A 57,671-nucleotide genomic window follows, 5' to 3' on the forward strand; every position below is an offset into this window, starting at 1 on the left:
TTCGGATACTACGCACTGGATGGCCAACTGGTTCTACTCCCGGTTCAAAGAAAGAGTCGTGGGCATAGGGACTAGCGCCCAAAAAGTAAACAATGACCCATTGATGGCGTAAAAAATTACGGGCCAATTTTAAGTAGAGGGCGTTTTGAGTATCAAATAGATTCTCATAGTCACTATATCCAGACTGGTAGAAGCCCTTGATAAAATCAGGATCGAGACCAAAGTTATAGTGGAGACCAGAAATCATTTGCAATTTCTTCCCATAGGCTCCGACTAAGTATTCCCGGTAATCCACAGCTGCAGGATCATCCAGTTGAGCCACCTTAATCTGGTCATCACTAGGTAATTGCGGTGGCATGCTGTAAGGCCAGATCGCTTCTTCCTTGTCTAGATGCCTGAGGGTGACATCATAAATCGCGTGCATCCACTCGAGCACGCCCTCTTCACGGCCAATCACAGGGGGTGAGACCAATTCTGTTTGTGATTCAGCAAAGTCGCGCTGAATATACTGGTTTTCACTCGACCCATCCACTCTTTGAGGGTGGGGCGTTTGGGCAATATGTCCTTCTGGCGTTACCCGGTGGCCTTCTTTTTCAATACCAATGGAGGTATTTTCAAATAAGGCAGCGGTCTTTTCGTTTTTGATATAGGCTTGTAATTGATTCATAAGTTGTTTTCTCCCTAATAGTACTTGAAGTACTTAGACTATTTCCTTAACTTTACCACGATTAGATAATGGGAAAAAGTGTTTAGCTTACTTTTTGTTATTAAGTTTTCCTTACTAATTTGATATCAAGCTTGAACCTCACCATGACCTGGCTAGTATTTACTAGCACTACAGCCTTGGTTGCATTATTATCTATAAGTAAAGAATAATGATTATATTTATCATTAACTAAGAAAGGAATCCTCTAAATTGGTTAATATTAAAGCCATCATTGAATCAAGTCCAGAACTCATTCACCTACTTAAAATTATTCAATCCTTTCAACTACCGGATTGTTGGCTCTGTGCGGGAAGCCTGCGTAATTATATTTGGGACTACTTAAGCCACGGTGACCTCAGAAAAAGTCTCTATTTTTCAGATATCGATGTGATCTTCTATGACGAAAAAATCTCCTATCAGCAGACACTGAATATCGAAAAAAGCATCAAAGAAAATTACCCCCACTACAATTGGGAAGTCAGAAATCAATACTATATGCATAAGCACAGTCCTCATAGTAAAAGATATCGCTCATCTAAAGACGCTGTCCGCAAATTTCCGGAAAAGTGTACGGCTATTGCTGCCCGCTTGAATGAAGACGATCAAGTCGAATGTTATGCCCCCTATGGTTACGAAGATATTATCCACTTTAAAGTGGCTCCTACTCCTCACTTTTTAGAGGATAGCGAGCGGCTAAAAGTTTATCAAGAACGCATTAAAAAGAAAAATTGGCAAAAGACCTGGCCACAACTTTCTTTTGAAAGTATCAAGCAGATTGAAGAACCATAAAAAACAGCGAGCGACTGAACTCCCTAGTCCAGTAGACAGGAAAATTCAATCACACGCTGTTTTATTATGTATACGAAAGCACTAAGTAATTATTTCCTTAACATGATTATTCAGTCGAGTCCAATGCCATTCTTGTAAAACTTTACAGCGTTTCCTTCCATTGGTATTGGCGGATGTCTACCCCTTCAGCTTGGAGATAATCCGTTAAAGGTTTGAGCTCTTCAGCGTAGTAGCGTTCTTTAAACTTAGCGATGGCTTCTTCTTTATGAAGTTTAGGATCCAGTTCTAAGTGTTCCACTGGGATTGGACGATCCAGACTGATCTTACAGTCAATCACAACCACTTTCCCGTCTTTTTCATCAGCGACCGCTTGGGTGAAGACGTCCTTCAACTGGCTAATTTCAGTCACGGTGTAGGACACAGCACCTTGAGCTTTACCAATCATCGCGAAGTCAACATCTGCGATATCAATCCCATAGAAGTTATCATTGGTATCTTCTTGCTCGTCACGGATAAAGCCAAAACGTTCATTGGTGAAGACCACGTTAATCATAGGAAGCTTGTATTTGACTGCGGTAACGATATCTTGCATAGCCATGGAGAAGCCCCCGTCGCCGGCTAAGTTCCATACTTGACGGTCTGGCATTTCCAGTTTTGCAGCAATGGCGCCTGGGAGGCCATTGCCCATGGTAGCAAAGATATTAGAGGTCCGCCAAGTATTCTTCGGTGTCATATGCAGGTGGCGGATTGAGGTTTGGGTAGTATTGCCCACATCAATCGAATAAACCGCATCTTCATCAGCCACTTGGTTAATAGCATGGTAGACTTGGAAGAGTTGCAAATCTCCGCTCTCTCTTTGCTCTAGACTTTGGAGATAGTCTTTCCAGTTTTTGGCATTGTCGATATTGGCCTTGTACCAGCCACTATCGGTTTTCTCTTCAATTTTTTCTGTGATTTGGCGGATAGCTTCTCCCGCATCCCCTAAGATGCTAACATCAGCATCATGACGCTTACCAAGTTTTTGTTGGTCGATATCGATTTGGATGAAATGTTTGACATGGTCAAAGGTTCCTTCAACTTCAGCAAAAGGAAAGTTAGACCCGGCAAAAAGAATGGTGTCCGCTTCTTCTAAGGCTTCATTGGCAGGCTTCCAAGCCACCCGGTAGGCAGAACCTAAGAGGGCATCAAATTCATAGTCGAAGTTATCAAAGTTAATCCCGGTCACTACTACTGGGGCTTTGATTTTCTTAGAAAGTTCGATCACTTCTTGACCACTACCTTGGGTCCCAATACCAGCATAGATAATTGGCCGTTCACTGGCCTCTAAGACTTTAACCGCTTCATCGATATCTTTTTCACCGGGTGTCATTAAAGGATAGTCGCGGTAACTCTTAGCAGAAGAATACCAGGAATCCTCTTCCAGTGGTTCCCATCCAAAGCTAACCGGAACTTCAACTGCAGCCACGCCTTTTCTGGCAATGGCAGTACGGATCGCTTCGTCTAAGACCTTAGGCAGTTGTTCAGCATAGGCCACCCGACGGTTATAGACAGCTACATCAGCAAAATAAGGGTTTTGGTTGAACTCTTGGAACATGTCATAGTTAGATTGCACTTCTGGGCGTTGGCCAATAATTGCTAAGACCGGCACATTATCCTCCTTAGCGTCATAGAGACCATTGTAGAGGTGGGTTGCTCCTGGTCCCGCTGACCCGATACAAGCAGCAATCTTCCCTGTGAATTTAGCACTCATGGAAGCAGCCAAGGCCCCAGTTTCTTCGTGACGGACCTGGATAAAGTTAATCTTGCCCTGTTCCTTTTCAAAAGCATCCATTAAAGAGTTGAGCGAACCAGCTGGCAGGCCGTAAACATTCTTAATGCCCCAGTCTTCCAATACGCGTAGTCCTGCTACCCATGCATCGATAGTCGCCATTCTATTGTCCCTTTCCTTTCTTTTCATTTGAATAAATTATCTTTTCACAATCACTTTAACAAAAGCAAGGCAAAATTATGAATAATATGCTCAATTTTTCCTTTTAAGGCTTAAAATATGGGTTATAATTTATAGCACATTAATTAAAAAGGAGCGATAGCTTATGCATAAAAACAATTCTCTCTTTGAATGGGTAGCCATGGGGATGTATGCAGCTCTCATTATTTTAGCCATTACTTTTATTCACATTCCCATGCCATCCGCCATTTCTAAAAGTTTTGTCCACCCTGGTAACGCCCTAGTGGTCCTTGGGGTCCTCTTAATGGGAGAGAAACGGGGGACTTTAGCCGCTGTAGCCGGCCTATTTCTCTATGATGTTCTCAATGGATATGCTTCAGTAGCGATTTTTACGGTCCTAGAAAATCTGGTCGTCATTGCCGTGGTATCCCTACTCTTCCGCAAGGTCTTCCATTCACGATTGAGTATCGGACGCTTGGCCACCATCGGGATCGTGGCTGGAGTTACCAAGGTCATTGTTATTTTCATCAAATACACTTTCCGCCAAGTCTTACTAGGGAATTCCTTAGCAGCAGCCATGGCCATCGCCGCTACTGGCATGCCAGCCAGCTTATTCACAGCCGCAGTAACAGCTGTACTAGTGACCCTACTCTACTACCCAATGAAAAAGGTCGTTGACCGCTATCCTGCTTTAGCCGCTTAAAATAGATAAAAGCTCTCATTGAAAAAGGGACTGTGGATTTTTTCACAGTCCCTTTTATTATTTATAAATGCTAAGTTCACTACTTTTTATATTGATGAATAGCAAATATACATAATTTGTTTGATCAATTAGCCATGAGCAGTAGTGACGCTTTGAAATTAGTCGTCAGCCATGAACCAGCAAGCGGTGTGAAATACGGATAGTAGGCGCTAGCCATACTAGCCGAAATCTGTTCCAAAAGAAGCCCTGGCGCCCACTTCATAAACGATGTCCGAGCCTTTGCTAAGGCTCTCCCTTCGTTTATTCCAGTGGTCCAGGGCTTTTATACTTTTGTCACACTCTAGCTTTGAAGCTCGCTAGGCGAGAGACCTCGTGCTCGAGCCGGTGCCATGGCTCTTAGACGACTAAATTTTAAAAGTAAAACGAATGCTCATCCACTCTATTTATTTAAAATCAAAATCTATACTAGGCTTTAGGATTTTTAGCCATTAAGTCTTCGAATTGGTCAATGTATGATTGAACAAATTTGATGGTTGATTCTTGTTTAAACTTGCCGTTTTCGTCTAAGAGGTCTGCCGAATGACCCAAGAAGACTTCAGGTTGTTGGATAGTTGGCATCACGAAGTAAGATAAAGCCAGACGTAAGTTCTTGTTAGCGCTGTAACCACCCATAGCCCCTACTGAATGAGAAATAATCGCTGCAGGTGTATTAGTCCAAGCCACTGCACCCTTAGGTTTGGAAGCCACATCAACAGCATTCTTTAAGCAGGCAGGAATGGTGCGGTTATTTTCAGAGGTTACAAATAATATCCCAGCGGCATCACTAATGGCTTGGCGGAAGCTTACATAGCTTTCTGGTAAAGGTTTATTAGTCATTTCAGCATCATCATAGTCAGCATCATATAGAGGTAAGTCACGAATTTCAAGAATTTCAGCATCATAGTCGTCACTAAACATGTCGATCGCATTTTTAGCAATCTTGCGTGCATAGGATCCCTCACGTAAACTACCTACTAAAACTACAACTTTTTTTGCCATAATAATTCCCTCTCTACATTAAAATAATGTTTATTAAAATTAAACTATATTAACTTTATTAACATTGAATTATAAAAGCAAGTAAGATGCCTATCTTTTTTATCTTCTTTTTAGCCAATCATTAGAAGCCCCTAGAATGCTTGTTAAAGACTGGCTTTGGCAGGATAAAGCGCTTCACCAAGCCAATAACAAGGTACAATTTTTGGTATTTCTTATTGGCTTTATCCTTAACTTAATGAAAAGATTTCTCCCATAAAATGATTGGAGTGAGAATTTACTTTAAAGAAGCTTTTATTTAAAATAGAGAGGAAAAAATCAATGGAAGGAGTAAGCTTATGCTTATATTACTGCGTCATGGGCAAAGTAGCTCCAATTTAAATAATTTATTTACTGGTTGGTACGATGCCAAACTCACCCAAAAAGGAAAGGACCAAGCCTATGCTGCGGGGCTCCGTCTGAAAGCTGCCGGATACAATATCGATGCTATCCACACCTCGCTTTTAAGCCGGGCTATCCAAACCAGCAACCTCGTTTTGGAAGCCATGGATCAACTCTACCTGCCCTTACAAAAATCTTGGCGCTTAAATGGCCGCCATTATGGAGCTTTAGAAGGGATGAATAAAGACCTAGCTCGGAAAAAGTTTGGAAAAGACCAAGTCCACGCCTGGCGCCGCTCCTATGATGTCCGCCCTCCCCTGGCTACTGATAGCCAACTGAGCGAGCGCTACCCCTTTTTAGATAGTCAAAGCCTTCCACAAAGTGAAAGTTTAAAGGATACCCAAACCCGCTTACTGCCTTACCTAGAAGACCAAGTCATCCCCCAAATTAAACAGGGGAAAAATGTGCTTATTGTCTCCCACGGTAATCTCTTACGGGCCTTGACCCTAGTCATTGAAGACTTGGATCCCAAAGAAGCCAGCCAAATTGAAATCGCCAATGCTCTTCCTATTGTCTACCATTTTGACCACGACTTCCACATTCAAAAAAAGGAGATCCTATCATAATCACAGGCTAGCTTTTAACTTGGTGAATATAATCACTTTCTTTTAAAAGCTATTGCCCTCTGCGCTTTTCTCAAGTAAAATAAGAATAAAGTGAGATATTATGGTCTAGGCCATGGTGTTTTGCAAGAATTATTTAGGAGGAAAAAAATGAAATTAGTATTCATTCGTCACGGTGAAAGTGAATTAAACTTAGCCAATGTCTTTACCGGTTGGTTAGATCCAAAATTAAGTGAAAACGGTCGTAAAGAAGCGGCTAAAGCGGGTCAAGATTTAAAAGAAACGGGTATTGAATTTGATTCTGTACATACTTCCGTACTAACCCGTGCTATCCAAACCTGTAACATTGTTTTAGAAGAAATGGACCGCCTCTACTTACCAGTAGAAAAAAATTGGCGCTTAAATGAACGTCACTATGGTGGTTTACAAGGTTTAAATAAAGCTGAAACCGCTGAAAAATATGGTGATGAACAAGTTCATATCTGGCGTCGTTCCTACGATGTACGTCCTCCACAAGCTAGCGGTGAACAAGCCTTTGACCATCGTTATGACCACTTAGACACCCGCCACATGCTTGCTGGTGAATGTCTAAAGGATACCCTTGATCGTACCCTTCCTTACTGGGAAGACCACATTGCTCCAGAATTAAAAGACGGCAAAAATGTTTTAGTTGTGGCACATGGTAACAGCTTACGTTCCCTAACCAAACACATTGAAAACATTTCCGATGACGACATCATGGGCGTTGAAATCGCTACTGGCGAACCAATCGTTTATGACATCGACGAAAACCTCAATGTTGTTAACAAGACAGTTTTACATAAATAATAATTTCGAGTAAATCAAAGCAGCTCCTTCCCTTTTCGAGATAGGAGCTGCTTTTTTACATGCTTTTAATTATTCATTCACTAGGGGGGTCGCCTAGATCATACAGGATTCACATTCCGAGTCGCCATTGCAGGACGAACGGTCTGGAGACGTTGGACCTGCAGAGACCACTTCATCACTTTCTAAATGTTCACTGCCGGCTAAAACATCTTGACGGACGCGAACATAGTAAATGGTGGAACAGCCCTTGCTATAGGCATAGATATAGGCCCGGTTCAAATCACGGGTGGTCGCTTCCGAAGACATGAAGAGGGTTAAGGAGATAGCTTGGTCCACATGTTTTTGGGCAGCTGCCACAATATCAATGATGGCTTGGGGACCGACTTCATAGGCTCCTCGTTGATAATAAGCATAGTTGTCATTATCAATCTGATAAGCAGGAACATAAACCCGACCTAATTTACCTTCTTTACGGGTTTCTACCGGTGAAACCACTGGTTGCAAGCTCGGTGTACATGAAGACAGGTAGGAAATCGACCCCGTGGGAGCGACTGCCAGCAGGTGGGCATTAGCGATACCGTCTTCTTGAATAGCCTTAGCGAGGGCTTGCCAGTCTTCTTGGCTTGGCAACTGCAAGCCGTAATCTTTGAGTAATTGACGAACTCTTTCTGTCTTAGGTTGGACCCTTGATTCAGTATATTTCTTGAAATAAGACCCATCCGCATATTCCGATTCAGCAAAGCCTGCAAAAGGTCCATGTTTTTTCACTAAAGCATGTGAGGCTTTGAAGGCATGGTAGGCTAGTGCATAGAAGAACATGTCGGTAAAGTCTACTGCTTCTTCTGAATCATAGTAAATATGGTTGGTAGCTAAGAAACCGTGTAAGTTCATAGCCCCTAAACCAACAGCATGGTTGGCTTGGTTACCCTTCTTAATGGATGGAGCAGACTCTAGGTCAGACTTTCTCGAAATGCGGTCCAAGGCCTGGATAGCATGGCTGACTAAGTGGCCGAAGTCTGGGGCTTGATCCATGGCTTTGGCGATATTGAGCGAACCCAGGTTACAACAAATGTCTTCCCCGATAGTACGGAAGGAAAGATCTTCATTAAAGCTGGAAGGAGTAGATACTTGGGTAATTTCTGAACATAAATTGGACATCACGATCCGCCCTTTTTTCTTATGAGGATTGCGGCGGTTAACCGTATCTTCAAACATTAAATAAGGATAACCTGATTCAAAGTGCAGTTCCGCAATGACTTGGAAAAGTTTTCTCGCTGAAATAAAGTCCTTATGAATGGCTGGATTAGCCAATAACTCGTCATATTTTTCGGTAATGGAAATATCTGACATGGCCTTGCCGTATACTTTTTGAATGTCGTAAGGTGAAAAGAGCGCCATGTCCTTATTTTCCTTAGCGAGTTGGAAGGTGATATCTGGAATCACAACACCTAAAGACAGGGATTTAATCCGAATCTTTTCATCAGCATTTTCTCTTTTGGTATCCAGGAATTTAAGGATATCCGGATGGTGGGCATGGAGGTAGACCGCCCCTGCTCCTTGCCGTTGTCCTAGTTGGTTAGCATAGGAAAATGAATCTTCTAAGAGTTTCATCACGGGCACAACCCCAGAGGCCTGGTTGGCCATTCCCTTAATAGGGGCAGTGGTCTCTCTCAAATTAGTCAAGCAGAGTGCTACGCCCCCGCCTCTTTTGGATAATTGCAGACTGGTGGCAATACTTCTAGCAATGGATTCCATATTGTCCTCTACCCTTAAGAGATAACAGGAAATATATTCACCCCGTCTTTTCTTAGCCGCATTGAGAAAGGTAGGGGTCGCCGGTTGAAAGCGATTAGACAAGATATCAGCTGCCAAATCCTTGGCTAAGTCTTGGTCGCCATTGGCTAGGAAGAGCGCATTAGCAATCACCCGGTCTTCATAAGTTTCTAGATAATAAGCCTTATCATCTGTCTTCAGCGCATAGGCGGAATAGAATTTCATGGCCCCAATTAAATTAGGAAAGGCAAAATTTTGGTCTTCTGCCCATTGGTAGATTTCATGGATAAAGTCTTTAGAATATTGGTCAAAGACTTCCTTTTCATAGTAGTTATTTTCAAAAAGATAGTCCAACTTACTATCCAAGTTAGCAAAAGTCTTGGTCTTGGCTTGGATATAGTCTCTCATGTAGACAGCTACGGCTTCTTTATCGGCTTGAAAATTATAGTGACCTGCTTGGTCTTTAAAACGGGTTAAAGCATTCAGTGACAGGTAGTTTTCCTCTTGCTTGAATGTCATTAAGACATACTCCTTTCAATAATCACCACTAGGGCTTGGCTTGCACTTGCTTATTGGTCAGCATTAAAGGTTTCGCTAATAATGCGGTTAACTTCTTCAACATCCTCTTTGGTACCGATCAGTTCAAATTGATATAAGAGCGGAACCTTTAATTTATAAGCGATCACCGGCCCGGCAATGGCAAAGGAATCACCAAAGTTGGTATTGCCAGATGAAATCACCCCGAGACAGTGTTTGCGATTATCAGGGTCATTGAGGAAGTGAATAACCTGCTTAGGCACAGCGCCATGGGCATCGACCTGCCCGGCATCCGTGACTTTGCCGCCTGAATAAGTAGGTACGACTAAAACATAGTCTTCATCCACCTTAATCCGTTCTTCCTCATCAATAGGAATACGGATGGATTCGGCGTCCAACTTTTGAACAAAACGGTGGGTGTTATTTGATTGTGTTGAGAAATATACAATTAATTCTTTCATTAGAAATCCCAGTCCTCATCTAGTGTTTCTTCACTTGTTCCAATAATATAAGATGACCCACTTCCTGAGAAGAAGTCATGATTTTCGTCGGCACGTGCAGATAATTGCGCAAAGACCTCTGGAGCAATCCGCGTTTCTTCCTTGGTAAATGGTGACTCATAGCCTAAGTTTTGTAGGAATTTACCAGCATTGTATAAGGAGAAGCGAATGGCTTCATCAGCTAACCCAAAGCCGTCATAGAGTTGGCGTAAATAAGTTTTTTCTAAGCCAATCATCTTATCTAATAGGTCGAAAACAAATTGTTTCATTTCGGCTTGTCTTTCCGGGCTTAATTTAGCAACCTTTAATTGATATTTATAACCACTATAGAAATTATGAATCACCTTATCCCGTAAAATGAGGCGGATAATATCTGAGGTGTTCGGCAATTTGCCCCGGGCTGACAGATAAAATGGCAAATAGAAGCCCCCATAAAGTAAGAAACCTGGCATTAAGGCAGCAGCTATTTTAGATTTTAGGGGATCATCAGCGGTGTAGAAAGGAATCAGAGCTTTGGGCCGGGCTTGGAGCGCTTCATTATCTACCACCCATTCGTGGGCTTCTTCAATTTGCTCACTAGTACATAAGGTAGAAAAAATTGTTCCATAAGAACGGGCGTGAACACCCACCATGAAGGCAAAATTAGCATAAATCACTTGTTCTTGTTCAGTGAGGGAATTCTTAATCTGAGCCACATCCCCGACCGAGGCTTGAACAGTGTCTAACAGGGTGAGTCCGGTGAAGGTTCGGGTAATTAATTGTTGCCAATCATCATCGAGCTCATTCCACGACGGGAGGTCATTAGAAACGGGTATATTTTCAGGCAACCAGAAGTTTTGGGTAACCCGGTTCCAAACTTCTAAATCTTTTTCATCAACTATTTTGTTCCAATTGATGGCTCTCATATTTTGGCTTTGGTCAAAATAGGCATATTCTACCGGCGACACGGACCGATCATAATAATTTTTTGTCATGATTTCTATCCCACTTTTCAGTTAAAATTTTCCAGGACTACATGCATGCGATCTGGCATAGAATAAATTAGCACAATATATAGTGGTTAACAAGTAAACACCTACATTATATTGTGTATGTAAAAATACAAAAGCATAAGCGAAAAATTTCACTAGAATCCAAGCTTATTTCGATAAGCATTTTCACGGGAGATTATTTTGTCAAGGGGGTAAATTATTTTCATGAAAAAGGCGATGTCCAATACAATTTTTGTATAAAACCTTAGCTAAAAGCGATCAAAGAACAAACAATTACTTCTTTATCTTTTAAATATTAGCCACAAAAAAGCTAGACTTATAAAAACAATAAGCCTAGCTTAGAAAAGAGTGTAACGTGCGTCCACGTCACTAAAACTTATTCGATTAAAAAGAGACTAAAAGCTTTCGCCCTAGCCTCTTTCATTCACTATGATTAATAAACTTTTTCTCCATTGAGATAAGTGGCTTGTAATTGCCCTTGGTCATTGAGAACGATGAAGTCCGCGTCCAGCCCTGCTTTGATTTGGCCACATTGGTCTTCAACCCCTACTGACTTGGCAGGATTATAGGAAGCCATTTGGACGGCTTCTTCTAAGGAAACTAAGTTCCAGGCCACCAAATTCTCCACGGCCTTAGCTAGGGTAAGGATAGAACCTGCTAAGTTACCGCCGTTAACTAAACGAGCGGCCCCGTCTTTAACGATAACCGGAAGTTCACCCAACATTGAGGGGCCTTCTGGCATGCCGCCTGCCCGCATACAATCTGTAATTAGCACTACTTCGCTTTTCTTCCGAGCCTTTAAGACGACATTAATAGCCCCAGGTTTAACGTGGAAACCGTCACAGATTAATTCGGTATATAAGTTATCTAAAGTCAGTGCTGCTCCTACTAAACCAGGTTCACGGTGGTGGAGCCCACTCATGCCGTTATAGGTATGGTTAATTAAATGAGCACCAGCTTCAACAGCAGCTTTGGCTTGATCGTAAGTCGCATTCGAGTGTCCGAGAGAAATATGAACTCCTAAGGCCTCAGCTTGGGGGATGAAGTCTACAACACCTTGCCTCTCTGGTGCTAAGGCTAATTTATTGAGGAGTCCCTGAGAAGCCTCTAACCAGGTCTTTACTTTTTCGATATCAGGGTTAGACATATAGTTCTCATTTTGGGCGCCCTTATGTTCTTCGGTGAAGAAGGGGCCTTCAAAGAATATTCCCCGAATTTTAGCACCGGAGACTTGGTCTTTACTTTGAGCGATTACTTGGCAGGCTGTGGTTAAGTTCTCACTGGTATCGGTTAAGGTGGTTGGTAGCCAAGAGGTCACCCCACAAGATAAGAGCCCCTTAGAAATCACCTCAATGCCTTCTGGGTCTTTGTCCATAACATCGTAACCGTGGAAGCCATGGATATGGGTATCCACTAAACCAGGAGCTAGGATATTATCACTATAATCAATCACTTCTGCCTGGTCGGGAACCGCCTTAACCACCTGACCAAAAGTTCCATCATCATTAACGATTAGATAGGCCTCCTCTTCCTTGTGGTCAGCTAATAAGATGGCCTTTGCCTTGATATATTTCATCACTAACACCCTTTCAATATGCTTTTCCTTTGAAATGGAAACCTAATCCTTCACACCAATCCCCAAGAAGTGAGCTACTTATGCAAGCGGATAATCTCATCTCCAGGACCGACCTCCCCATTAGCCACCGTTTCAATTTGGTCATAGTCACTCGTATTGGTTACCACAAGAATTACCGAAGTATCATAACCGGCAGATTCAATGGCTTGGCGGTCAAAAGTGATCAGATGGTCACCAATAGTTACCTTGTCGCCTTGTTTAACTGTTGGAGTAAAGCCTTGCCCCTTCAATTCCACGGTATCTAAACCAATATGAATGAGGATTTCAATGCCCTCTTCACTGGTTAAACCAATAGCATGGCCCGTTTCGAATAGGCTGGTTACAACCCCATTGACAGGAGAAATCACTTGGTCACTTTCAGGGCGAATGGCTAATCCTTGTCCCATCGTTCCTTGGCTAAAGACTGGGTCATTCACTTCACTTAAATTATAAAGGGAGCCTGCCACTGGTGTAAAGAGACTCATGGCTTCAGTTGCCTTGGAAAAATTGGAATCAGCTAAAATTTCATTAATCTCAGCGCTATAAATATTCGACTTACCCCCGTAAATGGCTTGGATACCGTTCTTGACATCAAGCACCCCGGTAGCCCCTAAACTTTTGAGGGTGTCTTTATTGACCTTGCCATTTTCTTTAACCGATACCCGTAAGCGAGTAGCACATGCGGTCACATGGTCAATATTTTCCGGTCCACCTAAGCCTTCAATAATGGTAAGGGCTTTGTCGTGGAGTGAACCTGATGATTGACTCGAGCGCGTCTTTCCACTCTTTGCTTGGTCATCCGTCATTTCCATCCCAGGAATCGTCACATGGAACTTCTTAATACAGAATCTAAAGACGATATAGTAGAGAATCGCCCAGATAATCCCTACTGGAATCACCCGGATCCAGTTGGTTTGGCTGTTGCCTTGGAAGGGACCAAAGAGCAGGAAGTCAATCAGTCCTCCTGAGAAAGTATTACCAATCCGAATTTGGAGGATATCGGCAATATAGAAGGACACCCCATCAAGGAAGGCGTGGATCACATATAACCAGGGAGCCGCAAAGAGAAAAGAAAACTCAATCGGTTCAGTAATCCCGGTTAGGAAAGAAGTTAGTCCACTCGAAAAATAAAAACCTGCATTGGCTGGGCGATTTTCCTTAGGGATAGAATGATACATAGCGAGGGTTGCTGCTGGTAAACCAAACATCATGGTCGCAAAACGCCCTGCAAAGAAGCGCGTCCCATAAGTATAAAGGCCAGTAAAGTTAGGGTCAGCTAATTGGGCAAAATAAATGTTTTGAGCCCCTTCAATGGTTTGACCAGCTACCGTCTCTACCCCACCCAGTGAGGTATACCAGAATAGTGGGTAAATGGTATGGTGGAGACCCACCGCACCTGTTAGACGGAGGAAGAAACCATAGAAGAAAGAACCAATACTTCCCATGGCTGCGATCTGTTCACCTAAGCCCACCATGGCTTCTTGAATTGGTGGCCAGATCACATAAATAATCGATCCTAGGAAAATGGCTGCTATCGCCGAAACAATAGGAATAAAACGGTTGCCCCCAAAGAAACCTAAGAATTGGGGAAGTTCAATCTTACGATAGCGGTTATGTAAATAGGTTACGGTTAAACCAATTAACAAGGCGCCCAGCACCCCGGTATCAATCGTTGCATCAGGAGCGGAAAAGAGTTGCAGCCAGGCACTAATGGTGGCTGTATAAACGAGAAAGGCCACCCCAGCGGATAAACCAGCCGTCCCGTGGTCAGCTTCCGACAGCCCCACCGCAATCCCAATGGAGAAAATCAACGGCAAGTTAGCAAAGACGGCATTCCCCGCCATGGTCATCACGGTAAAAACTGCTTGGATAAAATCATTAGCTAAAAAGGGAAACTGAGCCAGAGCGGCATCATTAGATAAGGCGCTCCCCAGTCCCAGTAAGAGCCCCGCTACCGGCAGAATTGCAATCGGCAGCATAAAGGCCTGCCCTAATTTAGAGAATTTTTCAAACATGACTGTTCCTCCTTATTATTCATCCAAAGCCTGGATAAAGCGTTGGGCAATTTCCTTAGGTCGGGTAATCGCTCCGCCAACAACAATGCCTTTAGCGCCTAGGTCTTGAATTTTCTTAGCTTGACTGGGATAGAGAATCTTACCTTCAGCAATCACATCACAACCGGCTTCAACCAGTTGGCTAATCAAGTCATAATTGGGTCCATCAATATTTTCACTATAGTCGGTATAGCCGGCTAAAGTGGTTCCGACAAAGTCAATCCCCTCTTGGTGGGCATTAAGACCCTCTTCAAAGGTTGAAATATCGGCCATAAATAATTGGTCAGGGTATTTCTCCTTAATTTGGTGGATAAATTCATTGATCGTAAGCCCATCATGGCGTTTGCGGTCAGTCAGGTCCAGGGCGATCACTTCACAACCCGTTTCAACTAGCTGATCAATTTCATCCATGGTAGCGGTGATGAAGGGTTCTTCAGGTGGGTAATCTTTCTTGATAATTCCAATAATGGGGAGGTCGACAACGTCCTGGATTTGTTTAATATCTCTAACTGAATTGGCCCGTAAACCAACCGCTCCAGCCTCCTGAGCGGCCTTGGCCATTAAAGGCATAATGCCTCCTTCTTTGGTATAGAGGGGTTCGCCTGGTAGGGCTTGACAGGAAACAATTAAGCCGCCAGAGACTTGGTCGATAAACTCTGCTTTATTCATTTGTTATCAATCTCCTTTTTTTCTTTAATATATAAATTATTGCGATCAGGATTTACATTTAATGATTTTAAACTTTGTTGGAAGTTGGCTTGACGTTTAAAGCGGTCTTCTTCCATTAAATAGTCATAAATCACATCACACATGACTATCAGGGGCAATTGGGGAGAAATACGATTACCAAAATTAAGGTTTTTTACACTGGCAATTTTAATCAGGTTATCTAAATCCTGATTCTTATTGGCATTGCTATGGGCCGTAAATAGAACAGTATAGGCCTGATTTTGCTTGGCCGCATGGAGGGCTTGGTTTATGACCTCTGTATGACCTGAAACTGAAAAGCCTAGCACACATGATTTGGCATTAACTACCACATTATGGACCCGGATTAAGTCGTAGTCAGTAATAGCCTGACAAGGAAAACCTAGTCGCATCAATCGTTGACTAAACTCACGAGCAGCCAGTCCAGAACTGCCGATACCATAGATATAGATCTGGTCTTGATTAATCAAGGCATTCACTAGGTCATGAATATCATTTTCATCAAGTAAGTTATAGCTTTTATTGATGATGGCATTGTAGTCCGAAAGCACCCGCATGGTGTGTTTGTTAGAAGTCTCGATCCTCCGATGCCTAGGCATTTGCTGGTACTCAAACAAAAATTCCCGATAGCCCTTGAAACCTAATTTTTTGGCAAAGCGGGTAAAGGTGGAATCCGAAACATGAAGTTTCTTACCCAGTTGGTCAACCGCTAAATCCTCCTCGCCTGGATCAGCCTGGATAAAATAATCGCCAATGATTTTCTCCCCAGGGGATAAGGATTCATAAGATGCTTCAATTAAAGGAATAATGCTATCAGTAAACTTTTTCATTTTGCCCTCCTTTCCAGCTGTAATCGCTTTCACCTATAATCATAGACTTTTGTGAATGCATTTTCAATATTTAATTTAAAAAGTGGTTCTTCTTTCAACTATTTACATAATCTTCCTGCCCACTTGAAAGTAAAATTAGTCACAAAAAAAGGCCCTTGCCAAATGGCAAGGACTAAATAAGAATCAGATCAACTTAAATTTTCTTAATCAATACAGCAAATTCTTTATGGCTTCAATTTCCTGATCTTGGTAGCCTAAGTGACGGAAATAATTCTCAATGGACGTATATTTAGCCATAAAATCACGATCAAAGTTTTCCATAATTTCTGGATAAGATCGGTTCACATTTTGAATGTGGCCTTCCTTAATAATCCTAGGGTCATGTTTGATATAGGCATAGGAGACTTGGTAATCGGCAACGATATCCACTAGGGGAAGTCCAGCCGCCTTATAAATCAAATAAGTAATCACCCCAGTCCGGTCCTTACCGGCACTGCAATGGATGACCGTCCCCCAACCCATGGCCTTATTGCTCAATAACTGGTCAAAAACCCCTTTAATAGCTGAGTAATTATCACAATATTCCAAATAGCGAATGGCCATAAAATAAGGATCATCACTTTCTTTGGCCAATTGAGCTGAACGTCCGACATCCTGGCCCCCACTTAAGTTAATATTTTGATAATCCTTGAGAAGATTTCGATAGGGATTAGGCTGTTTTTCAGCTTCCTTAGGGGCCCGCAGATCAATAATGGCTTCAACATTTAAGTCTTTTAGCCAATTAAGGTCAGCCTCGTCAACACCAAAGAGCATAGAAGACCGGAAAAACTTGCCCCGGGGTAGCCATTGGCCCGACTCCTTATAACAGCCACCAATATCACGAAAATTACAAATTTCATTGAAGGGATAACGCAAAATACCCACCCTTTCCTCTCGACTAGGTCATTTCTCTGCCTTTAGAATAGCACAAAAATGCCGGCTGAAGTAGTACACAACCCCTATGAGACATTATTCAGCTTTTGTCTCAATATTAGACACTTTCAGAATTATGAATCTTTTCCTTATTTTACTTTATATTATCATAAGTTTTGTAGGTAATATAATAAAGAATACCAATAGATTGGGAGGATTTAACATGGATGCTAACTTGAAAATTGCTAAAGAGTTAGATTGTGACGTGTTGGTTGTAGGAGCTGGTAATGCAGGTATGCAAGCAGCAGCTGCAGCAGCTGAAGCTGGTAGCAAAACAATTCTGATTGAAAAAGAAGAAAATGAGAATATGTTACGCTTATCTGTTGCGGCTGTTGGTTCCAAATCGCAAAAAAGAGCTGGTAATTATATTGATAAACATGATTTAGTCAATTACATGACTGCTTTTGCTCAAGGTCGCGTGGATCAAAAACTCATTTATACCTGGGCCAATCACTCTGCTGAAACTGTAGACTGGACAGAAGAGCAAGTCTTAAAGCCCAATGGACTGAGCTGGCGGTCGGAACCTGATGCTTTTAATAGAAATTTACGCTACCAAGCTTGGCCAACTCAAAATGATCCAGAGCTTGATAATAACAAGGGGAAACTATCTCCCTATACTCCATTTTTCATCGAAAAATTAAAAGAGCTCGGTGTTGATATTCATTTCAAATTAGCTATGAAATCGATCAATAAAGAAGACGGAAAAGTTACTGGAATCATCGCTTACGACCTTGAAAATGAGATTTACCTCAAAATCAATGCTAAAAAAGGAACCATCCTGTGTACGGGAGGATATTCTGCTAATACTGAACTCTTGGAAAAATGGAATCCCCTCTCTCTTAAGAAAAATGTTACCAATGATTCCCCTAGGGCCAATGGGGATGGTATTGTCGAAGCCATAAAAGTTGGTGGATGGAAGGATGAAGAACCCGCTCAACTGGTCTTTGATAGGGGCATGTATAAGCCTGGAGAAGATGCAACTGAGATCTATAAAGAGTCAGAAGAATTCGGAGATTGGCTCTGGCTAGGCAGTCAACCCTTCTTAAAGGTAAACAAAAATGGGGAAAGATTTGCTAACGAATCCTCTCCTTATGAGTATATCTTGAATGCTGCAGCCTACGAACCGGACTATGCCTATGCAATGATCTTTGACGCTAATTATGGAGATGACGCTTTAGAAAATCATATGGTGGGCTGTGCACGTATTGGATTCCCAGGATATATGCTGAGCAAAGAATCCTTAATCGAAAACACTGAAAAGTATATCGATAAAGGATTTGTTCAAGTTGCAGATAGCTTAGAAGAACTTGCTGAAAAACTACAAATGCCAAAAGATAAGCTGATCCAAACCGTTGAACGTTATAATGCATGTTGCGAAAAAGGCGTCGATGAAGATTTTGGCAAGGAAAAAATGAGACTTCACCCTATAAAACAAGGACCATACTATGGCGTTTATTTAGCCGGTAGAAATCTTTGCACCTTGGATGGTTTAAGGATTAACACCAATATGCAGGTTATTGATAAAAATTACGATCCAATCCCTGGCCTTTATGCAGCTGGTAATGACTCTGGTGGATTCTTCTGCGGATCCTATAGTGAAAGATTACCAGGACTAGCTGCCAGTCGTGCTCAAACCTTTGGGAGACTTGCTGGAAAACACGCCGCTCAACAAGACTAAGCTGTTTTGCTAAGGCAATATTTTTACATCTTTTGCTGAATTCTTGATTTTCAGCATTAAAAAATTCGATAGACTTTTCTATTCAAAAGACCTCCGCCTAGACTAGACGGAGGTCTTTTTTATTATTTGTAATGTAAGCGCTTCTTTATACCCCTTTAATGGTAAATTACTTATGGTAAAATAAAATTATCACAAAGTCGCCAATGCCTCATAATGAGACATTTCACCTTTCTTGTCGCAAGGGGATCTATTGATGAATACCAAAATTATTATCTTTTTAGCTTTGGAAAAACTATTAAAGGACAAAGCATTTGAGAAAATTACTGTCATTGAAATTGCCCAAGCTGCCCATATTTCCCGGGCTACCTTCTACCGTCATTTTGAAGACAAGTTTGACCTAGCCAATTGGTACTACCGTCAAAAAGCCGAGGAAGTCTTTCAAGATACCAGTAATGATTCTCCCTGGCACATTTTCTATGGTCTATCAGTCTTTATGGGACAAGAAGATGCCACTTTTATGCAGGTCATGTTAAACGAACGCGGACAGAATTCTTTTTTTGATTTCGTCTCTGATATCTTTTATGACTATTGGCTGGAACGCTATCAAAATAATGTTCAACGTCCCAGTAATTCAAAAGAGCGCTTTGCCCTAGCCATTTGGTCTCGGGGCGGGGCCAGTGTCTGGCAATACCGCTTAAATACACAAAAGCGCCTGGAAGCCAAAGAAATGGCCGATTTATTTGAATTCTCCATGCCTGATTTTCTCAAAGCAAGCGAAAAAACAAGCAGCGATTAATCGTAAAAAATCGCTGCTTGTGCCCTTTTAATCAGTCTGAGTCTCCGTTAACAAAGCATAGTAAACTTGGCAGGTCTGATTGCCCTCGTCATAAGTTAGGTCAAAATCCTGGTAGCGGTAAAGCCCTTGAAGCATTTGCTGGTAAAAAAGTGGCTGACGGGAAAATAACTGATAGACTTCCCCTTCATCAAGCGGCTTATCAAGGTCATTCAAACGAAGCGCCAGTTCAGTCACTAGTCGCCCATTTGAGTCTTGATAGCTATAAATCAGGGATTGGTCACTCAAGGCCCGAATTAAAAAGCCATGCTTGTGGTCCAAGCCCTTTAAATTGACGAGTCCGTAATGATGGCGTTCCCTATTGACTAAATCTAAAAATACTTTATCGCTCATGACACTCTCGCTTTCCTTCGGCTGCTTAGCTGGTCTTCTCGGGCTGTCCTCATCTGCCAGCTGACGACCTTGCTGATTTTCTTGCCAGGCTTGGACTCCTTGGTCGAGTAAACGCACCTGGGGCTTGGCAGTTGGCTCTTGGTCTGGGCTAGCTTCTTCAGCACTATTTTTTGGATCTTGAACTTTTTCAGATCCAACCTTGACCGGCCATAAGTTCTTCAAAATCGTTCCCGTATTTAGACGGTCCTCATATTCTAAGTCATTCTCATCAATTAATTGCAAGACATCTTTCTTAGATGCTTGAGCCAATTGAGACAGGGTGTCGCCCCACTGACTAACATAGACCTGAAGGCCATAACGCTGTTGGCGCTTCATTTCTTTTTGAATGTCAGTCACCGTCTTTTCCACAAAAGGCTCTTTTAACATAGCCTCCAAGGCACGATCTTGAACCTTGGCTACTTTTTCTGTATGGTTTTTCTTTTTTCCGGCTTTTTGATTCCTTTTAGCTGTCTTTTTCTTATCTGCTGGGGTCATAATAATAAGGCCTCCTTGATTAACTGATGTCGACCTTATTATATAAGAAATTTGCTTTTTTCACTGAAAAAAGCCTTATCAGCTGCTACTGACCCAGAATTTGGGCTGAATAAACCAGGATATAGTCGCCATCTTTTACAAATTCTAGACCAATAGCTTGTGAATTGAAGCCAGGATCGATCATATTTTCATAGTGACCTGGACTAGCCTTCCAATTATCGAATAAGTCCTGGGCAATAGCTTGGGGACTAGTACCAGGCTTAGCATAACTTTGCTGGATATTTTCACCGACATAGTTTCCAGCACCTTCAAATCCGCTAGCAGTATTAAAGGCTTGGCCATTGGGACGAGTATGGGAAAAGACGTCAATAATTTCCTTAGTCCGGATATCGGAAGCCGCTTGGTAAGCATTACCATAGGAAAGGCTGGTTAAGCCCAAGCTTTGCCGTTCAGCATTGACTAAGTCATGAAAGTGAGCCACGACCGCTTCTTCCATGCTGACTCCTTGGTCTAGACTTGCTTGACTATTAGTAGTCGGGTCAGCAAGAGCTTGATTCTTACTTGCTTGGTCATTAGCTGTTTGCTTTGCTTGACCTTGATTGGATGCTTGCTCTTGGTTAGCTTTTTTGTCGCTTTGGGGATTTCCTTGGGGCTTGGGGCGAGCTTCTGCTTGCTCTTTAGACTTCTTATCGTAACCCTTCTCGCTGTCATCATCGTCATCATCATTGTCTTGTCTGTCGTCATCGTTAAGATCATCGTCTAAATCGTCTCCTTGATCTTGTCCGTCAACGTCGTCATCAAGATCGTCATCTTGGTCGTTACCATGTTCATGTTTGTCATCATCAAAGTCATCATCGTGGGCATCACCATAAGGATCATCATCTTCAGAGTCATGTTCATACTCTAAAACAGCTGCATTCAAGCCGTCGATCAAGTATTCATAGTCAATAGCCCCATTTTCAAATTCAACTTCATAGACTAAGCGGCCATCTTCTTCATCCGCTTCAATTTCTACGTCCTGAATTTGCGCTTGCGCTAAACCGCTATGGGCTAAGGAAGCTTCCAGCGCTGCAGATCCATCAATTGCCTGAACCTGGTAATCTTGATGGTTAACTTCTTCATAGTCATCATAGTCGTCGACATCGTCATCATCAATTTCTACTTGGTATTGGGTATTTACCACGTTGCTTTCCTGATAGGCAGCAGGAGCTGGAGCAGCATGCTGACTTGGTGAAAGATAGTAAATATCGTCATCATCGTCCCAATCTTCATCATAATCATCGTAGTCGAAGTCATCATCGTCATAGTCGCCAAAATCATCGTAATCGTCATAGTCATCATAATCGTAGTCTTCATAAATATTATCGTAATCATCATATTCATCGGCCTTGACCTGGTCACTTAGACCAAACACCCCTAAACCGACCGCACTCAATCCTAATAATAATTTCTTATTAAATTCCATTCTAATACTTCCTTTCTCACTTCCGTATTTTTGAAATTGTGATTAGCTGATTTTCATTCCTTGGCAGCTATCACTACTTAATACAAGACTTAAGAAATCTTTAGGGACCTTTTTTGATTTATTTTTAGAAAAAGCACTTTTATTTTAAAAAAACTGCTTTAAACATCCTTGTTTGAGGTTTAAATCATACTTTTCCCAGCATTTTTGCTATAGTTAAAATGAATTTATTTTTTTCATAAAGGAATTTTTAGGTTAACTAGTCAATTTTTAATAAAATAGGCCCTAAAATCCATAATCGCTTTGTATTATCTAGTAGAGCAGCCCTCCTTAGATGAGTGGCTAATAAGGAGAGAAAATTATGGTAGATAAAGACCAGCGGGATGCCCTGATCAAGGAGCATTTCGGTTTTATTATTAATACTGTTTCGGAAGTGACCGGACGCTATGTGGAAGTGGGTAATGACGATGCCTTCTCCGTAGCCCTCTTAGCCTTTGATGAGGCCATTGACCGCTATGATGAAGACCGGGGCCACTTCCTCGCCTTTTGTAAATTAGTGATAAAAAGTCGGGTCTTAACTCATTTAAAGCAAGAAAACCAACAAGAAGCGGATGAGTCACTGAATGACCTTCATGAACAAGGCTTTGACCCTAAAGATGATAAGGCTCAAAGTAATTTCGATATGAAGGCAGAAATCGAATCCTGGAAGGAAGACTTGGCGGACTTTTCCATCACACTGGAGAAATTAGCCGACGAAGCTCCTAAACACCAGGATACCAGAGAACGGGCCATTGATATTTCTGAGGCTTCCAGTAAGAAAAGGTCCATTACCGACCACCTCTTTACTAAGAAACGACTCCCCATTCGCAAAATGAGCCGGATGTTCTCGGTAACTGAAAAAATAATTAAAGGAAGTAAAACCTTTATCATTTCAGTCATAATTATTTTCTTTAAAGAATACCAGCAGTTAATTGCTTGGATTAGGGGGTGAGGACATGTACCAAGAAGTCGTTATTATTGAAGTGAAAGAAGATTATAGTCTTGCCATGAGCCGGTCTGGTCAGGTCATCCGGATCAAGAACAAAGCTGGCATGCATGTTGGTGCAAGAATTTATGTTACCGAAGAAGATCTCTTTCAGTCAGCAGCTACAGACAAGGTCGTCCCCATGCGCTCAAAAAGGAAAGGATCTGCTAAGCCCTGGTGGAAGGCGCTCGCCCTAGCGGCAATGGCCCTTCTCCTCATTGGAACAGGAACTTGGGCTAGTCAATGGCTGCAACGAGAAAATGCCCTAGCTGTTGGACAAAATCCAAGTGTCCAAGTCACTACCAATCGCGACCAGCAAGTCACCGGAGTCTATGACGCCAATGCCCAGCCTCGGTCAGATAGTGAGCTCAAGGGTAAAGGGTTAAATGAAGTCCTCGAAACCCTACTAGGAAGTATCAAGTATCCTAAAAATGAAAATATCCTAGTCGCCATGACTAAAACGGACGAAGAAAGTATGCGAAAGATTGAAGCAGCCATCAGCAAATACTTCCAAGATAGTGGCTATTCCGGCGACTTGATTTTCCTAAGAGGGGAAACCAGTGAATTCCGCGCTGCTAAGGAAGCAGGTAGGTCCTATACTTCTTACTTGGTTGACCAATACCAGCTTGATATTTGGAATAAAGACCAAAACGATGACTTATCTGACCAGGAAAAAGCCAGCCGCCTAAGTGGCTACGGCAGTTTCCGTTCGATTAAGAATAAAGATAAAGCTAACGAAGAAAACGAAAAAGAAGACAAGAAAGAAGAAAATCAAGAATCTTCTAATGACTCAAAGGAAGAAAATCAGCAAAACAACCAGCAAGATCAAAGTGCGCCAGCCGGAAACCAACCGCAAACCGCACCAGAAATCTCCACACCTCGTCAAGCGCCAAGTCGCCCTGCACCCCAGCCAAGCCAGCCTGCGCCAGCTCAGCCCGCTCCGCAGCCAAGTCAACCCCAAAGCCCACCGCGTTATTATCCAAGTGATGATGACGATGATTGGGACGATGACGATTGGGATGATGACTGGGACGACGATGATTGGGATGATGATTAGTCTCTAATCCGACTGATATCATCCTATAAATAAAAACAAAGCCCTTACCGTTAGGAAGATTTTTCTAGCCGTAAGGGCTTTATTAGTTTGTTAATTCATCTTTTCTTTTAAGGCTTGAATAATTTCGACTCCAGCACTAGTTCCAATGCGCTCAGCTCCTGCATCAACCATGTCTAAGAAGTCTTCAGCTGTTCGAATTCCGCCGGCTGCCTTAACCTTGACTTGGTCACCAACAAGATCCTTCATGAGGCGGACGTCAGCCAGCTTGGCTCCTGAGGGGCCAAACCCGGTTGAGGTCTTAATAAAATCAATCTTTACTTCTCTAGCGATTTGAGCCAGATGTCTAATCTCGTCATCACTTAAATAACAATTCTCAAAAATGACCTTGGAAATCACTTCATGGTCACGGCAGAGGTTTGCCATGGTCTGCATTTCTGACTTAACCAGTTCCCAGTCTTGGTCCTTGACTGCCGTCAAATTCACCACATAGTCAATCTCATCAGCCCCGGCTTCAATGGCTATTTGAGCTTCCAAGCGCTTAGCTTCAACCGTTAATTGACCTAAAGGAAAAGCAATCGCTGCACCAACATGGACATCACTATTTTTTAAATACTCCTGGCAGGTCTCCACCTGGAGGGGATTAATAGCTACCATACGAAAGTGATAGTCGATGGCCTGCTGGCAGAGTTCCTGGATTACCTGACTACTGGCGTCAGCATGCAAATTAGTGTGGTCAATCATTTGTGCATAATCATCTAAGGTCTTCATACTTTCCTTCCTTTCGCATTCAATCCTTGACAGCTTAATCTTCACTCATAAAGTCGAGATTATTTTTACCCAGGGGAAAGAAGCGCTGTCCCCCAATTCGACAATGGTCCAAGAGTTCTAAACTCACTTGGTCAACTTCCCCATTGGCTTCATTACGGGCAATCCGAAAAACCGTATTGGCAAAAATATCCGCCACCTGGATCATATCCCGCTCCTTGGAATCCTGGTATTCCACCTGAACATCCGCCAAACGTCTCTTTTCGATAGTGAATTTAATCTGCAGGTATTCTTCTAAGGAATTCAAGGATTGGATGGCTTGGTTACGATTATCAATCATCAGATAAAGCTTTTCTTGGCGGTCTTGGTGAGAATGAACGATGGCCCCTACCGCTAAACCAATAAAATAGTTAAAAGTTAAAGCTGGGATCCGTAGCAAATTATCATAGAGTTGAAAATTATCAATGACTAAATAATGGAAGGTCAGATCAGTTTCTTTAGTCAAGGCATCAAATACCGCCGCCTTCATGGCATTGGGCATCATTGAGCCCTTAATTTCCTGATGGATATCTAAATTGCTGTCTGGATGCTGGTCCAGGTATTCCTTCTTAGCCTGGCGAAAAACACTACGAACCTGTTTCTGGTCTGCTGTCTCGGCAAAGGCCATGACAAAGTAACGCGAATTTTTCTTATGGTCGGTAGTAATCATTCCGGATTCGTCCACAAAAAGTTGCACAGTCTTTCCTCCTTCACTTAAGCCTTCTATCTAGGTCCAGTGTAACACGGCGATTCAATAAGCCAAAGTCAGACCTGCTTAAGCCTGACGGTCAAATTGACTATTGTATAAGTTGTAATAAAAGCCGTGTCTTGCCAGTAATTCTTGATGGCGACCTTGTTCCACCACCTGTCCTTGGTCAAGAACTAAGATGGTATCGGCTTCTTGAATGGTTGACAGACGGTGGGCAACCACAAAGCTGGTCCGCCCTTGCATCAGTTTATCGAAGGCCGCTTGGACAGCTTGTTCCGTTACGGTATCGATCGAACTGGTCGCTTCATCGAGAATTAACATATCAGGATCAGTCAGGAGGATTCGGGCAATACAAATCAACTGCTTTTGCCCCGTGGAAATATTGGCGCCGCCTTCTTCTAGCATGGTGTCATAACCCTCGGGCATCTGTTCAATTAAGCGGTGTAAACTCGCCGCCTGGGCAGCTTGGATGATCTCTTCTTGGCTGGCCTTTGCTTTGCCATAAGCAATATTTTCAGCTACCGTTCCTTGGAATATCCAGGCATCTTGGAGAACCATACCAAACAATTGGCGAACCTGGTCCCTAGACATGTCCTGGGTATCAACGCCATCAATTAGAATCTGGCCAGCATCGGGTTCATAGAAGCGCATCAACAAGTTGATTAAGGTGGTTTTCCCGGCTCCGGTTGGTCCCACAATGGCTACGGTATCCCCCGCTTTGACATGACAAGTAAAGTCTTCAATCAAAGGTCGCTTAGGATCATAGGAAAAGTAAAGGTCTTGAATGGTCACTTGACCCTGGCAGTGGTCGAGAACCACTTGATCTCCTTCAGACTCAGCATCAGCTTGGTTTAGGAAATCAAAAATTCGTTGCGCCGCCGCCAGAGCCGTTTGCATTTCGTTAATGACCGCTGAAATTTCATTAAAGGGTTGGGTATATTGGTTGGCATAGGTAAGGAATGAGGAATAAAGCCCCACACTTAGCTGACCATTGACCACCGCAAAGGCCCCGTAAAGACCCACTGCTGCATAAACCATGGCATTTAACAGCCGGGCAGTAGGATTAATCAAGGCCCCGTAAAATTGAGAAATTACCCCACTCTCATGCAAACGCAGGTTGATGGCATCAAAACGCTCTTGGCTCCGGTCTTCATAAGTAAAACTTTTTATCAAATATTGGTTATTGGCCATTTCATCCATGTAGGCCCCTAGCTCACCGCGCAAGGCCACTTGCTCTTGAAAATAACGGTAGGTCCGGTTGGCAATCAAGGAAGAAACAAGTACTGAAATGGGCGTCAAAACGATCACAATCAGGCCAATCTTGGCATTGAGCGACAGCATCATAATGATAATCCCTACAATCGTCGCCAGTCCGGAAAACAGGGAAGTGAAGCTTTGTAAGAGACCATTACTGAGGTAATCAACATCGTTAATAGCCCGGCTAACAATATCCCCATAGGCATGCTGATCCAAATAAGACAAGGGAAGTGATTGAATTTTAAAGAAGACCTCTTGCCGTAATTGGTGGGAGATTCGATAGGATAAGCGGCTGGCTAGGTCATTTTGTAGGTAAGCGGCCAATGCTGCTGAGAGGGCTAAGAGAATGAGAAGCCCGATCGCTCGTCCCAAAGCGGAGAAATCTACCGCCCCGGCCGAAACTAATAAATTCACTGCCCGACCAATTTGGATTGGAATCAGAATTTGGAAAAGCACGGCCAGGGTCGAAGCCATTAAGATCCCCACAAAATAGCCAGTGAAGGCTTTAATATATTGAACTAGGCGTTTACTGGTTTCAACTGGCATCTAGACTTCCACCTTTCCTTGGCTATCTGGGTATTGACTAGCGTATATTTTTTGGTAAGTTGGGCAAGTCGCTAAGAGTTCTTCATGACTAGCAAAGCCGACTAATTCCCCATGGTCTAAGACTAATATTTTATCGGCATGTAAAATCGAGGAAATCCTTTGGGAAACCATGATGAGGGTCTGTTCCTTTTCCAGAAGCACTTGCCGTAAGCGCCCTTCAGTCGCAAAGTCTAAGGCAGATACCGCATCATCTAGGATAATCGCCCGACTGGGTTGGGCCAGAGCCCGGGCAATAGTTAGCCTTTGCCGCTGCCCTCCTGAAAAATTCATCCCGCCTTGGTCAACCGGGGTGTCTAGCCCCTGAGCCTGCTTGATAAAGTCAGCCGCTTGGGCCTCTTCTAAAGCCTGCCACAAGTCATTATCAGAGATATTCGGCTGGTCCATCTTCAAATTATCTCGCAAGCTGCCCTTGAAAAGCACTGCCTTTTGAGGAACTAGGGCAATGGCTTGACGTAAGCCTTTCAGGGAGAGACTTTCAATGGCTTGACCGTTAATCATGATCTCCCCACTTTGTTTTTGGTTGAAGGCTAAGATCAAGTTAACCAAGCTCGTTTTTCCCGCTGCAGTACCTCCGATAATACCGATAAATTCGCCTGCATGAATTTGAAAGCTGAGGTCGCTTAAGAGGGGCCGGTCACTGTAAGAAAAATTTACCTGGTTAAAAGTGATTTCTAAAGGCCCTGTAGATTGTGTCAGGTCGTTTTTGCTGTTTTTCTCCGAAGCAGACTGCTCTTCGCCTGCTATCGGCAAGGCTAAAAAGTCATCAATCCGGCGGGCAGAAGCGAAGCCTCGGCTTAAGACCACTAATAAGCGCACTAAAACACTCAAGGCTAAAAAGATACTGGTCATATAGGAAGTTAAAGCAATAATCTCCCCCTGCATGAGATAGGCATTGTTCACTAAACGTCCCCCAAAATAGAGGATCAGTCCGATAGCGATATTAACCACCGATAAAGAAATCGGGGTTGCCAGGGCTTGGACCTGGCCCACTCGAATTTGTTGGTCAACTAAGTGGTCATTTTCTTTCTGGAAGCGGTGGATCTCTGTTTTTTGGTTAACAAAGGCCCGAATGACCCGGATCCCATTAAGATTTTCGCGAACTACCTGGCTCAAGCGGTCTAAACCATGCTGGATGCCTTGATAACGGCGGTTTGAATTGAGGGTAATCCCTGTAAAAGCTAGGCCCAAAATAAGGCCAGCAATAATAAAAATAGGAGACAGTTGGGGGCTAATCAGATAAGCCATAATTATGGCCCCGATGACAATGACTGGTGAACGCGAGGCTAGGCGTAGGGCCCTGGCCACTGCTTCTTGAATATTATTGGTGTCATTAGTTACCCGAGTAACTAAGGAATCCGCCCCCACCTGGTTGAGCTGATTTAAGGTCAACTGGTTAACTTGGTCAAATAGTGCTGACCTTAACCGAGTGCCTACTGTCTGCATAGTGACAGAAGCATACCACTGACAAACCAAGGCAAAACAATAGCCTAAGAATGGCAAAAGCACCAAAAGCAAGCCTCGCTGCCAAATATAGGTCGTATTGCCAGGATTAATCCCCTTATTAATCAAATCTGCCATAACATAAGGAACCATTAACTCCAGAACCGCTTCAATCAGCTTGGCTGAAAAAGCCAGTATCTCTTTTCCCTTATTTTCTAATATCACATCTTTAACTCGCATAAATAGACTCCTGTTTTCTTTTTCTTCTCACTATGGTACTCCAATGCAAGAAGCTGGGCAAATTTTTGTCAATAAAAAACGAGTCCGAAGACCCGTCTTTTAAATCATTTAAATCAAATTATTAATGAGCACTTTGGCTGCGCATGTTCTTGACGGCCCGACTTCTTTCGATCATCTTGAAAATAATAATCAGAAGAAATAGGTCTACTGGAAATAGTACCGCTGTACGAATGATTCTAGCCCAGGCAAATAAACCGGACTGGTACATCATATTGAGCCATAAAGGCGTTAAGAATAATGAAATCAACACCGTAGTTAATACTTTAGCGATGAGAATTCGTTTCAAGTTATAGCCTTGACGGAAAAGAACAAAGCCATAAATCAAACCGGCTAAGACCGCATTGAAGGTAAAGCCAGGAAAGAAGAAGCCACTTGGACTCAGAACAAAACCAATCACATCACATAAACCAGCGCCAATTCCTGCATAGATAGGTCCATAAAAAGCACCCATAATAGCTAATGGTATAAAGGCAAAACTGATTTCTAGGGTTGGTCCTAGAACTAAACGGAATTGGTTGAGTAAGAGGTTTAAAGCCATCAATAAACCCATACCCGTAATCACCCGTGATGAGGCGACATCTAAAGGTAACCATTTTCTAAACATAATAAAAAAACCCTCCTAATATACATTGGAGAGGCCCAAAAAGGGACATTACACTCGATGGCATTTGAGCGAATGCGGATTAACATCGCGAGTAATCTCTTCGTCCAGCAGCAACATTCCGTCCACTGACACTTAACGCATTAATCCTACTCTCAGTGAATATTATAGACTTCTTCACTTGAAAGTAAAGCCCTTTCTTTACAATTTGAAAAAACAAGGCCCAGGCTATAGTAGCGCTGAACCTTATTTTTACTTATTTAACTTCTTTTTGCAAAATTTTTTGGTAAGTGAGGTCAATTCCAAAAGCCCCTAAGGGTGCAGTAATTAGGATAGCTAGTACCGAAACCGTTAAAATAATTTCACCGGATCCTAGTCCCATTGCCAAGGGGACACCTCCAATGGCTGCCTGAACCGTTGCTTTAGGCAGGTAGGCGATCACTGAAAATAAGCGTTCTTTAAGACTTAGGTGGGTCTTGGCTAGGGATAGTAAGACACCCAATGACCGGAATATTAATACCATACCAATTAAAAGAACCGGTTGCCAGCCTGCTTGAAAGGCATAGGTAATATTGACAGAGGCGCCCACTAAGACAAAGAGCAGAATTTCACCAGGGATCCATAATTTATTATAGTATTGACCGAGATTGACCGCCTTTTCTGAGTCCAGGCGATTGATCACAAGCCCCATAGCCATCACTGCTAATATTCCCGAGAATGGGAGTGCTGGCAGGATTTTCTCCACCGATACCAAGACAAAGGATAGGGATAAGAGTAAAATCAACTGCTTGGCAGTGCTAAAGGCAAAACGATCAAAGAGGCTATTTAAGCCAGCACCCAAGAGGCCACCGACTAAGAGCCCTAGAACAATGGAAATCGGGATAGTCAGGAGTTGGGTAATTTGGAAACTTCCTCCTTGAGCAACAGCTAGGAAGGAAGAAAAAAGAACCAAGACATAAATATCATCAGCTGACGACCCGGCTAAAATAATTTGCGGGATTTGCTTTTCAGTCCCATAGCCTTCATCAATCAGTTTTAACATTTTAGGAACTACAACCGCCGGGGAAACCGCACCGAGTACCGCCCCCAGGACTAGAGCGTCAGCCTGGTTGATCCCTAAAATGCTAGGTGCCAAGAGACTGGTAGCAATCATTTCAAAAGTTGCCGGTAAAAAACACATCAAGAGTGCTGGCCTACCCACCTTAATCAGGCCACGGATATCTAAGGACAAGCTTGCCCGAGTCAGGATAATAATCAAAGCCACTTGTCTTAAATCCGCAGATAAGTCTAAGATAGTGGAATCCAATAAATTTAAGGCATAGGGCCCTAGTAAAATCCCTAAAAAGAGATAACCCACTAAGCTAGGAATACGTAAAGACTGACACAGTCGTTCGACTAACAAACCTAAAATAAAAATATAGGCAAAACTTAACAATAACATCTTTCTACTCCTTTTCTTTTCAAGCAAAAAAGCTGATGCCCTTCTGCTTTTATTTGCAGAAGTCATCAGCTCATAAGCATTCTTATGCGCGGTTTAGGAGTAAATCCTGGGAAGACATTCATTTCCTTGGTCTAAGCATAAATAATTATCGGTTTTCTGTCAAGGAACTTTTCACTTTCCACTTTAATCCAAACAAAAAACAAAAATGTATTGGAGTTTCTAGTGAAAAATTTAACTTAAGCTTAACCTTTACCTCTTTCTGATGATAATTTACAAAGAAGTAAAGAATATAGGTAAGGAAAATTTATTTTCAATTAATGAAAGCGCTTTATTTTAAAATAAAAACCACTCTGCTATACTGGCCATAGGATACTAATTTATTTGTAAGGAGGATTTTATATGAAGTCAGGACGTTTCATGCGTTTAATTACCATTGCCTTGGCTTATGTCGGGGTGATTGTCGGAGCCGGATTTGCCAGTGGTCAAGAGGCCTTTCAATATTATGTCGCCTTTGGTCGTGAAGGTATTTTTGCTTTAATCTTATCCTGCTTTTTCTTTGCCATGGGCGGCTATTTACTTTTAGTCTATGGTTTTCGTTATTCCGCTGAGGACCACCGCATTGTTTTTGACAAAATTTCTAGTCCTATTGTTGCTAAATTGATTGACCTTGCTATCAATTTATCCTTATTTTTAATTGGTTTTGTGATGATTGCTGGAGCGGGGACTAACTTAAAGCTGATTTTCTCCTTGCCCACCTGGGTAGGTAGTATCTTATTGACGGTATTACTGATTCTAACCGCCTTTTTAGATACCACCAAGGTCACCCAATTAATTGGTGCCATTACACCCTTTGTTTTAATCTTAATTATAGGGGCATCAATCTATACCCTGATGGCCTCCCCTATCCCCTTCTCTGAAGCCTTGGACCTGGCCCAAAAAGCAGAAACCTCTCTCCCCAATTGGTGGGTATCTGCCATTAATTATACTTCCCTAGGAATCATGACCTGCGTTTCCATGGCCATTGTGATTGGGGGCAACCAAGAATCTTCCTTTGAAGCGGGACTTGGTGGCATACTCGGCGGACTCGTAACGACAGTCTTACAGGCAGCCGCTTATATTACTATTGTGGGTAATATTCAACGCCTGGATACTAATGAGATGCCCATGCTTATGGTCCTCGATGATATTCATCCCCTGCTGGGCGCTGTTATGGGTGTGGTGGTCTTTGGAATGATCTTCAACACCGCTATCGGCATGTTTTACCCTTTAGCCAAACGCTTCTCCTATAACCAACCTCAGCGGGTCCCCAAGCTAATGATTCCGATGGTTCTAGTGGGACTGGGACTTTCTGCTTTCGGATTTACCCGCTTAGTCTCCTATGTTTATCCTTTTATCGGTTACTTGGGTGTCTTCGTTTTCTTGCTCCTCCTAGTTCAATTCATCCGTCACCGGGACGATATTCTCCACGGAAAGGTTGATTTAGATCAATCTAAAAACTAAAGCCTAAACGAAAAAGAGAGTGTGACAAAAGTCAAAAGAGCCCTGAAGAGCTACGCATACTATATCTGTAACTCGCTTGCGCTTCGAACAGCTATAGCAACTGGAGCGAACTATGGTAGATAGTTGCAAAACTATCGCACATAGTTCGTAGTTGGGTTCAATTTGGCAGACTTGGAGTGGTTTCACAAGTCAGAAACAAGCGAATGCTTCGCTTTTATTCTGACTTGCTCCAACCATCCAAGCCTATACGCCAAATCTTACACCCTGTATGAAGTGGACGTCAGGGCTGACTTTTGGAGCACGTTTTGAATAGATAGTTCGTGTTTTAAAACGAGCCTGGGACTTTTGTCCCAGGCTCTTTTTTTATTAATGACTTTCCTCGAGGACACCATCACGCATTTCAAAAACCCGGTCACACTGATTGATTAAGCGGGTATCATGGGTAACCATAATGATGGCCTTATTCTTCTCCTTACTCTCTCTAGCCAATATATTAACCACTTCAAAAGCCCTTTGACTATCTAAAGAAGCAGTCGGTTCATCAGCCAGGATGATAGTAGGGTCAGGATAGAGGGCCCGGGCAATAGCTACCCTTTGTCGCTCCCCGCCTGACAAGTCAGCTGGATACTTATTTAATAAGTGGTCCACTCCCAATTCCTGGAATAGATTTTGGGCATAGGCTGCTTGACTGTGGCCTTGGATTTTATCGACTAAGCGTAATTGATCTTGAACCGTTAAATAGGAAATTAAGTTAGAAGCTTGTAAGATAAAGCCAATTTCTTGGAAACGGCGCTTAGCTCTGTCTTTTTCCTTTAAACTGGAAAAGGCTTGGCCCTTGATCCTAATCTCACCCTGACTTGGACTTTGTAAACCGCCACTCAGGGTTAGGAAGGTCGACTTCCCTGAACCTGAGGGACCAACTATGGCGACAAATTCTCCATCACTCACGGAAAAATTAGTCGGCTTTAAGGCCTCTATCATTTGATCGCCGTCTTGAAAGGATTTAGAGACATTTATTAATTCGATTGCTTTCATATGAACACTCCTTTACTCAATTTCTCTTTTAGGCCATGGCTTCGAGGGGATCAACCTTGGCAATGGCTCTGACCGAGAATAAAGCCGCCATAACCGCTGCAATGATGATTAAAATGCCCACTAGGAGGAAATACTCCCAAGTTAAAGCAAAGGGCACCGCTGCTGGCAGTAAATAAGCAGAAGCCAAAGTTGCCAGCAAGGCGAAAGCCACCCCAAGACTAGCTAAAAGAAAACTTTGACCAAGAACCGACTTAGCAATATAGCTGGTGGCAATGCCTTGGGCCTTCATAACGCCAAAAATCGGCGCCTTTTGCATGGTTAAGACATAGATAAATATGCCAACCACCACAGCTGCAATCACAATCAGAAAGCCAATCATAAAGTTAAAAGTCACCACCTGAGCCCGGTAACCGGGAATATCTTGGATAAAGTCTTCAATACTTATGGCCTCCAAGTCCTCAGGAACATGGTGGGCTTGGCCACGGATTACCACGGCATTAATAAAATCTTTCTCCGGTAGTTGTCCTAGACCACTGTAGCGAATTTCTTTAAGGTCTTCCAAGCTGGTAAAGACCACCGGAGCAACGGAAAAGCGTTGGTTTTTAGTAAAGCCGACCACTTTAATGGGGTGATCAATATTGGCCACTTGCAGACTATCGCCTATTTCCAGACCGTATTGGTCTTTCATACTTATATCAACAACCCCTTGTCCGGGGGCATCAAACATCTTTCCAGCAACCAGGTCCGGTTTGAGGAATTCATCCCCTTGGATCCCAAAGAAGGCAACATTGATCTTCTCACCCTCCTCATCCAATTTGACCACTCCCGGCATTTCCGAAAAGAGTGCCTTTTGGTCGGCAGTAATTTCATTGGCTAAATCTGCTTCAAAATTTGATTTTCCCAAGACATGGTTACTGTCGCTTGCCAATACAATTTGATCAGCTGACCAGGCATCCACGGCTAGACGGTTATCTTGGGCCAGCCCATATGACAATCCGGTTAAAAAGAAAACCAAGTAAGCAATTAAAAACAGGAGTCCCATAATTAATAAGTAACGGGCCTTGCTATGCATAATTTCTTTATAAGCTAAAAACATTTTTTCTTCCTCCTTCATTGAACAGGGAAGATTATACGCCCCTCATTTTTCAAGAGCAAGAAAAATGAACTGTGTTCACTTTATTTTTTATAAAAGCTAAAAATGACTATTTAAAGAATCAAAATTCACTTTATTCTCTATCCAATAAAAAACAACCGCCCTGGGCTGAGACTGCTTCTAGGGCTGGAAGTTGTTCCCAGCATAAGCAGTAATACCGCATGCGGTTGTTAGTTATTATATGAAGTTTTTATTTACGGTTTTAACATTAATAAACTTTAGCCAAAGAGCCCATTGGATCCCAAGGTTTTAAATGAACAGGTTCTTGCTGATATTCTTCTAATAATTTTTCATCAACATAGCGACTAGGTACGGTGATTTGGAAGGTATATTCATCGAACCATTCATCGGACATGGAGAAGATCCCTTCATCTCCTACCTTTTTACCCCAGGAATTTTCAACTTTCCAATGGGTAGGCTTGCCTTCCTTGTCCAAGTTAACCCCTACTAAAACCATAGCATGGGTTAGGAGACTAACACTATAGTCAAGACGTTCGGCTTTGTTTAAGGTATAGTTTTCACCCAAGGTATCTTGGTAACGGTACATCTTGGTATCCATTAAACCAAGTTCACGTTCACTCATCTTACCCACATCTGAACCAAACCAAACTGGATAGCCGTCTTTAATGGCTTTGATAGCTGCATCTTTAAGGGCTTCAATTGGGACGTTGAGATACTTAATCGGTTCACCTTCAACGATTGATCCTAAATAATCCACTGTATAAGTCTTGTGGTAAGGTTTATCAGCAGTTGGTGCATTTAAGAGGCTGACCATATCGTTCACTTCGAGATTGGTATATTTTTGGAAGAATTCTTGTGGGGTAATGTCTTCAATCCGGTGGAATTGGTCATCCTTGTCACGGTATTGGTAGGTAAATTGACTTGGCACTTCCCCTAAGGCCTTTACTAAAACATTATAAATAAAGTAAAGTTGTTCATTACGTTTTGCTTCTAAGTCTGCCTTTGATTTGCCAGCTTCATGCATCTGACGTAAACGAGCCGCAAATTCACGTAGCTTGGTTTCTAAGACTTCATCCAAGAGATGGGTGTTAGAGGAATGGAAGGTTTCAGGCATAACTTCTTTTGGTACAGAACCATATTTCTTCAAGATATCCGCAAACATCTCCCATTGGCCCCCATCTTCACATGGCGTTTGGAGTAAATGCCAAACTAAGCGAGAGTCTTGAGCTTCATCAACGGTATCAATAATACTGGTTAAGAAGAAATTAGCCTTCTCTAACTTATCCCAGAATAAGGTATAAGATTGGGAGAATTCAAAAGTTTCTAGGTTTAATTTTTCCATGGTGGAAACCCGGGCAGTATTTAGGGCTGCGAACATCCAGCAACGACCACTTTGTTTTTGGTTAGTGATCTTGCCACGTTTGGTTTCTTCGGAGAATTTAAAGTCATGTTCTTGGCGAACTTGATAATTGACACTGGCCTTGTTAATGCCAACTTCACGGATAGCGTGTTCGCTGGCATTATTTTTAGGGTCAGAATGATATTTTTCATGGAATTGTTGAATTAATTCTTGATTAATCATGCAATCATCGCTTCTTTCTATATCAGTTAGATTGAAAAATTTACCCCTACACTATAACATAATTTATTGTTTCTGCTTAGTCCCTTTTTTGGGATAAATATCTGTATAAAAGAAAGAGGCTGTGACAAAAGTCTCAGCCCATTTTTTAAGTAAGAATGCTCTTGTCAAAATGTGTTCCTAGTGCAAGGCAAGCAACTACGCTTGTCGCACTCTCTCAAACCTGCTCAAACCTGTTCCAAGCGCGAGGTGAGCTCCATTTCAGAAGTCCTTGTAAATCCTCTTTGAGGATTTACTGCGCACTTCTTCCAATGGTCTCCCCTCTTTTTGCGCTTGTCACACTCTATTATTACGCGTCTAATTCGGTGTTGTAATAGACGTTTTGGACGTCATCGTCGTCTTCTAATTTTTCAATGAGGGTTTCAAAGGTGGCTTTCTTGTCTTCTGGGAGGTCAATCATGGTTTTTGGTACCATGGTTAATTCAGAAGTGGCGAGTTTATAGCCTTTTTCTTCTAAGGCGTCACGAACGGCTCCAAAGTCATTGGCTTCGGTATAAATTTCAAAGACTTCGTCGGAAGTTTGTAAGTCTTCGGCACCTGCGTCAATAGCATCCATGAACATGGTTTCTTCATCAACGTCTAAGTCTTCACGTTCAATAGCGAGATAGCCTTTGCGGTCAAACATATAAGCCACTGAGCCACTTTCACCTAGGCTACCGCCGTTACGGTTAAAGATGGTCCGCACGTTGGTTAAGGTACGGTTGGTATTGTCGGTTAAGGTTTCCACAAAAACAGCAATCCCATTAGGGCCGTAGCCTTCATAGGTGACTTCATCGTAGTCTTCGCCGCCAGCGGTATTGCTACCTTTATCAATGGCCCGTTCAATGTTGGTCTTAGGCATGTTTGCTGCTTTAGCTTTGTCCATAACCATACGAAGTGATGGGTTAGCATCCGCATCTGGTCCACCTTGTTTTACCGCCATATAAATTTCACGCGATAATTTTTGGAAGATCTTAGCGCGTTTTGCGTCTTCAGCGCCCTTAGTATTTTTAATTTTGCTCCACTTATTATGTCCCGACACGAAACATACCTTCTTTCGTTTTTAGTCTATAATCTACAATTCTTAATTCTACCAAAAACAGCTAAATGGCGCAAGTTCAAGCTTCCGTTTTTACGGACTGGTCCAGTCATCCACATAGTCAGTCACCCAGACTTTTGCTATAATAATTAGGAGTTCATAAGGAGGGATTATTATTAATCAACATTCACCTATCCACAATAATAATCAGGAGGAAAAACCTGCTTGGAAAGATAAATTTTTCTTTTCCAGCAATATTTTCTTTTCAGTGATCAAACGCCTGCTAGGCTATGTCCTGGTTCTGGGCCTACTCAGTTTAGCCTTAGCTATGGGGGTAGCTAGCGGATTTTTCTTAGGATTAACCGAAGACCTTCCCAACCCCTCCCCTGAGGAGATGGCTAGCCAAATTCAAAACTTGGAAGAAGTCTCGACCCTCACCTACAATGACGGTTCCCTGATCGATGAAGTCCGCAGTGACCTGGTGAGAAAGAATGTCCAATTAGAAGAGATTTCACCACAGATCGTTCACGGCCTGGTGGCTACTGAAGATGAACACTTTTTTAAACACCATGGTGTAGTCCCCAGTGCTATCCTGCGTGCAATCGTCTCCCAAGTTCTAGGCGGTTCCTCCTCTGGGGGTTCAACCATTACCCAGCAATTGGTCAAGCAACGCTTCTTATCTAATGAAGTTTCCTTTGAACGGAAGGCTAAAGAAATGCTCTTAGCTAACCGTTTAGAAAATTATTTTTCTAAGGAACAAATCCTGGAATCCTATCTTAATACCTCTCCTTTTGGTCGTAACAATAAAGGCGAAAATATTGCTGGTATTGAGGCAGCTGCTGAAGGTATCTTTGGTAAAAGCGCCGACCAAGTCAACTTACCTCAGGCCGCCTTTTTAGTGGGAATGCCCCAAAACCCTTATACTTATACTCCTTATGATAGCGAGGGTCAATTAAAATCGCCAGAAGACCTTAATTACGGTGTGGAACGGATGCAGGAAGTTCTAGACCGGATGCGCTTAGAAAATTATATTAGTCAGGAAGACTACGAAAAAGCTAAAGACTACCCTATTCAAAATGATTTTATCCAAGCTGAAAGTCAAGTCGATGAGACAGGCTCCAGCACTAGTCAGAAGAATACTTATCTCTACCAACAAGTAGAAAAGCAAAGCCTTAAGCTCCTCATGCAGCGTTTTATGGCCATGGATGGAGTCGGTGAAGAAGATATTCAAGCCGATGACAACCTCCGTAGCGAATACCAACAACGGGCCGATTCTTATTACCGTAATGGTGGACTAACCGTTAAAACCACAGTTGATCCTAATATCTATCAGCTTCTTAACCAAACGGTCGCCAACCAAGCCGGTTCCCTGGGACAAACTTATATGACCTATCAAAATAATCCAGAAACCGGTGATAGCGAAGCCATCCCCCTCCCTGTCCAAACGGGCAACGTCCTTATCGAAAATGCCAGCGGACGAATTTTAGGCTTTGTTGGAGGGGTTGACTTCGACCAAAACCAAGTGGACCATGCCTTTGACATGCGACGGTCACCAGGTTCCATGTTCAAACCCCTGCTGACTTATGGACCAGCTATCCAAGAGGGCTTAGCCTTTCCAAGTACCCTAATCGCTGACACCCCTATTCGTATCCAACAAGCCGATGGATCCTACTATGAACCGTCCAACTATGGGAACAATATCTCCAATCAGTTAGTGACCTTCCGTCACGCCCTGGCCAATTCCTTAAATAACCCGACCATATATCTCTACCAACACCTTTTAAAACATGGTGTCGATATCCAAGCTTATGTGGATCGTTTAGGCCTAGACCAAGCCGTTACGGAAAATGAAGTCAAGGATAATGTCGCACTATCCATTGGAGGAACCCAAACGGGCCCGACTGTCGTTGAATTAGCGGCGGCTTTTGCGACTTTTGCTAACGGCGGCCAAAGCATCAGCCCTTACCTCATTGAAAGCATTTCTGATAGTAATGGGAACTTTATTTATCAACATCAAAATCACCAAGAACCTGTCTTTGATAAAGAAAGCAGTGATATCATGATTGATGTCTTGAAAGATACCCATCGGACCGGGACTTTCCAACCATATAGTGGCGGTTTGAATGCTTTTTCGGATATTTATATGAAAACAGGGACCTCAGAGGATTTCAATGACCATTGGATTGGAGGCTCAAGCCCAAGGATTACGCTCATGTCATGGATTGGTTACGATAATACTTACCAGCGCCATACCTTAAATGATGACGGCAATGCCAGTTTCGGTAATCCGGTAGAACGTCACGCCAAACACTGGTTGAGCCTGCTCAATCAGTTGAATAACTATGATCCACAAATGATGGGTTCCAGCGAAACTTTCTCCCCTTCCCCACACCTGGTCCGCCAAAAAGTAGTCAAAGAAACCGGAACACTCCCCGGCAGCTTTACAGGACCATACAATACCCAATACCGGATTCCAATCAGTAAAGCTAGTGAAGAAGGGCTCTTTCCTAATCAAGCTGCTATCCCCAAGGCTCAATTTGACTTTGCCATCGGAGCCAGCTTAGAAGAACAAGTCCATGCCCTAGAGCCCTACCGAATCAAAAACAACAGTCAAGTCAACCAAAAAGTCAATGAAATCTTAGACCTCTATGAACACACTCACCAAAAAGAGGACTAATTATTAAAAAAGCAGTTATGCGTTTTGTGAGCATAACTGCTTTTTCTTTAGCTTAATTATCTGATTTTAAACGCGCGCTTGTCGCACTCTATCTTATACCAAGTCTTCCATTATTGTGTAGAGTTCTTGGCTGGATAGGTTTTCTTTTTCCTCTTGGGTGAAGTCGCGGATTATTTCTCCGTGATGGAGTAAAATCATCCGATTGCCATAGGTTAAGGCATCTTGTAAGTTGTGGGTGATCATTAGAGCGGTGAGATTTTCTTCTTGCACTTGTTGGTTGGTGAGCTCTAAAATCCTACGTGAGGTCTTAGGGTCCAGGGCAGCCGTATGTTCATCCAACAAGAGGAGTTTGGGTTTAACGATGGTGGCCATTAATAAGGCAATGGATTGACGTTGTCCACCGGATAATTTCCCCATTTCAGCATTCAAGCGGTTTTCAAGGCCCAGGCCAATTTGTGATAAAGTTTGGCTGAAATAGGCCTCTTTGTCATTGGTAATAGCCATACTTAAGCCCCGCTTTTGCCCTCGTTTAGCAGCCAGGGCCAGGTTTTCAGCGACGGTCATCCGCGGAGCAGTTCCCATTTTAGGATCTTGGAAGACACGAGAAATCGATCCTGCCCGCTCTTCTTCACTCTTAGTGGTAATATCCTTTTCCTCCAAGAAGATTTCGCCACTATCTAAGGCAAAGGTTCCCGCAATGGCATTGAGTAAGGTGGATTTCCCCGCACCATTTCCCCCGACAATGGTAATGAAGTCTCCCTGATTCACTGAAAGGTCAATGCCTTTCAAAGCATGAAAGGCATCCAGGGTTCCGGGATTAAAGGTTTTATTGATGTTATTAAGCTTTAATACTTGACTCATGATTAAGCCTCCTTACTGCGAATATTCTTGGTCCGGCCGCTTCCCATTTTGCTTCTAATCGTTGGAATAGCCAAGCAAAGACCCACGATGATGGCTGAGAAGAGCTTAAAGTCATTGGCTTCAAATTTCAGCATGAGAACAAGACCAAGGAGTAAACGGTAGACAATAGAACCAGCTACGATGGTAGCTAAACGCATGGACAGGCTAACATTAGGGAAGAGAACTTCACCAATAATGATGGCGGCTAAGCCAATCACCACAGTCCCAATCCCCATGGAGATATCTGCATAACCATTGCTGTTGGCTACTAAGACACCGGCAACGGCAATCAATCCATTAGCTAACATATAACCTAGCATGGTCATTTCGTGGGTATCAATCCCTAAGGACTTGGCCATCACTAGGTTATCCCCAGTAGCAATCAGAGCTTGACCCATTTCTGTTTTAAAGAAGAGACTCATTAAACAAATCACAATAGCAGACACCACCAGACCAATGACGATGGTATCGATATTTCTACCAAGGTTAAGAGGTTCTAGTAAGGTTTTTAAGGTTTTTTGACCCGTTAGAGAAATATTGGCCGATCCCATAATCTTCAGATTGACAGAGTAAAGTCCGGTCATGGTAATAATCCCAGCGAGTAAGGGATTAATACTTAACTTGGTGGTTAATAAACCGGTAATGGCACCTCCGGCCATCCCCCCTAAAAAGGAGATCAGGATAGCGATGAGGGGATGGATACCAAAATGAATGGCTTGGACGCCTAAAGCCGCCCCTAGGGTAAAGGAACCTTCAGTCGTCATATCAGGAGCATTTAAAATCCGAAAAGAAATATAAATCCCCAGTCCCATGACAGCCCAGATACTGCCCTCGGATAGGGCACTAGTAATTAAATCAATCATTTTTATTTACCCTCCTTTGCCACGTCAGTAGCTTCATTGACAACATCACTTGGAATTTCGATGCCTAATTCATTAGCCTTCTTAGAATTAATGGTTAAGGCCTTCTTCTCTGGAATAACAACGGAATAATTTCTTGGGTCAGCACCCTCAATCAAGTCAGCAAGGACATTGGCTGAATCAACCCCTAATTGGTATTGGTTGAGTCCAACTGTAGCCATCCCACCGTCAACAACCATGGTGTCAACCACTGGGAAGACTGGAATTTTATAATGGTCAGTAACCGAAATTAAGGTGTTCATTGAAGAAGCAATCGAGTTGTCATTAGGTACCCAGATAGCTTCCACTTCTTGGGCCAATTGTTCAGCCACTTGGGCCAGGTCATTGGTCGAAGTGATGGTTTTTTCAACGACATTCAAGCCTAATTCTTTGGCATGTTCTTTGGCCATGCGGACATTATTTTGGGCATTAGTTTCAGAAGAATTGTAAATAATTCCCACCGTTTTAATATCTGGCATCACTCGTTTAATCAGGTCAAATTGTTCCTTGACCGGTGGGACATCACGGACCCCAGTCACTTGGAAGCCTGGTTGGTCTAAATCTTTAACCAAGCCAGCCCCAACTGGGTCGGAAACAGCTGCCATTACTACAGGAACCTGGTCATTGGCCACATTCTTTAGGGCTTGGGCCGCTGGTGTGGCAATACCGACTAAGTATTCAGCGCCATCAGAAACCATTTTATCGGATAACATTTTCAGATTATTTTGGTCACCTTGACCATTGGCAAAGTCAATTTCAACGTTTTCACCATTAACATAACCCCGTTCAGCCAGTTGGTCATAGACCCCTTGACGAATATCATCTAAGGCTGGGTGTTCTGTTAGTTGTAAAAGTCCGATGCGAATCTTATGGTCAGTGTCTTTGATATCTTCTTGACTGACATTGGTTTTTGCCTGGTTTTCACTGGCGGTCCGGTGTTGAATTAAAGTTGGCATGGCCAAGAACAAAACGGCTAAAGCGGTAATTAATATAACTCCAAAACTTGTAATCTTTTTCATAGGGCACTCCTTTACAATAAAAAAATCCTCCAACTCAAGAAGCTGCAGGATAAAAAAATCCCGCACAGACTATTCATGTGGTCCATGCGGGAATTCTTATTAAGTCGAGCTACCGCACAGATACAGCTTCAAAAAAACGCTGAAGTTGTATCTATGCTGATCACAGTATAAACACAACTACACCATGCGGATTTGCCATGAAAATGTAGTAATTTGTTTAAGTGACATTGTAGCGACTCCTCTCTGATATGTTATATGTAATATAACAGATATTTGAGCTAAGGACAAGCCCTAATTTCATTTTCCTTAAAAATCTCTTTTTATTCTTTATTTTCATCCCCATAGTCTTGAATAAATTGGAAGATCTTCTGGTAATAAGTGGTGGGCTCTTTGTACTTGGCTTCGGCATGGCCAGCTTCTGGCACAATGTAGAGTTCCTTGGGACCCTTGGCTTTAGCATCATAGAGTTCTCGGGCCATGGATACCGGAACAAAGTCATCCGCTGCGCCGTGGATAAATAAAATCGGTAGGGAGGACTGGGCCACGTATTCCACGGTGTTTCCCTCGCGTAAATCATAGCCCGCTCGCAGTCTTGCCATGGTATTAGCCATATAGAGGACTGGAAAAGTAGGGAGATTAAAACGTTTATCTAGCTCAGAAGCAAAAATATCCCAGATACTTGAATAACCACAGTCAGCAACGACCGCTTTGACGGCTGCAGGCAGCTTGTCTGAGGCCATTAGAACGGTAGCACTTCCCATAGAAGTACCGTGAAGGACAATTTGGGACTGACTATCGCGGTCAATAAGCCACTGAACCCATTCTAGTAAGTCCCGACTGTCTAGATAGCCCATACCAATATATTGTCCCTGACTAGGCGCATGGGCTCTTAAGGAAATGGTTAGGACCTGGTAACCTTTTTGATAAAAAGCGGGCGCAATATCATAAGAATCCGCCTCTTGGCCTTGGTAACCATGGACAATCAAGGCATATTTATGTTGATCAGAGTCATTATGAAACAAATTTCCGCTCAAAGTAAGCCCGTCCTGAGAGCGAATGCTTACCGCTTCCTTTTTATCCCCTACCTGGTCTAACCAAGCCTTAGCGTCCGCTTTGGCCTGGGCCTTATTGGCATTGATTTCTTGAACAGCTGACTTAGTCTGACCCGGCTTTGTCTCCTGGTCAACTTGGCGGTCTTGCCCACCCTGATTAGGTACCAAGGCATAATCAACAAAGTAGTTTCCTACAAAATAAGTGGCAGCCAGGGAAATCACTGTCAGCAGGGCTAATGAAATGCCCAACTTTTTTAACCAAGTTAATCTTTTCTTTGTCTTCATCCGGTCTAACACCTCCCACAGATTAGTAATCATTTTAGCAGATGGCACAAGAATTGACTATCTTTATCAAAATTTTGATAGGAAATAAGGAGAGTGAGACAAAAGTTAAAAGAACCCTGAATAGGTCATTTATAGTCTCTCTAATCTTATATATAATGGAGAAGAGAGTGTGACAGTCACGCTAAAGGACGAAATCGCTGGAGGAAAATACCATAAGCACAGATAAAAGGATGTGAGGACGCCGTCAAAGACTTGAATTGCTGGAGGAAAATACCAAAAGCACAGCACGACTGTGCGTTGGAATTTTCTGAAGCAACTTCAAGTCTGGCGTTCGAACTCAACTTGCTGACCGTTCAACTTTTCTGAAAGGGCATCCCCTACCCCTTCCAAACTCAACTAGAGGGTGCGACAAGTGCGTCAAAGATCAATACCCTTAGAAGAAAAATATAAATAAAGGAGTCAAGATGGTAAGAGAAATTTTTATTATTCGGCATGGCCAGTCTCTTTATAACTTAGAGGGGAAAATCCAAGGTCAAATCGATAGTCCCCTTAGTCCTAGAGGCATCCAAGAAGCTGAGCAAGCGAAAAACTTTTTTGATCAAAAAGACATCAGTATTGACCTCATCCTCTCCTCCCCTTTGAAGCGAGCCTACGCCACAGCAAAGATAATCCAGGGAGATAGTCCCTGCTCCCTAGTTACTGATCAGCGGCTAGCAGAATGGCGCTATGGTAGTCTTGAAGGTAAGGCGCTCAGCGTCCTTGAGGGCGTCAAGCTCAATGACCCGCCTAGTGATCACTATTTTTGCCAATTTGGGGGCGAGTCAGTCACTGCAGTTAAAGGTCGCTTTCAAACAGCCCTTGATGAAGCTCTTAAAGCCTATCCTCAAAAAAATATTCTCCTAGTTAGTCATGGGTCAATTATGTACCGCTTCATGTTGGACTATCTCAGCCAACCCCTCCCAGCCTTTTCGAATTGTCAAATTTTTCATTTTGAAGAGCTAGAAAAAAGCCTGGTCTTAAAAAATAGTATTAATCCACTCAACTAAAAAAGGACTGTGCATAATTATCACAGTCCTTTCCTACGAATAGTCAAGTGTAAATCAATATAAAATTACTAAATATATGAGGTATTATTTAGGAGTTTGATTCTTGAATATTTTATGGAAAATTTGGCACGCTAAATAAGCCTCAGTATTGAGACTTTTAAAAATTTTAGTTACTATAATAATGAATTAGTTGCGGTGAGAGGCATTTAATTCATAATCATACTTCGTATGATGATTGAATAGCGCGTATAGGCATTTAAGCAGCTTATTCATACACGCTATAACAGCTACCTTATGGCATTTATTAAAGGGTGGCTGTTTTTTTGTATAGTAATAATCAACGATATGATTTGGTGCATGTCTCTGGGCACGGATCATATTAGTGATAATGACATAAAGTATTTTTCTAGCTTTTCTGTTGCCTCGCTTATTGATATGGTCTTGGCCTGTATATTTACCCGATTGATAGCGTCGAATATCAATCCCTACATAGGCGTTTAATTGTTTATGGTTCTTAAATCGAGATAAATCACCCAGCTCTGCAATTAATTGACAAGCTGAAAGCTCACCAATTCCTGGCACGCTAGAGTAAATTGTAAATTCAGAAAACTGACTTCCCAAAGTAATCATCTTATCTTGAATAATTTCTTTTTGGTTGATTAATTTTTTTAGATGTGTGGCATAAAAACTGAGCACCTGACAATAAAAGCTGTCCTTATGGACAGAAGGATAAGCAGAAGTTGCACATTCAATAATTTGATCAGCTTTTTGAAAGGCCCTTTGATTTGAGATATTTTTTGATGTTGATTTTTTCAATACATTTTTGATAATAGTTCGCGAAGTTTCTAACACATAATCAGGATGTGGATAGTTTTCAATAATGGTTAAAGCAAATACATTTTTTAACTTAGAAAAAGCTTGTTCTATACCAGGAAAGCAAAGATAGACAGCTTCTAAAAGCTTAACATATAATCTATCGATAGCTTCTTGTAGCTCGAGATAATAAGCATTCATGCGCTTCATTTCTTCATAAAGCGGCCCTTTCATTACCGAAGGGTGAAAGTCGAAAATAGACATAACTTGTGCTAATTTATGAGCATCTGCTTGGTCTGTTTTATTCCTTCTTAGTGTCAGGCCATTGGATCGATTATATACTTCTAAAGGATTCAAACTGTGGTAAGTTATATGATTTTCGTGACAAAAACGTTCAAGAGGTTTTGAATAAATACCTGTCGTTTCAAAAGCAAGAGCCACTTGACCAGGAATCCTTCGGATATCCTGTAATAGCTTTTCAAAGCCCATAGAAGTGAATTTCAAAAGGCTTTCCTCAATACATCTATTATTTTTATACAGAACTTGTGTCGCTTTTCCTTTGGAAACATCAAAAGCATAGATATAGTTAACCATCTTCAACTTCCTTTCTTGATGACTTGAAAGACTTTCACCTCATTGTTCTTATCTTAATTTCCTAAACACGTGCTCGTAGCTCAACATACTTAAACCAAAATTAAAAACAAGAGTGAAAGAATCCATTTTTTAATTCGGGCTCGTAGCCCTAGAGTGCTTGAACGGATTATTCTTTCACTTACACTATATCTAAAAAAAGAAATAGCTCGAAGATAAATCCGTCGATCTACCTTCGAGCTAATCTTAGTATGTTTTTACTATTCAGTAAAAAATTCGTATTCTTACTTAGAAGTTAATCCATTGATAAATAATTGCTTTTTTAATCTAAGTTTTGTTGCATTTCACGGTCGTAATCGACAAATTTACGGATAAAGGTATAGGGATCGACCAAGTCCAATTGCCTTGCAAAGGTGGTTAAACTGGTTTCCCTTAAGCCGGCCTTATTGAGATAGGCTGGCATAGTCGCCACATCCACCGGTAAAGCATCAATAATCAAATGCCCCTCTGACATAATCAAGGTCCGGCGACTATACTCTAGCATAACTTCAATGTCATGGGTGGTCATCATAATCGCAATCTGGTATTGACTATTTAAGTTTTGCAAGGTATTCATAATGGCGCGGAAGTGTACAAAATCGCGGCCTTCAGTGATCTCTTCAACCACCAGTAATTTAGGCTCTTTTAATAGTGACCGAGCCATGGCCAGTCGGAGTTTGGAAATCTCCGAAAGATGGTCTAAGGGGAAATCTAAGAGATTATCCAAGTTAACCATGGCTAGAACCTGATTAAACTTGTCTTTGAGCTCATCATCCTGGTAATCACCTTCCGCTAAGACGGGACTTTGGGCCAGGTAGTCTGCAACGGTTTCTGCTCGCGATTGACTAATATTGGTCACATCGTCATTAGTAATCAAGCCGACATTGCGGCGGAGATGGTCAAATTGGTCCAGGGAAAGTTCTTGACCCAACCACTTAATCGTTCCCATCTGAGGCCTTAGGGAGCCACTACACAATTGAGCTAGGAGGGTCTTGCCGCTGCCATTAGGGCCGACGACACTCAGCATTTCTTCTTGGTTAATTTTAAGGTTAATATTGTGGAGCCCCCGCTGATTGCTCTCATTAACAAGGGCTGATACATTATCGAGTTCGAGGAGAACTTCTTTGTTTTCTTGATAACGAAAACGTGGCAGGGTCATAATCCAGTTTTCGATTCTCTGCCTTAGCTGTGGCCCGAAAATATGTTTGACATCTTGGATATTATAAACGTCTTTTAAAGGATAAGCCGCGTAGCGCATGGCGGTAATATAGAAGGGTTCACGAATGCCTAAGGGATTTAATATACCACTTTCCAAGAGGGCCTTAAGCTGGCCATCGAACACAATCCTCCCTTCTGAAAAGACTAAGACGCGGTCAATGGGACGGGACATCATTGCTTCCAATTGGTGTTCAGAAATAATAATAGTAGCATCAGTATGGACGTGGTAATCATCAATAATATCGATAAAGACCTTTTGTTGTTTAGGAGCCAGGGTCTTTAAGGGTTCGTCAAAAATATAGATTTCATTATCTTCTTTTAAGATGTGGGACATGCGGTGGATTTCTTTTTCCCCACGAGAAAGTGCCTGGTATTCTTCCGGTTGTAATTCGCAATCGACCAGTTCATACCAACGCTTTTCGATAGCCTTTTTGTGGTGGTTAACCGATTCATTGGGGTTGTCATCGATCTTCTCATCAATCACATCGCGAATTGCCGTTCCGTCAACTGGCTTGGCAGACTCACCACTGTGAATAATTTCACCAGAAAACTCGCCATCCTCCGGTAGCTCACCCTTCAAGGCTTTAAGAAAAGTTGACTTACCTGATTCATTGGCACCTAGGATTAAAATTTTCTCACCATGGTTTAGGGTTATGTTGATATCTCTTAATGCCATCCGATATTGACGGGGATATCGGTAGCTAAAGTGACGCATCTGAATCCACGGGCTAGACACGCTGACTCCTCCTCTTATAAACTAGTATCATTCTAATAAATATAGCACAAAAGCTGGACTTAGCCTAATATTTTATGAAAAATCCCTAAAATTTATTTTGTATAATACTATTTTAACTATGCCAAGCAAAAAGCACCACTGAAAGGATTTCAAGCGCTTACAAATATCTCCTTGATTTTCACGATTATATGAAAAAAGCCCTAGGGCATATCCACTAGAGCTTATCCTTAATATATTATTCCTTTTATCCCATCTCTGGTGACCAGATAGGCTTACTTGGGATCGCGACCAATAATCCGGACTTCGGTTTCCAAGGTTACGTTGAATTCTTTTTTGATCACTTCTTGGACGTGGTGGATCACCGCTAGATAATCAGCCGCAGTGGCATGATCAATATTTACAATAAAACCTGCATGTTTTTTTGAGACTTGAGCCCCACCAACCGTATAACCTTGGAGGTCAGCGGCTTGAACAAGTTGGCCGGTAAAGTGCCCCTTGGGCCGCTTAAAGACGCTACCACAAGAAGGCAAGTCGAGGGGTTGCTTGGATTCACGAAGTTGAGTTAAGTGGTCCATTCTCCCCTTAATTTGTTCATAGTCGCCAGGTTTTAGGTCGAAGACTACACTCACCACACAGTCACCATTATCTTGGATAATACTGTGACGGTAGGAAAAGTTTAAGTCTTCATTAGTATAAGTCTTTAAGTCACCAAACTTATCGACCACTTGGACACTTAAGGGAAGATCCTTAATCTCGCCATCATAGGCCCCAGCATTCATATAGATCGCTCCCCCAACACTACCAGGGATCCCGCAAGCAAATTCCAGTCCCGTTAAAGCCGCATCACAAGCAGCCCGGGTCACGTCAATAATGCGCGCCCCCGCCTCAGCGAAGACCTGGTGATCTTTCACTTCAATGGCTGCCATTTGGGTCAGCATAAAGACGATCCCTTCAATACCACCATCACGGACGATGACATTACTGGAATTTCCCATCACCATAAAGGGCAGCTGGAGTTCATTGGCCTTTTTGATCATGGCTTGAAGTTCCTGGCTACTTTGGGGAAAGACCAAGAGATCAGCCGGGCCGCCGGTTTTCGTATAGGCATAGTGCTTCAGCGGCTCATTGATTTTAATATGTTCTGGGCTAAAAGCATCGATAAAGGCTTGAAAATCCATCTGTATTCCTCGCTTCTTCTTAATCAGAGTAAGTCATTTTTTAGGTTAAATCCTTACTCTTATCACAAATGTTATGATAGCATAAAATAGTCTTTTAATTTAGCCCCAAAAGGACTTTTAAGCTTTTCTTATTCTAGCCATCATTAACGATTTACCAGAAAGGAAATTTCCATGAACAAATCACGTCGTCAAGCCCTACTCATGTCTGCCCTGAGTTTAATCTACGCCACCTATCAACTGCAAAAACCTGCTGACCAACTGACTGGCTACCACCTGTTCTTAGGCCACTTGATCCCGATTGTCGCCACTGTCTTTGCCCTTAATGAGAAGAAGGCCGGACTCAAGTGGACCCTGGTCGCTATTAACCTCTTCCTGTTAGCCATTATGGTTTATGTCTTTTGGATGTCGTAAAAATTGAGAGTGCGACAAGCGCACCAAAGAGCAAGCGTCCGCTTGGAACACGTTTTGATTAGATAGTTTGTACTAAAAAAGAGCTGCCCCTATATAGTGACCCCCAAACCTTGGACTACGACTTCAACTTTTGGGCGTCACTACTTTACTGGCAACTCTTTTTTCTTATTTAATCATTAATCATCTTCACTTGATGGCGACTCGTCGTCTGCCTCTTGTTGGTCATTTAAGACACTTAAGCCCATAATTAAGGTATCTTGGAATTCTCCTTGGGCATATTGCCCTCCAGGAATACGTCCCAGCTCTTCAAAATGAAATTTCTCATACAGCTTAATGGCCCGAACATTATTGACATTCACTTCCAGGCGGATATAGCGCAAAATTTGACTTTCCTGGGCCCAGCCCAACATATCTTCCATTAAGACATGGCTCAAGCCTAAACTCCAAAAGCGTCTGAGGATAGAAATACCTAATTCTCCCACGTGCTCTTCCTTGGAACCTTCTGGGGCCCCGATTGAAGCGACTCCGATAATTTCATCATCTAATAAGGCAATCAGGACCCGGTTATTCAAGCTTTCTTGAATACTTTTTAAATACCTTTGTTCTTGTTCCTGGTTGATACCGAGGCCTTGGGAAGTAAAGCTGAGAAAATCAGACTCGCCACCCACTTTTTTGTAAAAGTCTAATAGGGCCTTGGCATGTTTTTGTTCTGCGTCTACTAAAGTAATTTGTATTTCTTCACGTTTCATGCTTATTCTGCCAAACTTTCTAATAATTCTGCTGCTAATTCCTTACCGCGCCCACCATTATATGCTAAGCTAATCCGACGCTCGGTAGCCGATTCCTTATGAATAGTCAGCCACAGGTAAGGCGTTTCTAAGTCTTCCTTAATGAACTGGGGCCATTCAATCACAGTGACCCCATCGCCCTCTAGGTATTCTTCAATCCCCAAACCTTCAGCTCCCGTTTCCTCTAAACGGTAGGCATCCATGTGGTAGAGGGGTAAACGGCCCATTTGGTATTCCCGTATAATGGTAAATGTCGGACTCTTAATCGCCTTATTGATCCCTAAAGCATGGGCAAAGTAGCCTGTAAAGGTAGTCTTGCCCGCTCCTAGGTCTCCTTCTAGGCAGATAACGTCCCCTGCTTGAACCAAGTCGGCTAATTTTTGGGCGGTTTTTTCGGTATCCTTTTCGTTATGCCATTTGATCTCTGACATGCTTTCACCTCAATACTCTCTTGTCTCTTTTTTATAGACTCCCTTCCATTTTAGCATGGTAAACAAAAGCTGCCTAGTTTTTCATCGCTTATGGGCCAATCTTATTCACGGCAGTCAGCTCCCCAGCATATTCTAAGCTTAATCCTTATAGTTTTTGCTATAATAGGCGTAAACTAAGTACAAAGAAGGGATTAACATGAAAGAAGAAGTGCAAGCACAAGCACGAAAGCTGATCGAAGAACTAATCGATAAGGCTCAGCTAAAGTCCGGAATGACCGTAGTGGTTGGTTGCTCCACTAGTGAAATTATGGGAGAGAAAATTGGGACGGACTCCCAACCCGAAATTGGAAAAGCGGTCTTTGACGCCATCCACCAAAGCTTGGACCAAGCCGGAATATACTTAGCCACCCAATGCTGTGAGCACCTTAACCGGGCCATTGTCACTGAACGCGAAGCCCGTCCTTTTGCTCCCACAGTAAATGTGGTACCCCAACCCAAGGCGGGCGGGTCATTTTCCACCGCTGCCTACCAAGCCTTCCATGATCCCATCGTTATTGAAGAGATTCAAGCCGATGCAGGGATTGATATTGGAAACACCTTGATTGGTATGCACCTCAAACCAGTGGCTGTTCCCCTGCGCCTAGAAAACCACCGGATCGGTTCCGCCTGGGTCAACGCTGCCCGCACCCGTCCGAAATTCATTGGCGGCGAACGCGCCCACTACAATGACCAATTAAAATAATTATTTCCATAATAAAAACACTTGCCGATTTCCACATCTAGTCACAGCCTGGCTAGACCATCCTGTGGTATTGGCAAGTGTTTTTTATTATCTCTTTTAATCGTCTTTATGCCGGTTAGTTAAAAAGCGAGTCATCCGCTTGAAAAAATTTGGTGAAGACGGGGTAATGCGCATTACACTCTCATTGCGGCGACTTTCGGCTTCTTGCATCATTTGTTCTTGGGAATTAATGGCCTTATCGCCGGATTTAACATGGCGATAGACTCCATCGCTACCTAGTTCTCTGGCTTTTTGATTATCGGCTAATTCGACTTCTAAGAAGTGAATGATTTGGGCTTCAATATCTTGATCGATAATAGGAAATTCAATTTCCACCCGGCGGATCATATTTCTGGTCATCATATCTGCAGAAGAGAGGAAGACATGTTTTTGACCATTGCGGTAGAAGTAGTAGATCCGACTGTGTTCTAAGAAACGGCCGACAATTGAGCGAACCCGGATATTTTCCGATAGGCCTTCAACTTGGGGACGTAAACAACAAATTCCCCGGATAATCAGATCAATTTGTACTCCAGCCTGACTCGCCTCATAGAGTTTTTTGATGAGGGGTTTATCGGTCAAGGAGTTCATCTTAGCAATAATACGTCCATTGCCGTATTTTTTCTGATTTTCAATCTCTTCATCAATGTAATCCGTCAGGGAGTCACGAATGGCAAAAGGCGAAACATGGAGAGCCTCATAATCCGGCACTTCACTATAACCACTCAGGAAGTTAAAGAACTTGGACCCATCACTAGTTAGGGCTTCATTCGTCGACAGTATCCCCATATCCGTGTATTGTTTAGCGGTTTTGTCGTTGTAGTTTCCGGTTCCTAGGTGGATGTAACGTTGGATTTTTCCGGCTTCCCGTCTCACCACCAGGGTAATTTTACTGTGGGTTTTGAGTTCACTTAAACCATAAAGGACATGACAGCCAGCTTCTTCGAGTTCTCTAGCCCAGTGGACATTATTCTCTTCGTCAAAGCGGGCCTTCAGTTCCACCAAGACCGTAACTTCCTTACCATTTTCCGCGGCCTTCTTCAAGGATTTCACGATCGGCGAATGCTTGGATACCCGGTAGAGGGTCATCTTGATGGCTACTGTTTTTGGATCTGAGGCAGCATGATCGACAAAGGACAAGATCGGTTTGAAGGAGTCGTAAGGATGGTGGAAGAATAGATCGCCCTTTCTGATTAATTGGTAGAGATTTTCGCCGTGGTAGTTGGGATATTCTACCGGTTCAAAATCGGGATACTTCCATTCAGGGTGGTCTTCACTGATATCATCAACCAGGTCAAATAAGAAGGTCAGATCAAGGGGGCCGTTAATAGGATAAAGGCCTTCCTCTGGCACCTTCAAATAGGGTTGGACGGTTGCTAAGAAATCTTCATTATTGTGATCATTTGGACTCTCCCAGCGGGTATCCCATTCAATCCGAACGGTTTTCCCGTGTAGGCGGTTTTTGACATGGTCTTCCATCACATCCAAGAGGTCCATGACATCATCTTCATTTAATTCAAAGTCCGCGTTCCGGGCAATCCGAAATGGAATCCGACGTTTAATGGTGTAACCCTTGAAGAGTGCATTTAGTCCATGGATGACGACATCTTCTACTAAAACATAGGCCTTCCCCTCACCATCATCTAAAGTGAGATAACGCTTGAGTAGGGTCGGAATAGGAACAACAGCAATATAGGAATTCTGATCCTTCTCTAATTCCACTAAAATATTCAAGGCATGGTTTTTTAAATGTGGGAAAGGTCGGTAGGCATCAATACCAATAGCCGTTAAGGTGGGCAAAATCAGTTCTTCAAACTGCTCTTTTACTTGTGCTTTTTGAGCTTCATTGAGATCAGCTACTGATTTAAGGTGGTAACCCTTTTCATCCAACAATTCTACCATGTCGTGGTAACGGGCATATTGGGCTTCCACATTTCGCGTATTACGCTCATGAATACCTTGCATTAACTGCTTAGGTGACATTTGGGTTTTGTTTTCAGCCACTTGAACGCCATCAAGGTATTGATTATAAACCCCTGCAAAGCGAACCATAATAAACTCATCTAAGTTAGAGCTGACAATTCCTAAAAAATTTAATTGTTCTAACAAGGGATTGTTGGGATCACTGGCTTCTTCAACGCAACGATAGTTAAAATCTAACCAACTCAGCTCCCGATTATAATAATAATGAGTAGCTGAGTTTTCAGCCTGCAAGGATTGGATATTTTTTTGATTATTGCTAGTGGTTGACATACTGCACTCTCCTCCATTTTAATGCACAAGTATACGACAATGTCGATAAAAACAGATAGAAATTATGTGTCAAATCGATGATTGGACGCCAGTAAGAAAGTTGACAAGCCGGGATTAGTCTATTCAATTAAAATTAACTTTTAACACTTATTCATCAAGACTAGCCAGGGGGATAAACTCTAAACTTAAGCTTCCATCCAAGGCCCGGCTGAGATGTTTCTTATGGCGGTTGGCCCGGTATTTTTCGGTAATTATAGGCTCTGTGTGGTAGATTTTCAACAAGTAATTGTCATCCTCATCACGTTCTAAGCGTAATTTTTTGACTGGATCAGTTTTGGAGTAATTTAAGGCTTGGGCAAAGCGAATCATTCCGCCCACTTTCATTAAGTGGTCTTCTTCTTCCTCACTAAACCAATCCTTAAAATTAGTCATATAAAGTTGGAAGAGCGACCGGTTCTTATAGGAAGACAAGAGCGCTAAACGCACCCGGTCCAAATGAGAAAAGCCTAGGAGATTGGTGTTAGAGAGCAGGTAGAAGGTGTGTTGGGAATCGGCCTCCCGACTGACAAAACTAGCAAAGCGATAGAGGTAGGCCGCAAATTCGATCATTTCTCTTTCTTCATCGTCAAAAGTAAATTGATCCAAATCACACATTTGTTGGTAGAGACTTAAACAAAGATCAACGTGTTGCTGGGTCCCCGCTGAGTTAAAGGGCAGGTCATGGGCAATTTTTCTGGTGGAACGTAGGCGGATAAGCTGGGTATCAATCGGGGTATTATAATTCTTATTAATATCCTCTAAGATAATCCCTTCCCGCAAACCTTGGGTAGAAACTGTGAAATTTTTCGCCTTCGACAATTTGAAGAGTTCAATAAAGGCAATCAAAGCCGGTACGATCAAATCCGTCCGCTCAGTACTCAAGCCTTCAATATCATCCAAATCCTTAGGCTTGGTGTCTAAAACCATATCCAAGGTTTCTTCTAAATCATCTAAAGTCATCTGATAACCGTGGAGCCCCGCAATCGGGTAATTATGCATGCGCTGATGCATTTCGGCCACATTACGGACTGAGCCACCAATCCCAATTAAAGGCAACTTAGCCTTCTTGAGCCAGGATTCTTGCTTAAATTGACTGCGGATATAATCCCTAGCCGCTTCAATAGCCTCTTCATCATTATGGTCCTTATTCTTAAAAAAGCGTTCACGAATATAGACCACACCGAAGGGAAAGCTATGAAAGGTATCCATGGCCTTGTCTTGGTACTTGGTTACCTCACAAGATCCCCCACCGATATCAATGGTAAGCGCATCAGGAATAGTAATGGCATGCATAACGGCATACTGGCCAAAGCGAGCTTCTTCTTCCTCAGAAATAATCCCAATAGTGATGCCGGTTTTTTCTTTGACACGGTTGATAATTTCTTCTTGGTTAGCCGATTGCCGGACGGCTGCCGTAGCCAGGGCTTTTATTTCATCCACTTTAAAGTTCTTGATAATGGTCGCAAAGTCATCTAAGGCAGTGATTAAGCGCTGGATACCCGTATCGCTCATGTATTTTTTATCATCTTTTTCAATAAGGTATTGGCTCAATTGTGACGGCACTTTGACGTTTTGAAGTTCTTCAAAATTATACCAGTCATCAATCCCGTAGATAACCAGACGGATGGTGTTTGACCCAATATCAATAATCGCTTTTCGCTCTTGAAACATGACATAGTCCTTCCTATTATAAAAATGCCAAGGACTCTCCTTGAAATTCAATTTTATTATAACGAATCTCAGCCCCTGGCTCAATTATTTACCTTCTTAAAGTACAATTTGAGCTACTTAGAAAACTTAAATGGCCTTAATCATATGATAATGCGGATGTCCCCCAATAATCAATTCCGAAATGGTTTCAAAGCCTAGGCGTTGGTAAAGCGTCAGGGCGCGTTGGTTATGGAAGTCCACATTTAAGGAAAGCTTGTGGTAATTTTTTTCACGGCCGACTTGGCCGAGATGGGCGATTAGTTGACGGGCATAGCCCTTGCCTTCCTCTCCCTGCTTGGTTGCTAAGGAATCCAGGTAAAATTCATCCACTAAGGCTTCTGTTTCGGCAAAGCTTCTAGGGATTTGGTCAAGGGAATAACCCATTTCCAGCATGGTAGTCTCCAGAGGGCTCTCAATAATAGGATCCAAGACGCCTGGATAAGCATAGGCCACAGCGACTAATTGGTCGGCTTCAAAGACCCCATAGCCATGAGCGTATCCGTAACGGTAATAGGGTTTCTTCATAGCCTGAGCGATAATTTTACCACTGGTCTCCCAACCATATTCATTAATTAAAGGCTCATCTAAGTGTTCTAAGATGACCTTAATCACCTGGTAACTGGCCTGGGTATCCGATATTTTTAACTGTCTAATTTCCATAAATTATTTTCCCCTTTTTCTAAATTTGTGTCCTCTTGCTTTAGTATAGACAAGCCTGACCGAGTCTGCAAATCTCCTTATCTGAATTGAATAATCTAAATAAAGGTCCCCTATAAAGTAAAAAATCCAAGGCTGGTAAAAGCAGCGCTTGGATTTTTCATCAATCTTTAATGGACATTGATCGTATAGTTTTCCTGAATGGTGGGGTCCATATTTAATATTTCTTTGATGGTCCTTTCAGTATTTTGCTTGGCAGCTTCCAATAAGCCCTTGTCTTTGGCTTCTTCTTCTGAGGCTTTCTTTTGTTCATTGGTGAAATTAGCATAGTCATCCACCGTCATCTTGTTGAAAATCGATGCCTCCTCATCAAAGACCTTGACCGAATCGCTATCGATATCATGGGAGAGAATCTTCACCTCAGGCAATGTGACATCAATAGTTTGGTCTTGAACCTTAACATCAATAGCGCTGAGATCGATTCCGACATGGATCACCCCGTCATAGGAAACAATAAATTTCTTTGTGGTGAAGGGCAAATTCCAGTTATAGAATTTTCTTTGGTTTTCAAAGGAAGCCGTATTGGTGTAGAAGTATTTGGTTGTGGTTAACTCCTTGGCTTGTTCTAGGCGGTTACCCACTAATTCCGAAGTAATTTCTGTTTGGCTATCCTGCTTACCGAGATAATGACCGCCAATAAAGGCAACCGCTAGTAATCCTAAGAAGATCACTAGGACCCCTAAAAATTT

49 protein-coding genes and 2 riboswitches (2 of these 51 only partly in view) are annotated in these 57,671 nt (G+C 42.5%); of the genes, 13 read left to right on the top strand and 36 right to left on the bottom strand.

What is annotated here, in order from left to right; all coding sequences use genetic code 11:
* A protein-coding gene (gene gshAB, locus DBT50_RS06455; protein WP_111852543.1) for a bifunctional glutamate--cysteine ligase GshA/glutathione synthetase GshB crosses the window boundary here: on the bottom strand, positions 1-667 show its beginning. It extends 1,625 nt beyond the left edge of the window; 667 of the gene's 2,292 nt are visible here — the first part of the coding sequence; it begins with the start codon at positions 665-667; its stop codon lies off the left edge, out of view.
* Positions 668-916: 249 nt separating this feature from the next.
* Here gshAB and DBT50_RS06460 point away from each other — a divergent pair, with 249 nt between their 5' ends.
* Complete coding sequence (locus tag DBT50_RS06460) at positions 917-1,495, top strand: nucleotidyltransferase family protein (protein ID WP_111852542.1); 579 nt, start codon at positions 917-919, stop codon at positions 1,493-1,495.
* 142 nt (positions 1,496-1,637) lie between these two features.
* Here the strand turns inward: DBT50_RS06460 and spxB are convergent, their stop codons facing one another.
* Entirely contained in the window at positions 1,638-3,425 is a 1,788-nt protein-coding gene (gene spxB, locus DBT50_RS06465; protein ID WP_111852541.1) for a pyruvate oxidase, read from the bottom strand.
* A 163-nt stretch (positions 3,426-3,588) separates the two neighbouring features.
* Between spxB and DBT50_RS06470 the strand changes: the two genes are divergently transcribed.
* The gene (locus DBT50_RS06470) at positions 3,589-4,146 is read left to right on the top strand and encodes an ECF transporter S component (RefSeq protein WP_111852540.1); all 558 of its coding nucleotides are present in this window, start codon (positions 3,589-3,591) and stop codon (positions 4,144-4,146) included.
* 465 nt (positions 4,147-4,611) lie between these two features.
* On the opposite strand, the gene DBT50_RS06475 is transcribed toward DBT50_RS06470, so the two are convergent.
* The gene (locus DBT50_RS06475; protein WP_111852539.1) at positions 4,612-5,184 is read right to left on the bottom strand and encodes an NADPH-dependent FMN reductase; all 573 of its coding nucleotides are present in this window, start codon (positions 5,182-5,184) and stop codon (positions 4,612-4,614) included.
* A gap of 335 nt (positions 5,185-5,519) precedes the next feature.
* Between DBT50_RS06475 and DBT50_RS06480 the strand changes: the two genes are divergently transcribed.
* Together DBT50_RS06480 and gpmA are read left to right on the top strand one after the other, a co-directional pair.
* Positions 5,520-6,188 carry a 2,3-bisphosphoglycerate-dependent phosphoglycerate mutase gene (locus DBT50_RS06480; protein ID WP_111852538.1) on the top strand — a complete coding sequence of 223 codons (669 nt, stop codon included), beginning with the start codon at positions 5,520-5,522 and terminating at the stop codon, positions 6,186-6,188.
* 147 nt (positions 6,189-6,335) lie between these two features.
* Positions 6,336-7,013, top strand: coding sequence for a 2,3-diphosphoglycerate-dependent phosphoglycerate mutase (gene gpmA, locus DBT50_RS06485; protein WP_013669780.1), 678 nt, complete (start codon positions 6,336-6,338; stop codon positions 7,011-7,013).
* 93 nt (positions 7,014-7,106) lie between these two features.
* On the opposite strand, the gene nrdE is transcribed toward gpmA, so the two are convergent.
* The 8 genes from nrdE to DBT50_RS06525 form a co-directional block, all read right to left on the bottom strand.
* Positions 7,107-9,305: a class 1b ribonucleoside-diphosphate reductase subunit alpha gene (gene nrdE, locus DBT50_RS06490; protein ID WP_111852537.1), complete on the bottom strand. Its 2,199-nt coding sequence runs from the start codon at positions 9,303-9,305 to the stop codon at positions 7,107-7,109.
* Positions 9,306-9,355: 50 nt separating this feature from the next.
* Positions 9,356-9,784, bottom strand: coding sequence for a class Ib ribonucleoside-diphosphate reductase assembly flavoprotein NrdI (gene nrdI / locus DBT50_RS06495; RefSeq protein ID WP_111821921.1), 429 nt, complete (start codon positions 9,782-9,784; stop codon positions 9,356-9,358).
* A complete protein-coding gene (gene nrdF, locus DBT50_RS06500) occupies positions 9,784-10,797 on the bottom strand; it encodes a class 1b ribonucleoside-diphosphate reductase subunit beta (protein WP_111852536.1) in 1,014 nt (337 codons plus the stop codon). Before nrdF ends, nrdI begins: the two co-directional genes overlap by 1 nt.
* Positions 10,798-11,248: 451 nt before the next feature.
* A complete protein-coding gene (nagA, locus tag DBT50_RS06505) occupies positions 11,249-12,394 on the bottom strand; it encodes an N-acetylglucosamine-6-phosphate deacetylase (RefSeq protein WP_390624495.1) in 1,146 nt (381 codons plus the stop codon).
* A 71-nt stretch (positions 12,395-12,465) separates the two neighbouring features.
* Entirely contained in the window at positions 12,466-14,445 is a 1,980-nt protein-coding gene (locus DBT50_RS06510) for a PTS transporter subunit IIABC (protein WP_111852535.1), read from the bottom strand.
* Positions 14,446-14,460: 15 nt separating this feature from the next.
* Positions 14,461-15,153 (bottom strand): N-acetylmannosamine-6-phosphate 2-epimerase, encoded by a 693-nt coding sequence (locus tag DBT50_RS06515; protein ID WP_111852534.1) that lies wholly within the window; start codon positions 15,151-15,153, stop codon positions 14,461-14,463.
* Positions 15,150-16,022 (bottom strand): MurR/RpiR family transcriptional regulator, encoded by an 873-nt coding sequence (locus DBT50_RS06520; RefSeq protein ID WP_111852533.1) that lies wholly within the window; start codon positions 16,020-16,022, stop codon positions 15,150-15,152. The genes DBT50_RS06515 and DBT50_RS06520 overlap by 4 nt, the downstream gene beginning before the upstream one ends.
* 207 nt (positions 16,023-16,229) lie before the next feature.
* A complete protein-coding gene (locus DBT50_RS06525) occupies positions 16,230-16,946 on the bottom strand; it encodes a tyrosine-protein phosphatase (RefSeq protein WP_111852532.1) in 717 nt (238 codons plus the stop codon).
* Positions 16,947-17,157: 211 nt separating this feature from the next.
* On the opposite strand from DBT50_RS06525, the gene DBT50_RS06530 reads away from it, so the two are divergent.
* Both DBT50_RS06530 and DBT50_RS06535 read left to right on the top strand, forming a co-directional pair.
* Complete coding sequence (locus DBT50_RS06530) at positions 17,158-18,672, top strand: FAD-dependent oxidoreductase (RefSeq protein WP_111852531.1); 1,515 nt, start codon at positions 17,158-17,160, stop codon at positions 18,670-18,672.
* Between the two features lie 253 nt (positions 18,673-18,925).
* Complete coding sequence (locus DBT50_RS06535) at positions 18,926-19,468, top strand: TetR/AcrR family transcriptional regulator (protein WP_111852530.1); 543 nt, start codon at positions 18,926-18,928, stop codon at positions 19,466-19,468.
* Between the two features lie 27 nt (positions 19,469-19,495).
* On the opposite strand, the gene DBT50_RS06540 is transcribed toward DBT50_RS06535, so the two are convergent.
* Together DBT50_RS06540 and DBT50_RS06545 are read right to left on the bottom strand one after the other, a co-directional pair.
* Positions 19,496-20,392: a LysM peptidoglycan-binding domain-containing protein gene (locus DBT50_RS06540; protein WP_111852529.1), complete on the bottom strand. Its 897-nt coding sequence runs from the start codon at positions 20,390-20,392 to the stop codon at positions 19,496-19,498.
* Between the two features lie 85 nt (positions 20,393-20,477).
* Positions 20,478-21,857, bottom strand: coding sequence for a CAP domain-containing protein (locus DBT50_RS06545; RefSeq protein WP_111852528.1), 1,380 nt, complete (start codon positions 21,855-21,857; stop codon positions 20,478-20,480).
* A gap of 358 nt (positions 21,858-22,215) precedes the next feature.
* Between DBT50_RS06545 and DBT50_RS06550 the strand changes: the two genes are divergently transcribed.
* The gene (locus tag DBT50_RS06550) at positions 22,216-22,845 is read left to right on the top strand and encodes a sigma factor (protein WP_060778530.1); all 630 of its coding nucleotides are present in this window, start codon (positions 22,216-22,218) and stop codon (positions 22,843-22,845) included.
* Positions 22,846-22,849: 4 nt separating this feature from the next.
* On the top strand, positions 22,850-23,935 hold the full coding sequence (locus tag DBT50_RS06555; protein WP_111852527.1) for an anti-sigma factor domain-containing protein: 1,086 nt from the start codon (positions 22,850-22,852) through the stop codon (positions 23,933-23,935).
* Positions 23,936-24,025: 90 nt separating this feature from the next.
* On the opposite strand, the gene deoC is transcribed toward DBT50_RS06555, so the two are convergent.
* From deoC to DBT50_RS06585, 6 genes are all read right to left on the bottom strand, one after another.
* The gene (deoC, locus tag DBT50_RS06560) at positions 24,026-24,703 is read right to left on the bottom strand and encodes a deoxyribose-phosphate aldolase (protein ID WP_111852526.1); all 678 of its coding nucleotides are present in this window, start codon (positions 24,701-24,703) and stop codon (positions 24,026-24,028) included.
* A 34-nt stretch (positions 24,704-24,737) separates the two neighbouring features.
* On the bottom strand, positions 24,738-25,436 hold the full coding sequence (locus tag DBT50_RS06565; RefSeq protein ID WP_111852525.1) for a DUF3800 domain-containing protein: 699 nt from the start codon (positions 25,434-25,436) through the stop codon (positions 24,738-24,740).
* A 78-nt stretch (positions 25,437-25,514) separates the two neighbouring features.
* Positions 25,515-27,251 carry an ABC transporter ATP-binding protein gene (locus DBT50_RS06570; protein WP_111852524.1) on the bottom strand — a complete coding sequence of 579 codons (1,737 nt, stop codon included), beginning with the start codon at positions 27,249-27,251 and terminating at the stop codon, positions 25,515-25,517.
* Positions 27,252-28,991 (bottom strand): ABC transporter ATP-binding protein, encoded by a 1,740-nt coding sequence (locus DBT50_RS06575; RefSeq protein ID WP_111852523.1) that lies wholly within the window; start codon positions 28,989-28,991, stop codon positions 27,252-27,254. It lies immediately after the preceding gene.
* A 121-nt stretch (positions 28,992-29,112) separates the two neighbouring features.
* Positions 29,113-29,655, bottom strand: a complete 543-nt coding sequence (locus tag DBT50_RS06580; protein WP_070560512.1) for a folate family ECF transporter S component — start codon at positions 29,653-29,655, stop codon at positions 29,113-29,115.
* A 64-nt stretch (positions 29,656-29,719) separates the two neighbouring features.
* Positions 29,720-29,811: riboswitch (THF riboswitch) on the bottom strand.
* 97 nt (positions 29,812-29,908) lie between these two features.
* On the bottom strand, positions 29,909-31,093 hold the full coding sequence (locus DBT50_RS06585) for a cation:proton antiporter domain-containing protein (RefSeq protein ID WP_111852522.1): 1,185 nt from the start codon (positions 31,091-31,093) through the stop codon (positions 29,909-29,911).
* Positions 31,094-31,142: 49 nt separating this feature from the next.
* Positions 31,143-31,228: riboswitch (Fluoride riboswitch) on the bottom strand.
* A gap of 264 nt (positions 31,229-31,492) precedes the next feature.
* Here DBT50_RS06585 and DBT50_RS06590 point away from each other — a divergent pair.
* Positions 31,493-32,593 carry a YkvI family membrane protein gene (locus DBT50_RS06590; RefSeq protein WP_111852521.1) on the top strand — a complete coding sequence of 367 codons (1,101 nt, stop codon included), beginning with the start codon at positions 31,493-31,495 and terminating at the stop codon, positions 32,591-32,593.
* 366 nt (positions 32,594-32,959) lie between these two features.
* On the opposite strand, the gene DBT50_RS06595 is transcribed toward DBT50_RS06590, so the two are convergent.
* The 4 genes from DBT50_RS06595 to DBT50_RS06610 form a co-directional block, all read right to left on the bottom strand.
* Complete coding sequence (locus DBT50_RS06595; protein ID WP_111853458.1) at positions 32,960-33,628, bottom strand: ABC transporter ATP-binding protein; 669 nt, start codon at positions 33,626-33,628, stop codon at positions 32,960-32,962.
* Positions 33,629-33,656: 28 nt separating this feature from the next.
* A complete protein-coding gene (locus DBT50_RS06600; protein WP_111852519.1) occupies positions 33,657-34,724 on the bottom strand; it encodes an ABC transporter permease in 1,068 nt (355 codons plus the stop codon).
* A 265-nt stretch (positions 34,725-34,989) separates the two neighbouring features.
* Positions 34,990-36,324 (bottom strand): C1 family peptidase, encoded by a 1,335-nt coding sequence (locus DBT50_RS06605; RefSeq protein WP_111852518.1) that lies wholly within the window; start codon positions 36,322-36,324, stop codon positions 34,990-34,992.
* A 346-nt stretch (positions 36,325-36,670) separates the two neighbouring features.
* Positions 36,671-37,402: a YebC/PmpR family DNA-binding transcriptional regulator gene (locus DBT50_RS06610; protein ID WP_060778542.1), complete on the bottom strand. Its 732-nt coding sequence runs from the start codon at positions 37,400-37,402 to the stop codon at positions 36,671-36,673.
* A gap of 265 nt (positions 37,403-37,667) precedes the next feature.
* Here DBT50_RS06610 and DBT50_RS06615 point away from each other — a divergent pair, with 265 nt between their 5' ends.
* Positions 37,668-40,076: a transglycosylase domain-containing protein gene (locus tag DBT50_RS06615; RefSeq protein ID WP_111852517.1), complete on the top strand. Its 2,409-nt coding sequence runs from the start codon at positions 37,668-37,670 to the stop codon at positions 40,074-40,076.
* Positions 40,077-40,169: 93 nt separating this feature from the next.
* On the opposite strand, the gene DBT50_RS06620 is transcribed toward DBT50_RS06615, so the two are convergent.
* From DBT50_RS06620 to DBT50_RS06635, 4 genes are all read right to left on the bottom strand, one after another.
* Positions 40,170-40,937, bottom strand: coding sequence for an ABC transporter ATP-binding protein (locus DBT50_RS06620; protein ID WP_013669851.1), 768 nt, complete (start codon positions 40,935-40,937; stop codon positions 40,170-40,172).
* A 2-nt stretch (positions 40,938-40,939) separates the two neighbouring features.
* Positions 40,940-41,836: an ABC transporter permease gene (locus tag DBT50_RS06625; protein WP_181566133.1), complete on the bottom strand. Its 897-nt coding sequence runs from the start codon at positions 41,834-41,836 to the stop codon at positions 40,940-40,942.
* 5 nt (positions 41,837-41,841) lie between these two features.
* A complete protein-coding gene (trpX, locus tag DBT50_RS06630) occupies positions 41,842-42,894 on the bottom strand; it encodes a tryptophan ABC transporter substrate-binding protein (RefSeq protein ID WP_070560497.1) in 1,053 nt (350 codons plus the stop codon).
* Positions 42,895-43,214: 320 nt separating this feature from the next.
* Entirely contained in the window at positions 43,215-44,231 is a 1,017-nt protein-coding gene (locus DBT50_RS06635) for an alpha/beta hydrolase (RefSeq protein WP_181566132.1), read from the bottom strand.
* Between the two features lie 464 nt (positions 44,232-44,695).
* Between DBT50_RS06635 and DBT50_RS06640 the strand changes: the two genes are divergently transcribed.
* The gene (locus tag DBT50_RS06640; protein ID WP_111852514.1) at positions 44,696-45,277 is read left to right on the top strand and encodes a histidine phosphatase family protein; all 582 of its coding nucleotides are present in this window, start codon (positions 44,696-44,698) and stop codon (positions 45,275-45,277) included.
* Between the two features lie 186 nt (positions 45,278-45,463).
* Here the strand turns inward: DBT50_RS06640 and DBT50_RS06645 are convergent, their stop codons facing one another.
* From DBT50_RS06645 to murB, 3 genes are all read right to left on the bottom strand, one after another.
* On the bottom strand, positions 45,464-46,684 hold the full coding sequence (locus tag DBT50_RS06645) for an IS110 family RNA-guided transposase (protein ID WP_111852513.1): 1,221 nt from the start codon (positions 46,682-46,684) through the stop codon (positions 45,464-45,466).
* A gap of 319 nt (positions 46,685-47,003) precedes the next feature.
* Positions 47,004-48,674 carry a DUF3744 domain-containing protein gene (locus DBT50_RS06650; RefSeq protein WP_146742906.1) on the bottom strand — a complete coding sequence of 557 codons (1,671 nt, stop codon included), beginning with the start codon at positions 48,672-48,674 and terminating at the stop codon, positions 47,004-47,006.
* A 272-nt stretch (positions 48,675-48,946) separates the two neighbouring features.
* Positions 48,947-49,852: a UDP-N-acetylmuramate dehydrogenase gene (gene murB / locus DBT50_RS06655; RefSeq protein WP_111852511.1), complete on the bottom strand. Its 906-nt coding sequence runs from the start codon at positions 49,850-49,852 to the stop codon at positions 48,947-48,949.
* Positions 49,853-50,023: 171 nt separating this feature from the next.
* On the opposite strand from murB, the gene DBT50_RS06660 reads away from it, so the two are divergent.
* Positions 50,024-50,263, top strand: coding sequence for a TraX protein (locus tag DBT50_RS06660; protein WP_111852510.1), 240 nt, complete (start codon positions 50,024-50,026; stop codon positions 50,261-50,263).
* A 176-nt stretch (positions 50,264-50,439) separates the two neighbouring features.
* Here DBT50_RS06660 and DBT50_RS06665 read toward each other — a convergent pair whose 3' ends face one another.
* Positions 50,440-51,012 carry a GNAT family N-acetyltransferase gene (locus DBT50_RS06665; RefSeq protein ID WP_111852509.1) on the bottom strand — a complete coding sequence of 191 codons (573 nt, stop codon included), beginning with the start codon at positions 51,010-51,012 and terminating at the stop codon, positions 50,440-50,442.
* Between the two features lie 2 nt (positions 51,013-51,014).
* Positions 51,015-51,482 carry a tRNA (adenosine(37)-N6)-threonylcarbamoyltransferase complex ATPase subunit type 1 TsaE gene (gene tsaE, locus DBT50_RS06670; RefSeq protein WP_111852508.1) on the bottom strand — a complete coding sequence of 156 codons (468 nt, stop codon included), beginning with the start codon at positions 51,480-51,482 and terminating at the stop codon, positions 51,015-51,017.
* Between the two features lie 196 nt (positions 51,483-51,678).
* On the opposite strand from tsaE, the gene DBT50_RS06675 reads away from it, so the two are divergent.
* Complete coding sequence (locus tag DBT50_RS06675) at positions 51,679-52,224, top strand: TIGR01440 family protein (protein WP_111852507.1); 546 nt, start codon at positions 51,679-51,681, stop codon at positions 52,222-52,224.
* Positions 52,225-52,320: 96 nt separating this feature from the next.
* Here the strand turns inward: DBT50_RS06675 and DBT50_RS06680 are convergent, their stop codons facing one another.
* From DBT50_RS06680 to DBT50_RS06695, 4 genes are all read right to left on the bottom strand, one after another.
* A complete protein-coding gene (locus tag DBT50_RS06680; RefSeq protein ID WP_111852506.1) occupies positions 52,321-54,516 on the bottom strand; it encodes an RNA degradosome polyphosphate kinase in 2,196 nt (731 codons plus the stop codon).
* A 147-nt stretch (positions 54,517-54,663) separates the two neighbouring features.
* Entirely contained in the window at positions 54,664-56,226 is a 1,563-nt protein-coding gene (locus DBT50_RS06685; protein WP_111852505.1) for a Ppx/GppA family phosphatase, read from the bottom strand.
* A 126-nt stretch (positions 56,227-56,352) separates the two neighbouring features.
* Positions 56,353-56,925, bottom strand: coding sequence for a GNAT family N-acetyltransferase (locus DBT50_RS06690; protein WP_111821957.1), 573 nt, complete (start codon positions 56,923-56,925; stop codon positions 56,353-56,355).
* A gap of 167 nt (positions 56,926-57,092) precedes the next feature.
* Positions 57,093-57,671: the 3' portion of a DUF4230 domain-containing protein gene (locus DBT50_RS06695; RefSeq protein ID WP_111852504.1), read on the bottom strand. Its footprint extends 15 nt past the window's final position; only the last 579 of its 594 coding nucleotides appear in the window; its start codon lies off the right edge, out of view; it ends in the stop codon at positions 57,093-57,095.

It is taken from the genome of Aerococcus tenax, assembly GCF_003286645.3.
Taxonomy (GTDB): Bacteria; Bacillota; Bacilli; order Lactobacillales; family Aerococcaceae; genus Aerococcus; species Aerococcus tenax.

What these genes read in the sequence shown, in the direction of transcription:
- DBT50_RS06595 (WP_111853458.1), bottom strand. Translation starts at nt 33,628, where the DNA reads ATGAAAGCAATCGAATTAATAAATGTCTCTAAATCCTTTCAAGACGGC.
- DBT50_RS06545 (WP_111852528.1), bottom strand. Translation starts at nt 21,857, where the DNA reads ATGGAATTTAATAAGAAATTATTATTAGGATTGAGTGCGGTCGGTTTA.
- DBT50_RS06605 (WP_111852518.1), bottom strand. Translation starts at nt 36,324, where the DNA reads ATGATTAATCAAGAATTAATTCAACAATTCCATGAAAAATATCATTCT.
- deoC (WP_111852526.1), bottom strand. Translation starts at nt 24,703, where the DNA reads ATGAAGACCTTAGATGATTATGCACAAATGATTGACCACACTAATTTG.
- DBT50_RS06585 (WP_111852522.1), bottom strand. Translation starts at nt 31,093, where the DNA reads ATGTTATTGTTAAGTTTTGCCTATATTTTTATTTTAGGTTTGTTAGTC.
- DBT50_RS06570 (WP_111852524.1), bottom strand. Translation starts at nt 27,251, where the DNA reads ATGCCAGTTGAAACCAGTAAACGCCTAGTTCAATATATTAAAGCCTTC.
- DBT50_RS06515 (WP_111852534.1), bottom strand. Translation starts at nt 15,153, where the DNA reads ATGAATAAAGCAGAGTTTATCGACCAAGTCTCTGGCGGCTTAATTGTT.
- DBT50_RS06575 (WP_111852523.1), bottom strand. Translation starts at nt 28,991, where the DNA reads ATGCGAGTTAAAGATGTGATATTAGAAAATAAGGGAAAAGAGATACTG.
- DBT50_RS06520 (WP_111852533.1), bottom strand. Translation starts at nt 16,022, where the DNA reads ATGAAAAAGTTTACTGATAGCATTATTCCTTTAATTGAAGCATCTTAT.
- nrdF (WP_111852536.1), bottom strand. Translation starts at nt 10,797, where the DNA reads ATGACAAAAAATTATTATGATCGGTCCGTGTCGCCGGTAGAATATGCC.
- murB (WP_111852511.1), bottom strand. Translation starts at nt 49,852, where the DNA reads ATGGATTTTCAAGCCTTTATCGATGCTTTTAGCCCAGAACATATTAAA.
- DBT50_RS06470 (WP_111852540.1), top strand. Translation starts at nt 3,589, where the DNA reads ATGCATAAAAACAATTCTCTCTTTGAATGGGTAGCCATGGGGATGTAT.
- DBT50_RS06540 (WP_111852529.1), bottom strand. Translation starts at nt 20,392, where the DNA reads ATGACCCCAGCAGATAAGAAAAAGACAGCTAAAAGGAATCAAAAAGCC.
- DBT50_RS06590 (WP_111852521.1), top strand. Translation starts at nt 31,493, where the DNA reads ATGAAGTCAGGACGTTTCATGCGTTTAATTACCATTGCCTTGGCTTAT.
- spxB (WP_111852541.1), bottom strand. Translation starts at nt 3,425, where the DNA reads ATGGCGACTATCGATGCATGGGTAGCAGGACTACGCGTATTGGAAGAC.
- nrdI (WP_111821921.1), bottom strand. Translation starts at nt 9,784, where the DNA reads ATGAAAGAATTAATTGTATATTTCTCAACACAATCAAATAACACCCAC.
- DBT50_RS06645 (WP_111852513.1), bottom strand. Translation starts at nt 46,684, where the DNA reads ATGGTTAACTATATCTATGCTTTTGATGTTTCCAAAGGAAAAGCGACA.
- DBT50_RS06530 (WP_111852531.1), top strand. Translation starts at nt 17,158, where the DNA reads ATGGATGCTAACTTGAAAATTGCTAAAGAGTTAGATTGTGACGTGTTG.
- DBT50_RS06660 (WP_111852510.1), top strand. Translation starts at nt 50,024, where the DNA reads ATGAACAAATCACGTCGTCAAGCCCTACTCATGTCTGCCCTGAGTTTA.
- DBT50_RS06665 (WP_111852509.1), bottom strand. Translation starts at nt 51,012, where the DNA reads ATGAAACGTGAAGAAATACAAATTACTTTAGTAGACGCAGAACAAAAA.
- tsaE (WP_111852508.1), bottom strand. Translation starts at nt 51,482, where the DNA reads ATGTCAGAGATCAAATGGCATAACGAAAAGGATACCGAAAAAACCGCC.
- DBT50_RS06675 (WP_111852507.1), top strand. Translation starts at nt 51,679, where the DNA reads ATGAAAGAAGAAGTGCAAGCACAAGCACGAAAGCTGATCGAAGAACTA.
- DBT50_RS06690 (WP_111821957.1), bottom strand. Translation starts at nt 56,925, where the DNA reads ATGGAAATTAGACAGTTAAAAATATCGGATACCCAGGCCAGTTACCAG.
- DBT50_RS06550 (WP_060778530.1), top strand. Translation starts at nt 22,216, where the DNA reads ATGGTAGATAAAGACCAGCGGGATGCCCTGATCAAGGAGCATTTCGGT.
- DBT50_RS06555 (WP_111852527.1), top strand. Translation starts at nt 22,850, where the DNA reads ATGTACCAAGAAGTCGTTATTATTGAAGTGAAAGAAGATTATAGTCTT.
- trpX (WP_070560497.1), bottom strand. Translation starts at nt 42,894, where the DNA reads ATGAAAAAGATTACAAGTTTTGGAGTTATATTAATTACCGCTTTAGCC.
- DBT50_RS06640 (WP_111852514.1), top strand. Translation starts at nt 44,696, where the DNA reads ATGGTAAGAGAAATTTTTATTATTCGGCATGGCCAGTCTCTTTATAAC.
- DBT50_RS06680 (WP_111852506.1), bottom strand. Translation starts at nt 54,516, where the DNA reads ATGTCAACCACTAGCAATAATCAAAAAAATATCCAATCCTTGCAGGCT.
- gpmA (WP_013669780.1), top strand. Translation starts at nt 6,336, where the DNA reads ATGAAATTAGTATTCATTCGTCACGGTGAAAGTGAATTAAACTTAGCC.
- DBT50_RS06685 (WP_111852505.1), bottom strand. Translation starts at nt 56,226, where the DNA reads ATGTTTCAAGAGCGAAAAGCGATTATTGATATTGGGTCAAACACCATC.
- DBT50_RS06620 (WP_013669851.1), bottom strand. Translation starts at nt 40,937, where the DNA reads ATGAGTCAAGTATTAAAGCTTAATAACATCAATAAAACCTTTAATCCC.
- DBT50_RS06480 (WP_111852538.1), top strand. Translation starts at nt 5,520, where the DNA reads ATGCTTATATTACTGCGTCATGGGCAAAGTAGCTCCAATTTAAATAAT.
- DBT50_RS06535 (WP_111852530.1), top strand. Translation starts at nt 18,926, where the DNA reads ATGAATACCAAAATTATTATCTTTTTAGCTTTGGAAAAACTATTAAAG.
- DBT50_RS06475 (WP_111852539.1), bottom strand. Translation starts at nt 5,184, where the DNA reads ATGGCAAAAAAAGTTGTAGTTTTAGTAGGTAGTTTACGTGAGGGATCC.
- nrdE (WP_111852537.1), bottom strand. Translation starts at nt 9,305, where the DNA reads ATGACATTCAAGCAAGAGGAAAACTACCTGTCACTGAATGCTTTAACC.
- DBT50_RS06635 (WP_181566132.1), bottom strand. Translation starts at nt 44,231, where the DNA reads ATGAAGACAAAGAAAAGATTAACTTGGTTAAAAAAGTTGGGCATTTCA.
- DBT50_RS06580 (WP_070560512.1), bottom strand. Translation starts at nt 29,655, where the DNA reads ATGTTTAGAAAATGGTTACCTTTAGATGTCGCCTCATCACGGGTGATT.
- DBT50_RS06600 (WP_111852519.1), bottom strand. Translation starts at nt 34,724, where the DNA reads ATGTTTTTAGCTTATAAAGAAATTATGCATAGCAAGGCCCGTTACTTA.
- DBT50_RS06510 (WP_111852535.1), bottom strand. Translation starts at nt 14,445, where the DNA reads ATGTTTGAAAAATTCTCTAAATTAGGGCAGGCCTTTATGCTGCCGATT.